At 72.1% G+C, this 57,671-nt stretch carries 42 protein-coding genes, 1 tRNA gene and 1 other RNA gene (1 of these 44 only partly in view); 12 read left to right on the top strand and 32 right to left on the bottom strand.

Going from position 1 to position 57,671, the window contains the following annotated elements; translation table 11 throughout:
* On the bottom strand, positions 1-1,480 hold the 5' portion of the coding sequence (locus tag ACFYNP_RS28795) for a DEAD/DEAH box helicase (RefSeq protein ID WP_388417018.1). The gene continues 305 nt to the left of window position 1, outside the view; only the first 1,480 of its 1,785 coding nucleotides appear in the window; its start codon is at positions 1,478-1,480; its stop codon lies off the left edge, out of view.
* A 789-nt stretch (positions 1,481-2,269) separates the two neighbouring features.
* Positions 2,270-3,706, bottom strand: a complete 1,437-nt coding sequence (locus ACFYNP_RS28790) for an MFS transporter (RefSeq protein ID WP_388789395.1) — start codon at positions 3,704-3,706, stop codon at positions 2,270-2,272.
* Between the two features lie 182 nt (positions 3,707-3,888).
* On the opposite strand from ACFYNP_RS28790, the gene ACFYNP_RS28785 reads away from it, so the two are divergent.
* Together ACFYNP_RS28785 and ACFYNP_RS28780 are read left to right on the top strand one after the other, a co-directional pair.
* Positions 3,889-3,963: transfer RNA gene (locus ACFYNP_RS28785), tRNA-Cys, on the top strand.
* Positions 3,964-4,368: 405 nt separating this feature from the next.
* Positions 4,369-5,289 carry an NAD(P)-binding domain-containing protein gene (locus ACFYNP_RS28780; protein WP_388417013.1) on the top strand — a complete coding sequence of 307 codons (921 nt, stop codon included), beginning with the start codon at positions 4,369-4,371 and terminating at the stop codon, positions 5,287-5,289.
* Positions 5,290-5,363: 74 nt separating this feature from the next.
* Here the strand turns inward: ACFYNP_RS28780 and ACFYNP_RS28775 are convergent, their stop codons facing one another.
* The 9 genes from ACFYNP_RS28775 to ACFYNP_RS28735 all read right to left on the bottom strand — a co-directional run bounded on the left by ACFYNP_RS28775 (position 5,364) and on the right by ACFYNP_RS28735 (position 17,872).
* Positions 5,364-7,682: a xanthine dehydrogenase family protein molybdopterin-binding subunit gene (locus tag ACFYNP_RS28775; protein WP_388417010.1), complete on the bottom strand. Its 2,319-nt coding sequence runs from the start codon at positions 7,680-7,682 to the stop codon at positions 5,364-5,366.
* The gene (locus tag ACFYNP_RS28770; RefSeq protein WP_388789392.1) at positions 7,679-9,793 is read right to left on the bottom strand and encodes a 2Fe-2S iron-sulfur cluster-binding protein; all 2,115 of its coding nucleotides are present in this window, start codon (positions 9,791-9,793) and stop codon (positions 7,679-7,681) included. The genes ACFYNP_RS28775 and ACFYNP_RS28770 overlap by 4 nt, the downstream gene beginning before the upstream one ends.
* Positions 9,790-10,689, bottom strand: coding sequence for an FAD binding domain-containing protein (locus tag ACFYNP_RS28765; RefSeq protein ID WP_388789390.1), 900 nt, complete (start codon positions 10,687-10,689; stop codon positions 9,790-9,792). Before ACFYNP_RS28765 ends, ACFYNP_RS28770 begins: the two co-directional genes overlap by 4 nt.
* A gap of 334 nt (positions 10,690-11,023) precedes the next feature.
* Positions 11,024-12,817 (bottom strand): beta-N-acetylhexosaminidase, encoded by a 1,794-nt coding sequence (locus tag ACFYNP_RS28760; protein WP_388789387.1) that lies wholly within the window; start codon positions 12,815-12,817, stop codon positions 11,024-11,026.
* Positions 12,818-13,527: 710 nt separating this feature from the next.
* A complete protein-coding gene (locus ACFYNP_RS28755) occupies positions 13,528-14,361 on the bottom strand; it encodes a carbohydrate ABC transporter permease (protein WP_388417315.1) in 834 nt (277 codons plus the stop codon).
* 53 nt (positions 14,362-14,414) lie between these two features.
* On the bottom strand, positions 14,415-15,368 hold the full coding sequence (locus ACFYNP_RS28750; protein WP_388416999.1) for a carbohydrate ABC transporter permease: 954 nt from the start codon (positions 15,366-15,368) through the stop codon (positions 14,415-14,417).
* 5 nt (positions 15,369-15,373) lie between these two features.
* Positions 15,374-16,672 (bottom strand): extracellular solute-binding protein, encoded by a 1,299-nt coding sequence (locus ACFYNP_RS28745; RefSeq protein ID WP_388789384.1) that lies wholly within the window; start codon positions 16,670-16,672, stop codon positions 15,374-15,376.
* A gap of 244 nt (positions 16,673-16,916) precedes the next feature.
* Positions 16,917-17,210 (bottom strand): DUF3039 domain-containing protein, encoded by a 294-nt coding sequence (locus ACFYNP_RS28740; RefSeq protein ID WP_100578609.1) that lies wholly within the window; start codon positions 17,208-17,210, stop codon positions 16,917-16,919.
* 101 nt (positions 17,211-17,311) lie between these two features.
* Positions 17,312-17,872 carry a YqgE/AlgH family protein gene (locus ACFYNP_RS28735; protein ID WP_388416994.1) on the bottom strand — a complete coding sequence of 187 codons (561 nt, stop codon included), beginning with the start codon at positions 17,870-17,872 and terminating at the stop codon, positions 17,312-17,314.
* Between the two features lie 294 nt (positions 17,873-18,166).
* Here ACFYNP_RS28735 and murA point away from each other — a divergent pair, with 294 nt between their 5' ends.
* The gene (gene murA / locus ACFYNP_RS28730; protein ID WP_362730774.1) at positions 18,167-19,507 is read left to right on the top strand and encodes a UDP-N-acetylglucosamine 1-carboxyvinyltransferase; all 1,341 of its coding nucleotides are present in this window, start codon (positions 18,167-18,169) and stop codon (positions 19,505-19,507) included.
* 199 nt (positions 19,508-19,706) lie between these two features.
* Here murA and ACFYNP_RS28725 read toward each other — a convergent pair whose 3' ends face one another.
* The 6 genes from ACFYNP_RS28725 to ACFYNP_RS28700 all read right to left on the bottom strand — a co-directional run bounded on the left by ACFYNP_RS28725 (position 19,707) and on the right by ACFYNP_RS28700 (position 26,758).
* The gene (locus tag ACFYNP_RS28725; protein ID WP_003968811.1) at positions 19,707-19,988 is read right to left on the bottom strand and encodes an HU family DNA-binding protein; all 282 of its coding nucleotides are present in this window, start codon (positions 19,986-19,988) and stop codon (positions 19,707-19,709) included.
* A gap of 346 nt (positions 19,989-20,334) precedes the next feature.
* Entirely contained in the window at positions 20,335-21,768 is a 1,434-nt protein-coding gene (locus tag ACFYNP_RS28720) for an NAD-dependent malic enzyme (protein WP_388416991.1), read from the bottom strand.
* Between the two features lie 408 nt (positions 21,769-22,176).
* Positions 22,177-24,570: a HelD family protein gene (locus tag ACFYNP_RS28715; protein ID WP_388789381.1), complete on the bottom strand. Its 2,394-nt coding sequence runs from the start codon at positions 24,568-24,570 to the stop codon at positions 22,177-22,179.
* Positions 24,571-24,687: 117 nt separating this feature from the next.
* Positions 24,688-25,449: an anti-sigma factor family protein gene (locus ACFYNP_RS28710; RefSeq protein ID WP_388416986.1), complete on the bottom strand. Its 762-nt coding sequence runs from the start codon at positions 25,447-25,449 to the stop codon at positions 24,688-24,690.
* Positions 25,446-26,033: a sigma-70 family RNA polymerase sigma factor gene (locus ACFYNP_RS28705; protein ID WP_388789378.1), complete on the bottom strand. Its 588-nt coding sequence runs from the start codon at positions 26,031-26,033 to the stop codon at positions 25,446-25,448. The genes ACFYNP_RS28710 and ACFYNP_RS28705 overlap by 4 nt, the downstream gene beginning before the upstream one ends.
* Before the next feature lie 164 nt (positions 26,034-26,197).
* Positions 26,198-26,758, bottom strand: coding sequence for a CGNR zinc finger domain-containing protein (locus tag ACFYNP_RS28700; RefSeq protein WP_388416983.1), 561 nt, complete (start codon positions 26,756-26,758; stop codon positions 26,198-26,200).
* Between the two features lie 167 nt (positions 26,759-26,925).
* Here ACFYNP_RS28700 and ACFYNP_RS28695 point away from each other — a divergent pair, with 167 nt between their 5' ends.
* Together ACFYNP_RS28695 and ACFYNP_RS28690 are read left to right on the top strand one after the other, a co-directional pair.
* Positions 26,926-27,144, top strand: coding sequence for a type II toxin-antitoxin system VapB family antitoxin (locus ACFYNP_RS28695; protein WP_388416980.1), 219 nt, complete (start codon positions 26,926-26,928; stop codon positions 27,142-27,144).
* Between the two features lie 2 nt (positions 27,145-27,146).
* On the top strand, positions 27,147-27,563 hold the full coding sequence (locus ACFYNP_RS28690) for a PIN domain-containing protein (protein ID WP_388789519.1): 417 nt from the start codon (positions 27,147-27,149) through the stop codon (positions 27,561-27,563).
* A gap of 7 nt (positions 27,564-27,570) precedes the next feature.
* Here ACFYNP_RS28690 and ACFYNP_RS28685 read toward each other — a convergent pair whose 3' ends face one another.
* From ACFYNP_RS28685 to ACFYNP_RS28660, 6 genes are all read right to left on the bottom strand, one after another.
* Complete coding sequence (locus tag ACFYNP_RS28685) at positions 27,571-28,725, bottom strand: uroporphyrinogen-III synthase (protein WP_388416977.1); 1,155 nt, start codon at positions 28,723-28,725, stop codon at positions 27,571-27,573.
* A gap of 102 nt (positions 28,726-28,827) precedes the next feature.
* Positions 28,828-30,165, bottom strand: coding sequence for a nitrate/nitrite transporter (locus ACFYNP_RS28680; RefSeq protein WP_388789376.1), 1,338 nt, complete (start codon positions 30,163-30,165; stop codon positions 28,828-28,830).
* 140 nt (positions 30,166-30,305) lie between these two features.
* Positions 30,306-31,463, bottom strand: a complete 1,158-nt coding sequence (locus ACFYNP_RS28675; protein WP_388416970.1) for an acyltransferase — start codon at positions 31,461-31,463, stop codon at positions 30,306-30,308.
* Entirely contained in the window at positions 31,460-33,562 is a 2,103-nt protein-coding gene (locus tag ACFYNP_RS28670) for a bifunctional polysaccharide deacetylase/glycosyltransferase family 2 protein (RefSeq protein WP_388789517.1), read from the bottom strand. Before ACFYNP_RS28670 ends, ACFYNP_RS28675 begins: the two co-directional genes overlap by 4 nt.
* Positions 33,563-33,778: 216 nt before the next feature.
* Entirely contained in the window at positions 33,779-34,414 is a 636-nt protein-coding gene (locus ACFYNP_RS28665) for a hypothetical protein (RefSeq protein ID WP_388789373.1), read from the bottom strand.
* Between the two features lie 152 nt (positions 34,415-34,566).
* Positions 34,567-35,577: a LysR family transcriptional regulator gene (locus tag ACFYNP_RS28660; RefSeq protein WP_388416963.1), complete on the bottom strand. Its 1,011-nt coding sequence runs from the start codon at positions 35,575-35,577 to the stop codon at positions 34,567-34,569.
* A 102-nt stretch (positions 35,578-35,679) separates the two neighbouring features.
* Between ACFYNP_RS28660 and ACFYNP_RS28655 the strand changes: the two genes are divergently transcribed.
* Positions 35,680-36,906 (top strand): MFS transporter, encoded by a 1,227-nt coding sequence (locus ACFYNP_RS28655; RefSeq protein ID WP_388789370.1) that lies wholly within the window; start codon positions 35,680-35,682, stop codon positions 36,904-36,906.
* A gap of 111 nt (positions 36,907-37,017) precedes the next feature.
* On the opposite strand, the gene ssrA is transcribed toward ACFYNP_RS28655, so the two are convergent.
* The 5 genes from ssrA to ftsE all read right to left on the bottom strand — a co-directional run bounded on the left by ssrA (position 37,018) and on the right by ftsE (position 40,996).
* Positions 37,018-37,387, bottom strand: a transfer-messenger RNA (tmRNA) gene (ssrA, locus tag ACFYNP_RS28650).
* Positions 37,388-37,493: 106 nt separating this feature from the next.
* On the bottom strand, positions 37,494-38,006 hold the full coding sequence (smpB, locus tag ACFYNP_RS28645) for an SsrA-binding protein SmpB (protein ID WP_100578625.1): 513 nt from the start codon (positions 38,004-38,006) through the stop codon (positions 37,494-37,496).
* Positions 38,007-38,040: 34 nt separating this feature from the next.
* A complete protein-coding gene (locus tag ACFYNP_RS28640; protein ID WP_388416957.1) occupies positions 38,041-39,240 on the bottom strand; it encodes a S41 family peptidase in 1,200 nt (399 codons plus the stop codon).
* A gap of 102 nt (positions 39,241-39,342) precedes the next feature.
* Positions 39,343-40,260, bottom strand: coding sequence for a permease-like cell division protein FtsX (gene ftsX / locus ACFYNP_RS28635; RefSeq protein WP_388416954.1), 918 nt, complete (start codon positions 40,258-40,260; stop codon positions 39,343-39,345).
* Positions 40,261-40,306: 46 nt separating this feature from the next.
* Entirely contained in the window at positions 40,307-40,996 is a 690-nt protein-coding gene (gene ftsE / locus ACFYNP_RS28630; protein ID WP_100578628.1) for a cell division ATP-binding protein FtsE, read from the bottom strand.
* 265 nt (positions 40,997-41,261) lie between these two features.
* On the opposite strand from ftsE, the gene ACFYNP_RS28625 reads away from it, so the two are divergent.
* The gene (locus ACFYNP_RS28625; RefSeq protein WP_388789367.1) at positions 41,262-41,453 is read left to right on the top strand and encodes a hypothetical protein; all 192 of its coding nucleotides are present in this window, start codon (positions 41,262-41,264) and stop codon (positions 41,451-41,453) included.
* Between the two features lie 83 nt (positions 41,454-41,536).
* On the opposite strand, the gene ACFYNP_RS28620 is transcribed toward ACFYNP_RS28625, so the two are convergent.
* The 4 genes from ACFYNP_RS28620 to ACFYNP_RS28605 form a co-directional block, all read right to left on the bottom strand.
* Positions 41,537-42,490 carry a hypothetical protein gene (locus ACFYNP_RS28620; protein ID WP_388789364.1) on the bottom strand — a complete coding sequence of 318 codons (954 nt, stop codon included), beginning with the start codon at positions 42,488-42,490 and terminating at the stop codon, positions 41,537-41,539.
* Between the two features lie 436 nt (positions 42,491-42,926).
* Positions 42,927-44,033 carry a peptide chain release factor 2 gene (gene prfB, locus ACFYNP_RS28615; RefSeq protein ID WP_388416947.1) on the bottom strand — a complete coding sequence of 369 codons (1,107 nt, stop codon included), beginning with the start codon at positions 44,031-44,033 and terminating at the stop codon, positions 42,927-42,929.
* 69 nt (positions 44,034-44,102) lie between these two features.
* On the bottom strand, positions 44,103-45,347 hold the full coding sequence (locus ACFYNP_RS28610) for a serine/threonine-protein kinase (RefSeq protein WP_388416944.1): 1,245 nt from the start codon (positions 45,345-45,347) through the stop codon (positions 44,103-44,105).
* A gap of 152 nt (positions 45,348-45,499) precedes the next feature.
* Entirely contained in the window at positions 45,500-47,182 is a 1,683-nt protein-coding gene (locus tag ACFYNP_RS28605) for a serine/threonine-protein kinase (RefSeq protein WP_388789361.1), read from the bottom strand.
* A 423-nt stretch (positions 47,183-47,605) separates the two neighbouring features.
* Here ACFYNP_RS28605 and ACFYNP_RS28600 point away from each other — a divergent pair, with 423 nt between their 5' ends.
* The 5 genes from ACFYNP_RS28600 to ACFYNP_RS28580 all read left to right on the top strand — a co-directional run bounded on the left by ACFYNP_RS28600 (position 47,606) and on the right by ACFYNP_RS28580 (position 57,230).
* On the top strand, positions 47,606-50,833 hold the full coding sequence (locus ACFYNP_RS28600) for an FtsK/SpoIIIE domain-containing protein (protein WP_388789358.1): 3,228 nt from the start codon (positions 47,606-47,608) through the stop codon (positions 50,831-50,833).
* A 293-nt stretch (positions 50,834-51,126) separates the two neighbouring features.
* Entirely contained in the window at positions 51,127-52,464 is a 1,338-nt protein-coding gene (locus ACFYNP_RS28595) for an ABC transporter substrate-binding protein (RefSeq protein WP_388789515.1), read from the top strand.
* Between the two features lie 7 nt (positions 52,465-52,471).
* Positions 52,472-53,824, top strand: a complete 1,353-nt coding sequence (locus ACFYNP_RS28590) for a carbohydrate ABC transporter permease (RefSeq protein ID WP_388789355.1) — start codon at positions 52,472-52,474, stop codon at positions 53,822-53,824.
* A 97-nt stretch (positions 53,825-53,921) separates the two neighbouring features.
* Complete coding sequence (locus tag ACFYNP_RS28585) at positions 53,922-54,803, top strand: carbohydrate ABC transporter permease (protein WP_388416933.1); 882 nt, start codon at positions 53,922-53,924, stop codon at positions 54,801-54,803.
* A gap of 177 nt (positions 54,804-54,980) precedes the next feature.
* Positions 54,981-57,230, top strand: a complete 2,250-nt coding sequence (locus ACFYNP_RS28580) for a CDP-glycerol glycerophosphotransferase family protein (protein ID WP_388789352.1) — start codon at positions 54,981-54,983, stop codon at positions 57,228-57,230.
* Positions 57,231-57,671: the final 441 nt, after the last annotated feature.

The following is a 57,671-nucleotide window of genomic DNA, read 5'->3' as shown; positions in this document are numbered from 1 at the left end:
TCTGCACCTGGTCGGGTTCGAGCAGCCCCGGAATGCCGAGATAGTCCTGCTCCTCCTCGCTTCCCGGGTGGGCCTGCATGCCGAATTCGGCGCCGTTGTACATGACCCGGTCGAAGACGGCGTCGGATTCGAGGGCCTCGAAGGGGAGCATGTCCTCCCCGGTGTCCTCGTCCTCCTGCTTGTTCGCCTCGTCCATTTCCTGTTCGGACTCGGCGTACGGGTCTTCTTCCTCGCCGTCCTTCTTCGGCTTGTCGAGCACGTGATCGCGCTCGACCTCCATCTCGTTGGCGAAGCCGAGGAGCATCGGAATGGTGGGCAGGAAAACGGAAGCGGTCTCGCCGCGTCGCCTGGACCGCACGAAACGGCCGACGGCCTGGGCGAAGAAGAGCGGCGTCGAAATGGTGGTCGCGTACACGCCGACGGCCAGACGCGGCACGTCGACGCCCTCCGACACCATGCGGACGGCGACCATCCACCGGTCGTCGCTCTCGGCGAACTCGTCGATCCGCTTCGACGCCCCGGTGTCGTCGGACAGGACGACGGTCGCCTTGGAGCCGGTGATCTCGCGGATCAGCTTGGCGTAGGCGCGGGCGGAGTCCTGGTCGGAGGCGATGACTAGGGCGCCGGCGTCCGGGATCGCCTTGCGGACCTCGGTCAGGCGCCGGTCGGCGGCGCGCAGCACGTTGGGCATCCAGTCGCCGCGCGGGTCCAGCGCGGTGCGCCAGGCCTGCGAGATGGCGTCCTTGGTCATGGGCTCGCCGAGCCGGGCGGCGATCTCGTCCCCGGCCTTGGTGCGCCAGCGCATGTTGCCGCTGTAGCTCATGAATATGACCGGCCGCACGACGCCGTCGGCGAGCGCGTTGCCGTAGCCGTACGTGTAGTCGGCGGAGGAGCGGCGGATGCCGTCGTTGCCCTCCTCGTACGCGACGAAGGGGATGGGGTTGGTGTCGGACCGGAAGGGGGTGCCGGTGAGCGCGAGCCGCCGGGTGGCCGGGTCGAACGCTTCGAGGCAGGCCTCACCCCAGGACTTGCTGTCCCCCGCGTGATGGATCTCGTCGAGGATCACCAGGGTCTTGCGCTGCTCGCACCGGTTGCGGTGCAGCATCGGGCGCACTCCGACACCGGCGTAGGTGACGGCGACGCCGTGGTACTCCTTGCTCAGCGGCCCGGCGCTGTAGTCCGGGTCGAGCTTGATGCCGACCCGGGCGGCGGCGTCCGACCACTGCTTCTTGAGGTGCTCGGTCGGCGCGACGACGGTGATCTGCTGCACGACGTGGTGGTGCAGCAGCCATGACGCGAGCGTCAGCGCGAAGGTCGTCTTGCCGGCGCCGGGGGTGGCGACGGCGAGGAAGTCGCGCGGCTGCTCCTGGACGTACCTCTCCAGAGCACCCTGCTGCCAGGCACGCAGCTTGTTGGCCGTGCCCCAGGGGGCGCGGCCGGGGAAGGCGGGTGAGAGGTGGTGGGAGGCGGTAGTAGTCACGGTCTCCGGTTCGGGTCTCTCGGTGTACGGGATTCTCGGGCATCCGGGCCGGGGGCCCGGCGGGGCTTACGTACGACAACCGGGCCACCTTACCGGCGCGGGGTCGGATACCCGACGGATCGCCTCCCGGCGGGGCGGCTGTGAGAGCGGGCTCACAGCCCTGTGCCTGGGGCCGGGCCCCATGCCCCCGGCCCCCTGGGGCCCGGCCCGGGGGTTTGCCCACCCGCCCGCCCGTGACCCGGGGTTGGCTGGTTCCGGCCCCCGGGGCTCCGCCCCGGACCCCAGGGGTTAGCCCACCCACCCGCCCGTGCGGCCGGGCTGAAGGGTCCGGGCCCTGGGGCTGCGCCCCAGACCCCCAGAGGGGCTGCGCCCCTCGAAACCCCCGCAGGGGGCTGCGCCCCCTGCACCCCCGGTTCGGGGCTCCGCCCCGGACCCCGTATCGCGCCTGAACGGCGCTCGTCCTCAAACGCCGGACAGGCTGAAGTGCCATATGCGGGCCCGCACCGATCAGCCGGACGGGCTGAGGTACCCGATGCCGGCCAGCACCAACGCCGCTAAGGGGCGCGGGGAACTGCGCGACCAGCCCCGCACGATCCGCACCCGAACAAGCGGGGCCCGGGGCGCAGCCCCCGGAAGCCCACCCATCCCCGTTCCGCTCACCCCCGCCCGCCGCGCCTCCCCCATTCCACCCCCGGAGGGTTGCGGGAAGGGGCGGGGAGGGGCAAAACCCCGGGGCCCGGGGCGGAGCCCCAGCGCACCCCGGCCGGGGTCGGGCGGACCCCGGCCAGCTCACGCCCCCCGAACCCGCCCCGCGACGAACGCCCCGGCCCCCGCCACCACCCCCATCGGCAGGAACACCACAGCGAACGCCCCGGGATGCGGCGCGGCCGCCGCCGACACCGCGCCCCCGCCCAGCGCCGCGAACCCCGCCCCGCCCGCCGCGAGCAGCAGCACGTTGGACAGCCCGTCCGATATCTGGAGGGCAGCCGAGTTGGCCCCCGCCTCGTGCGGGGCCGAGAGCTTCAGGAGCAGCACGCTCGTGGAGGCGATGACCATGCCCATGCCGAAGCAGCCGACGCCCCAGGCCACGCCGACCACCCACACCGGTACCGCCTCGAACAGCACGCTCGGCGCGGCCACGATCGCGAGGGCGACGAGCACCATCCCGACCACCATCAGCCGCTCCCGGTGCGCCTCCATCCGGGGCCGGGCCTGGACGTACGAGCCCAGCGCCCATGTGGCCCCGCCGACGGCCAGCGAGAGCCCGGCCATCGTGGGGCTCAGCCCCCGCTGGGTGACCAGCATCAGCGGCACGAACGACTCCGCCGCGATGAAGGATCCCGCCGCGAGCCCGCGCAGCAGCACCACGGCGGGCAGCCCGCGCGCCGCCCGCCAGGTGCCGTGCGGCAGCAGGGCCCGCCGCCCCACCACGGCCGGCCCGAGCAGGGCCGCCCCCGCCGCGAACGGCAGCAGCGACAGCCACCTCAGCTCCTGCCCCGCGTACTGCATCAGCCCCGCGCCGACCGAGATCGCGAGCGCCAGCCCGATCCGGCGCCGCTCGAACGGCGCGGGCGGGGCCGACGGATCGGCGGGCCCCGACGCCATCCGCCGCGTCGCGGGCAGCGCGAGCGCCAGCGGGAACACCACGAGCACGGGGATCCCGATGAACACCCAACGCCAGCCCAGCTGTTCGGTGACCGTCCCCGCCACCAGCGGCCCGACCACCGACGGCACCACCCACCCCGCCGCGAACGCCGCCATGATCGTCGGCTGGAGGCGCGCGGGATAGGCCCGGCCGATGACGACGTACAGCGCGACGATCACGAGCCCGCCGCCGAGCCCCTGCACGGCCCGGCCCGCGATGAACGTCCACATGTTCAGCGCGGTCCCGGACAGCAGCAGCCCCGCCGCGAACGCCGACATCCCGACGGCCAGCGCCCCGAGCGGCCCGCGCCGGTCCGCCCACTGCCCCGCGACGACCATGCCGAACAGGCTCGTCGTGAAGTACGCGGAGAAGGCGAAGGCGTACAGCGAGACCCCGTCGAGCTCGCGCGCCGCCACGGGCATCGCGGTGCCGACGGCCGTCGCCTCGAAGGCGATGAGCAGCACGACGGTGATGATCCCGAAACTCAGCGCACGATGTTCCCGCCCCAGAATCCCGCCCTCGCCGACGCCCTCCCAGGGGCGGTCGGCGAGGCGGGCATCGGACGGTTCAAGAGCGCTCATCCGCTCAGAGTAAGAGGCGTCCTACGGTCTGACCCCTGTCAAAGGACGGGACTCCGGCTACGCCGATGGTCGTAGTCCCACGAACTCCCGTGAACGCCACATGGCAGTCACATTGCAGCCCACCCGTCCCCCTTCCCCTCCCCCGGCCCACCCCCTACGTTCGTACCGACGCACCAGCACACGGCCGTGTGCCCGAGTGGTTCAGGGGCTCGCCTGCAAAGCGAGTTACGTGGGTTCGATTCCCGCCACGGCCTCCACATTCGTTATTCGTTCGCGCACTTGAGCTTCTGCTCGGCGAACTGCGCGCACTGTGCGCACTGCCTGAGCAGGCCGGTCAGGGCCTATCTGGTGCGTGGCGTCTCCGGGACCCGGTCGGTCGTGAGGTTCATCTCGACGTACTTCTGCGACGGCGGCAGCGTAGGCCCCCTCGGGAGCAAGGGCACAACAGCACGGCCCCGTGAACGCCCCCCAGCGAAGTCTGTGCCGTCGCCACCCTCCTTCAGGGGGCCGGGTCCGAGCCGAGCGACCGGCCGCGCGGATCCCGCCGGGGGTTCGGTCTCGCATGCCGACGCGCTCCCACCCTGGGCGACCACGCACTTTTTAGTGCGTACTTGATCATCCGGTGCGCCGCGACGAGCCTGATCCACATGCCTCAGACACAGATGACACAGAATGATTCCGAGACTCCGACCCTGCCCGCCGCCACCCCTCTCACCCTCCTCGGCCTCGGCGCCATGGGCACGGCCCTGGCCCGTGCCTGGATGGCCGCCGGGCATCCGCTCACCGTGTGGAACCGCAGCGCCGCCCGCGCCGCGGCGCTCGCCTCCGACGGGGCTCGTGTCGCCGAGAGTGCCGCCGCGGCGGTGGCCGCCAACTCCCTTGTCGTTGTCTGCCTGTTGGACGACGACTCGGTGGGCGAGGTGCTCGCCGAAGTCGATCTGACCGGCAAGGACGTGGTCAATCTGACCACCAGCACCCCGGCTCTGGCCCGGGCCCGCGCCGCTTGGGCACGCGAGCGCGGAGCCCGCTATCTGGACGGCGGGATCATGGCCGTACCGCCGATGATCGGCGTACCGGAAGCGGGCGGCTACGCCTTCTACAGCGGCTCCCCCGAGCTGTTCGAGGAGCACGGCGCGGCTCTGGCCGTACCGGCCGGCACCACCTATGTCGGCGAGGACGCGGGATTCGCCGCGCTGTACGACGTGGCCCTGCTCAGCGCCATGTACGGGATGTTCGCCGGGGCCGCGCACGCCTTCGCCCTGATCCGCTCGGAGGACATCGACCCCGCCACGCTGGCCCCGCTGCTCGCCGACTGGCTGGGCGCGATGGCCCCGGCGGTGCACCGGACCGCCGAGCAGCTCAACAGCGGCGACTACACGACCGGCGTCGTGTCGAACCTCGGTATGCAGGCGGGCGGGGTGCCGGCCTTCCTCGACACCGCGGAACAGCAGGGCGTCAGTCCCGAACTGATCGCCCCCTACTTCGCGTTGATGCGCCGCCGTCTCGCCGAGGGCAGCCCCGAGGAGGACCTGACCGGCGTGGTCGACCTCCTCGTGCGCCCTCGGCCGGCGGCCGCCGCCTAGGGCCTGTCCGGCGGATCCTGTCCGGCGGATCCCGTCCGGCGGATCCCGTCCGGGGCGCGCGGTCCTGGCAGGCCCTAGCCCTGCTGGACCACCGCCGCCTGCGGCCGGATGGGAAGGCGGTTGACCGGGCGGCCGGTCGCGGCGCGGACCGCGGAGGCGATCGCGGCCGGCGAGGTGACGACCGGGACCGCGCTCGCGGCCTTCGCGCCGAAGGGGGCGACCACGTCCCGCTCCTCGACCAGCTTCACGATCCGGATGTCGGGCGCGTCCAGGGACGTCGGCAGGGCGTAGCCCGTGAGGTCGGGGTGGCGGATCTGGCCGCGTACCGTCCGCAGGTTCTCGGTCAGGGCCGCGCCCACGCCCTGGGTGACCCCGGCCTCGATACGGGCCGCGAGCTGACGGGGGTTCAGGATGCGGCCGACGTCCTGGGCCACGGCGAGTTCGACGACGCGGACCGAGCCGAGTTCGATGTCGACGTCCACGACCGCCCGGATCGCACAGAACGCCAGGCCGACGAACGCGTCGCCCTGGCCCGCCTCGTCGAGCGGCTCGGTGGGGTGCGGGCGGCACTGGGCGGTGGCCCAGAGTTCCTTGCCGTCCATGGCCTCGCTGACCGTGGTCGACAGGACGCCGTCGTACGAGGTGATCTTGCCGTCGGCGATCTGGAGCAGCTCCGTGGACATGCCGAACTTGTGGGCCAGCGGCTGGAGCAGCTGGGTGCGGACCATCTTGGCCGCGCGCTCGACCGCGCCACCGGACACCCAGGTGTGGCGGCCGTGGGTGGCGGGGCCGGCGGGCGGCTGGTCGGTGTCGACGGGCGCCACGTGCACCTCGTCGATGCCCAGGGTCTCCTGGACGATCTGGCGGGCGAGGGTGGTGAAGCCCTGGCCGGTCTCGACGGCCGCGCAGATGACCGTGGCGACGCCGTCCTGGACCTTCACGGTGGCGGTGGACACCTCGTCGGCGCCCTCGGCGCCGAGCATGTGGACCATGCCGAGCGCGTAGCCCACTCCGCGCCGGACCGCGTCCGGCTCGCCCGCGCCCTCGGGGCCGCCCGGCAGCAGCCAGTCGTCCTCGGGGGCGTCCTTGGGGAGCGTGGGGAGGGGGAAGTCCCTTACGGCGCGCAGGAGTTCGGCCACCGGGGCCGGGCACGTCACCGTCTGCCCGGTGGGCAGCAGGTCGCCCGTCGCGAGCACGTTGCGCATCCGCAGTTCGGCCGGGTCGATGCCCAACTTCCCCGCCAGCTTGTCCATTTGGCCCTCGTACGCCGCGCACACCTGGAGTGCGCCCTCGCCCCGGACGTGCCCGGAGGGCGGGTTGTTGGTGCGCACCGCCCAGCCCTCCACGAAGGCGTGCGGCACGACGTACGGGCCGCAGGCGAACGCGACGGCGGCGGCCAGGGATTCGGACGACGCCTCGGCGTAGGCGCCCGCGTCCAGCAGGATCTGCGCCTCGACCTTGACCAGGCGGCCCTCCGCGTCCGCGTGGTGGCGGTAGCGCAGCAGGGTGGGGTGGCGGTGGGCGTGGCCGAGGAAGGACTCCTCGCGGGTCGCGGTCAGCTTGACCGGGCACCCGGTCCTCAACGCGAGCAGCCCCAGCGGGAGTTGGAAGCCGAGGTCCTCGCGGTCGCCGGTCGCGCCGGGTACTCCGGTGACGACGACCTTGACCCGGTCCCGCTCCAGGCCGAAGCAGGCGGCGGCCAGATCGCGGTCGCTGTGCGGGTCGGTGGAGGCGGTGTACAGCTCGACGCCGCCGTCGGGGCGCGGCACCGCGAGGCCCGCCTCGGCGCCGATCGGCGCCGGGTCCTGGCGGCCGATCCGGTACAGGCCCTCGACCACGACCTCGCCGGTCGCCTCGGGGTCGCCGTACTGGAGCGGGATGTGCCGGATCAAGTTGCCGTCGGGGTGCAGGGGTTCGGCCCCGAACGCCTTCTCCGGGTCGGTGACCGGTTCGAGCACCTCGTACTCGACGGCGATCGCCGCGGCCGCCAGGCGCGCGGTGTCGGGGTGGTCGGCGGCCACCGCGGCGATGGGCTCGCCCTGGTGGCGTACGTACTCGGACGCGAAGACCGGGCGGTCGGCGATCCGGCGGCCGAACGCGGGGTCGCCCGGCACGTCGGCGTGGGTCACCACGGCCCGTACGCCCGGCATGGCGACGGCGGCCGCGGTGTCGACGGAGACGATGCGCGCGGACGCGTGCGGGGCGCGCAGCACGGCCGCCCACAGCAGGCCCTCGGCCCACAGGTCGGCCGCATAGGGGAACGTCCCCTCGGTCTTGGCCCGCGCGTCGCCCGGCGCGAGGGACGCGCCGATCCCGTGCGCGGGCGGCTCCGGCTCCGGCCCCGCCACCGGGGTGGCGCCTTCGACCGTCGCGGTGGCTGCGTCGTTGCTCACGCCATGCCTCCGTCGTGCGTGTGCGGGGGCTTGGCACTGCCGGCCCCGGGGGGTGCCTGGTGCGGAATGCGGGCCTCGTCGGCCAGGGCCGCGCCGGCCGCCTCGCGGCCCGCGACGACGTCCTTCACGGCGTCGAGCACACCGCGGTAGCCGGAGCAGCGGCAGAGGTTGCCGCAGAGCGCCTGGCGCGTTTCGAGCTCGGTGGGTGCGTGGTTGCCTTCGAGCAGGTCGTGCACGGTCATGGCCATGCCGGGAATGCAGAAGCCGCACTGCACGGCTCCGCTCTCGGCCAGGGCCCGCTGCACGTCGGAGGGTTCGCCGTCGGTGGCGAGCCCCTCGACGGTACGGACCTCACTGCCGGCCGTGGTCGCCGCGGGAACCAGGCAGGAGGCGACGAGCCGCCCGTCCACCTGGACGTTGCACGCCCCGCACTCGCCCTGCGAGCAGCCGTCCTTGGCCCCGGCGAGTCCGAGCCGCTCACGCAGCACGTAGAGCAGCGACTCACCGACCCACGCCTCGGTGACGGGCCGGTCGGCGCCGTTCACGCGCAACACATAGGAGGCGCGGGGGTGTTCGAGGTCCGGCGCCCCGGTGAGAGCGGGTTCGGGTGCGGCACCTTCGGGCTCGGGTGCGGCACCTTCCTGGCCGGGCTCGGGCGCGGCGCCGTCCTGGCCGGGCTCGGGTGCGGCGCCGTCCTGGCCGGGCTCGGGCGCGGCGCCGTCCTGGCCGGGCTCGGGTGCGGCTGCGGCCTCGGACGCGGGTTCGTGTGCGGGCTCAACTCCCGCGGTGGGTACGGAGACTGCGGTGGGAGCGGAGACTGCGGGGACGGAGTGGAACGGCTCGGCTGCGACCTGGGGCTCGGGGCTCTCGGCAGCCTCGGGGCTCTCGGGAGTCTGGGGATTCTCGGAAGCCTCGTGGTTCTCGGGGGCCCTGTCGCCTCCATGAACCTCGTGGGCTTCATGAACCCCATGGGTCTCGTGGGCACCATGAGCCTCGTGGACCTCATGAACCTCGCGGGCTTCGTGATCGCCGTGGGTCTCGTGGTCGCCAGGGGCCTCGTGCGCCTCACGGGTTCCATGAGCCTCGGGACCCTCAGGCGCTTCGAGTCCGCCCAGGGCTGCGGGCGGAGTTCCGCCCAGGATTCCGTGAGGCTCGACCCCCGCATCGGACGCCGCGTCCGCCAGCGCCTCGGGCCCGGCATCTGCCGACGTCTGTGGGACCGCTTCGGCGAGGGGCTCGACGGTCACCGGCGCTTCCGGGGGCGGCTCCGGCGCGAACGCCGTCACAGGCGCCGTCACGGGCGCCGCCGGGGCCTCGGGAACCTCCGGCGCGGCGGGCGCCGGTGCATCCACCGGCTCCGGCGCGGGCGGCACGGGAAGCTGGTTCGCCCAGGGGGCGGGAGCGCCGCCGGGAAGGGTCGCGGGCGGGGTGGAACCCCACTGCTCGATCAGTGACGAGGTGGTGAACTCGCCCGATTCTTCCGGGAGTTCACCGTCGGCGACCGGAATCGTCCACTGTCCGGTCCCGGCAAGGGAGGGCTCGTCCGCGAAGTTCCACTGGGCCGTCGCGGACGGGTCGTGAGCGGGGTGCGTCGGGGTCGCGGGCACCGGGGTGGGCGCGGGGGGCTCCGGCCACACCACGGTCTGCGCGCCGGGCGCGGGCTCGCCTTCGGACCCGCCGGGCGTGCCCTGGCCGGTCAGCTCGGCCGGGACGCGCCAGACGCCGGTGGCCCCGGGGTCCGTCGCGGCGGCCGGGGTGAGCGGCACGATCATCGGCGGTACGTAGCCGTGGCCGGGTGCCGCGAGAGGGGCGCCCATCAGGTCCATGTCCGGGGGCAGCTGGACGAACGCGGTCGCGTCCGGCTCGTACTCGCCACCGTGCGGAACCGGCTCCCAGCCGCCGTGCCGGGGCACCTGCCCGTAACCGTGCTCGCTCTCGTGCGCGCGCCCGGGCTCGTACGGGCCTCTCCAGTCGTCGTGCGGGGCGTCGTTCCAGTCGTCGTGCGGGGCGTTGTTCCGACCGTCGTTGCGACCGTTGCCCCGGTCGTCGTTCCGGTCGTCGTTCCTGTCGTCGTTCCGGTCGTTGTTCCGGTCGTTGTGCTGGCTGGTCACGACAGCGCCCTCCCCAGTGCTCGTCGGGCCAACGCGGCGACGGTACGCCGCAGATGCAGTACGGCGGGCGAGAGGGGTGGAGGCGGTGAGCCGTCCGCGGGTGGCTCCGGATCGGGGATGCAGGCGGCGGCCACGTACTCACCGAACGCGCCCAGCGCCTCCGGGGCCAGTGCCGCGCGCTCGCCGTCCCAGTCGATGAGCGAGGCGATCCAGCGCTCGGCCTCCAGGGGGCGCAGCGGCATCGGCGCGATGGCGCCGACCGCGCAGCGCACCCCGCGCCGGGCCGGGTCGAGCACGACGGCGACCGAGGCGGTGGCCCGGCCGGGGCCGGTGCGGCCGGTGGCCTTGAGGAAAACTTGGGGCGCGTGCAGCAACGGCACCCGGACATATCCGATCAACTCGGCCGGGGCCAGCATGTCCCGCCCGGCCAGCAGATGCGACACGGGAATTTCACGTCGGGCGCCGTCCGGACCCGCGATGACGAGGGTGGCTTCGAGCGCGGCGAGCACCGGCAGCGCGTCACCGGTCGGGGCGGCGGAGGCGATGTTGCCGCCGAGGGTGCCCGCATTGCGGATCTGCGGCGGGCCGGCGGCGCGCGCGGCCGCCGCGAGCGCCGGGATGAGCGCCGCGAAGTCCGGGCGCCCCATCCGGGCGTGCGTGAGACCGGCGCCGAGCAGGGCGTGGCCGTCCTGGTACTGCCAGCCGCGGATCTCGTTGATCCGGCCGAGTCCGACGAGCCCGGCGGGGCGCAACAGGCCCCGGTTGACGGCCGCCATCAGATCGGTGCCGCCCGCGACGGGCACGGCGGCAGGCATGGCCGCGAGCGCCGCCACGGCCTCGTCCAGTGAGGCAGGCAGCGTCACGGACTGCGCCGCCTGCGGTGCGTGCGTGGTCAACCCAGCTGCCCCTTCCCGGTGTCCCGGCCGTACGACTGTGCCGTCTGTGGCCACCTGCTGATGGCCGTACCGTACGTGCTCACAGCCCGGACGTGGCAACTCTGGCACATCTTCCGGACCGGCCGACGGCAGGGTCCTTGAAGCGCGCTTCCGTCCCCGACCTGGGGAATGTTCCGGTTTCGCGGGCGTTGTACGACTTATGCGGTACGCCTCGTTCCGCACGCCGGGTGTTCGTCACAACGGTCTTCCTAGCAGCCGGTCGCGGCCGGGCGGCCGTGACCCGGGCCCACGCTCCCAGGCACACGGCCGCCGGGCACCGCCCTTGGCGCCGGGCTCACCTGTTTGGGGGCGCCCCCTCGATCGGGCGTCCGACCACTCCCGGACGCTGCTGCCACGGCAACGGCCCGGCGGGCGGGCGGTAGTCGACGCCGAGCGCGTCAAGCCGCTTGTAGTGCGCGGCCATTCGCCGCTCGAAGTCGGCGAAGTCACGCTCCGCCGGGGCGGGCAGCTCGCTCCAGGCGACCTCGGCGAAGGCGGCGAGCCGGGGGAACACCTGGTAGTCGACGCGGGACTGGTTCTCCATCACCTCGGTCCACGCGTTGGCCTGGGTGCCCAGCACGTGCGCGGCGGCCTCGGGACCGAGCTGCGGCGGAACGGGCTCGAACCGGTAGACGTCCTCCAGGGTGCGGACGAATCCGATGGGCACGGGCTCGTCCGCCCCGCCGGCCTGCCGGTGGTCGAGATACACGTACTGCTCCGGGCACATCACGACATCGTGCCCGGCCTCGGCGGCGGCGATCCCGGCGCCGTAGCCGCGCCAGGACGAGACGGCGGCACCGGGGGCGAGGCCGCCCTCCAGGATCTCGTCCCAGCCGATGAGGCGGCGCCCGCGGGCGCTCAGCCAGGTGTCGAAGTGCCGGATGATCCACGACTGGAGCTCGTTCTCGCCGGCGAGCCCGAGTTCGCGGATGCGGTCCTGGGCGACGTCCGACTTCTGCCACTGCTCCTTGGGGCACTCGTCGCCGCCGATGTGGATGAACGGCGAGACCTCCTCGGGGAAGAGGTCGAGCACCTCCTCCAACACCCCTTCGTAGAAGCGGAGGGTGTTGTCAGTGGGGGCGAGTACGTTCGGATTGACGCCCCAGGTGTCCCAGACGGAGAGGGAGGCGGTGTCGATGACGTCGGTGTTGCCGAGTTCGGGGTACGCGGCGATGGCGGCCTGCGAGTGGCCCGGCAGGTCGATCTCGGGGACGACGCGGATATGCCGCTCGGCGGCGTACGCGACGATCTCGCGGATGTCGTCCTGGGTGTAGTAACCCCCGTGCGGCTTCTCGTCCCACAGGGGCGAGGCCCGATGCCCCCACTTGGTGCGGCTGCGCCATGCGCCGACCTCGGTGAGGCGGGGGTAGCGCTTGATCTCGATCCGCCAGCCCTGGTCGTCGGTGAGGTGGAAGTGGAAGACGTTGAGCTTGTGGGCGGCGATGAGGTCGAGGTAGCGCAGTACGCCGTCCTTCGGCATGAAGTGCCGTGCCACGTCGAGCATGAGCCCGCGCCAGCCGAAGCGGGGGCTGTCCTCGATGGTGACGCCGGGCAGCGTCCAGTCCTGCCCGGCCGCGACCGGGGCCCGCCGGAAGGCCTCCGGCCCCAGCAGTTGACGGAGCGTCTGCATCCCGCGGAACACGCCGGCGGGGGTGGCGCCCTCGATGAGGGCGGCGGCGTTGTGGAGGGTGCGGTCGGTGGAGAGCCGGTACGCCTCCGGGCCGCCGGGGAGGTCGGGAGCGAGCCGCAGCACGACGCGGTCCGCGTCGCCGCCGCCCTGGTCGCCTTCCCCATCCCCGCCCTCGGCCAGGGCGAGCCCGGTCGCGGCGCCGATCGTTCCCCGGAGGAGGGGGGCGAGGGCTTCGGTGCCGGGGGCGGTGTGGAGGGTGGTGCGGGGGGTCAGGCGGGCGGGGGCGGTGCCTTGGCGGGTGGTGCGGGGGGCTGGGATGAGGTGGCTGTGCCTGTTCACTTCCGCGGGTGTGGGTGTGGGTGTGGGTGTGGGTACGGGTGCGGATGTGGGCGTTTGGGTGGGGGTGGGTGTGCGGGTGGCCGTGTCTGTGTGCGTGGCCGTGTCTGTGTGCGTGTCCATGTCCATGGGGGTGGTGATGTTCCTTTCGTGCGGGTGTCTGGGGAGTGTCCGGGTCTGTTTTCGCCCCGCCCCGCCCCTCCCCTAAACCCTCCGGGGGAGAATGCGTCGGGTGCGGACCGTGGGAGCTGGTCGCGCAGTTCCCCGCGCCCCTACGTGCCCTCGGTGTTCACCTGGCCGGGGCAGCTGGGCTCGGGTCGACTGCGGATCGTGATTGGTTCGGCTGTCCGGGGCGTCTCGGCTCGGCTCGGCTGCGGACCGTGCGTGGCTTGTCGCGCAGTTCCCCGCGCCCCCAAAGCGCCGGGTCCGGGCGTACCCAGCCCGTCATGGGGGTCCCCCTGGCCCTTAAGGCCTTGGGGGAGATTGAGGACGAGCGCCCTTAAGGCGCGATACGGGGTCCGGGGCGCAGCTCCGGACGGGGGTACAGGGGGCGGAGCCCCCGCAGGGGGTCTGGGGCGCAGCCCCAGGGGCCCGCACCCTTCAACCCGGCCGCACGGGCGGGAGGGTGGGCAAACCCCCCGGGGTCCGGGGCGGAGCCCCGAACCGGGGTGCAGGGGGCGGAGCCCCCGCAGGGGGTCTGGGGCGCAGCCCCAGGAGCTCGCACCCTTCAACCCGGCCGCACGGGCGGGAGGGTGGGCAAACCCCCCGGGGTCCGGGGCGGAGCCCCAGCGGGGTCCGGGGGCAGGGCCCCCGGAGGGTTCGGCCGGGCCGGGTCACTTGACCGCACCCCCCACCCCCGAAACCAACCTCCGCTGCACCAGCACGAAGAACACCAGGACCGGCACGGTCATGACCGTCGACGCCGCCATGATCCCGCCCCAGTCGTTCTCGTCCGGCTTGAAGAAGACGAGCAACGCCATCGGCAACGTGGACTGCGACGTGTCGCTGATGATGAAGGACTTCGCGAACAGGAAGTCGTTCCACGCGGAGATGAAGGAGAAGACGCTCGTCGCCACCAGCCCCGGAAAGACCAGCGGGAACAGGATCTGCCAGAGGAACCGCGTACGGCTCGCCCCGTCCAGCGCCGCCGCCTCCTCAAGCGCGACCGGCACCCCCCGCACGAACCCCCGCAGCATCCAGATCGCGAACGGCAGCGAGAACGCGAGGTGCGGCAGGATCAGTGAGCCCAGCGTGTTGAGCTGGCCCAGATCACGCATCAGGAAGAACAGCGGGATCGTCAGCGCCTCGACCGGCACCATCTGCGCCACCAGGAACATGATCAGCAGCGTGGTGCGGAACTTGAACCGGAACCGTGTCACCGCCGTCGCCGCGAGGAAGGCGATCAGCGCCGAGAGCAGCACCACCGACCCCGCCACGACCAGGCTGTTGAGGAAGTACCGCCCGAAGTCCTGCTGGGTGAAGACGCGTCGGAAGGAGTCGAGGGAGGGGGAGAGCGTCCACGGCCGGGGATGGCTGGACTGCACCTCCCCCGCCGGCTTGAACGCCGAGAGCACCATCCAGTACAGCGGGAAGGCCACCACGACGGCCACCAGCAGCGCGACCCCCTCGGCGATCAGCCGCCCGGGTCGACGCGCCCGTAGCCGCATCCTGGACTTCACGGGCCGCACGGGCCTCCCCGACCTCACGGACGCCACCGCCATCACAGCTCCTCCCCCTGCCTCCGCAGCAGCCGCAGATACACCAGCGTCGCCGTCAGCAGGATCAGCAGCATCACCACGCCGATCGCCGAGCCGAGGCTGTACTGCGACGAGGCGAACGCCTTCTGGTACGCGTACACATTGAGGACCAGGTTCTGGCCCGCGATGCCCCCGCCGTTCGTCATGACGTAGATCTGTGTGAACACCTTGAAGTCCCAGATGACCGACTGGATCGTGACGACCGTCAGGATCGGGCGCAGCATCGGCACCATGACGGAGCGCCAGATCCGCCACTGCGAGGCCCCGTCGAGCGCGGCCGCCTCCAGGACCTCGCCCGGGATCGCCCGGATTCCGGCGTACACCGTGACCATCACGAACGGGAAGGAGCACCACACCACTTCGAGCAGGACGAGCAGGAACGCGCTGTAGCGCCCGTACGTCCAGGAGTGGTCGCCGAGCCCCAACACCCGGTTGACCGGGCCGAAGTCGGGGTCGAAGAGGAACATCCACACGGTCGAGCCGGTGATCGCGGGCGTCGCCCACGCGCCGAGTGCGGCCAGCATGAGGGCGAGCCGGGGCAGCGCCCGTACGCGCGTCAGGAGCACGGCGAGCGAGCAGCCGACCGCGAGGGTGCTCACGACGCAGGCCGCCGCGAAGACGACAGTGGCGAGCAGGACCGACCAGAACTGGCTGTCCGAGAACAGTGTGGTGTAGTTCCCGAGCCCCTGGAAGCTGGTCGGCTCGCCGCCGCTGACCTGGGCCTGGGTGTACTCCAGGAAGGAGATCAGGCCGAGTTGGTAGATCGGGTAGACGAGCAGCGCACCGAGCACGGCGAGTGCGGGGGCCAGATAGAGCCAGGGCGTCCAGCCGGCCCGCCGGGGTGAGTGGGGGCGCGCGCGGCGGGCCGGGCCCGGCGCCGCCACGGGCGCCGGGGCCGTCTCGGGTTCGGCGGTCACGGGGCTCAACCCGCTGCCCCGAACGCGTCGTTCATCTTCTTCGCCGCGTCCGCCGACGCCTTCGCGACGTCCTTCTTGCCGCTGACGATCTCCTGGAACATCGTGGGCAGCACGAGCGAGGAGTCGATCTGACCCCAACCCGGCGACGCGGGAACGAACTTGGCGCCGGCGGCGAGGGTGCTCACGAACGGCTCGACGAACGGCTGCTTCTTGGCGACCTCGGCGCGTACGTCGGTGTACGTCGGCAGGAAGCCCATCGCGTCGAACAGCTCGCGCTGGGTGGCCTTGCCGGCGAGCTGTTCCATGAGGGCGACGGCGAGCGTTCGGTGCGAACTGCTCTTCAGGACACCGATGTTGTTGCCGCCCGCGAAGGCCGGGGCTACCGAGCCGGGTGTCGGACCGGGCAGCGGCACGACGGCGTACTTGCCCTTGACGGTGCCGGCCTCGACGGCGGCATGGTTGAAGTCGCCGCCGATCGCCATGGCGGCCTTGCCGTTCGCGAAGGCGGTGACCGTCGCGTTGCCGCCCATCTGCGCGCACTTGGCGGCGGGGCAGTTGTCGTCGCCGAAGAGCGAGGTGTAGGCCGTGATGCCCTTGCGCGCCGCCGGGCTGTCGAGCGCCGAGGTGTACTTTCCGCCGTTCTCGGTGGCCAGTTCTCCCCCGTTGGCCCACAGGAACGGCAGCGCGCCGTAGGTGTAGGCGCCGCCCACCGCCAGCCCGTACAGGTCGGGCTTGGCCTGGTGGATCTTCTTGGCGGTCGCGATCAGCTCGTCCTGGGTCTTGGGCACGGCGACGCCGAGGTCCTTGAGGACGTCCGTGCGGTAGTACAGCGCCCGTACGCCCACGAACAGCGGGGCGCCGTACACCTTCCCGCCGACCGTGACGGACTGCTTCGCGGTCGGGTCGGTGTCCTTCGCCTCGTTCCAGGCGGCGAACTCGGCGCTGATGTCCGCGAGTCCGCCGTCCTTGACGTATCCGGCCGTGTCGGTGTTGCCGTACTCGATGAGGTCGGGCGCGGAGCCGGGATCGTTGAAGGCGGCCTTGATCTTCTGGGCGCGGGTCTCGACCGGGATGTACTCGACCTGCACATCGGCGCCGTCGTGGGCCTGTTTGAAGGCGGCCACGGCCTTGTCGACGACCTGCTGCTTGGGCCCGTTGCTCACCTCCTGGAAGAGCCAGACCCTCAGGGTGCCGCTCCTGGCGTCGCTCTTCGCGCTGTTGTCGGACGTCTGAGGGGCGCAGGCGGAAAGACCGGCTAGGGCAAGTGCCGCCAGCGGCAAGGCGGTTCGGGCAGAGAGCTTCACTGCGGAGATCCTCCCCATGGCCGTTGCAACATACGCAACGAGCGTTTCGCATACTGCAGAACAGGGAGGAGGTTATGGCGGAGGCAAAGGCCCGGCAAGAGGTCTGGACAACCCGGCCGACCAGATCCGGACAGCCGGTCCACACAAAACGGCCCCCGGGGTGTGCGTGACGCACACCCCGGGGGCCGTTGAACGAAGGCGGACCCGCCGCCGTCCGAGCCCGCCGAACGGGCCCGGTTCCCGCCTACTTCTTGTCCTTGCCGCCCTTGTCCTTGTCCTTGTCGCCACCGGCGCCCATGGACTCGTAGATCTCCTTGCACATCGGGCAGACCGGGTACTTCTTCGGGTCGCGGCCCGGCACCCAGACCTTGCCGCAGAGCGCGACGACGGGGGTGCCGTCGAGCGCGCTCGCCATGATCTTGTCCTTCTGGACGTAGTGGGCGAAGCGCTCGTGGTCGCCGTCGCCGTTCGACACCTGGGGTGTCGGCTCTACGAGGGTCCCCGTACCTGCCCCGCGCTCGGGCTCAAGAGTGCTCATAACCACCAAGGGTACTGAAGGCAACCGGATGGGGTGGAGGGGCGTCACCACCGGCTTCCCACGGCGTTCCCCGTGCCGCCCCCGGCCCCCTGCGGGACAGGTCAATTGAGCGAGGGGTCGTCCGGATACGTGGCCACCATCGCGAGCTCGCCGCGCTGGCGGCGCAGCACCGCGCGCCACAGGCTCCCCGGCTGCGGGGACGAGACGTCACCCGGCTCCGACTCGACCACGTACCAGGCGCCGTCGGTCAGCTCGTCCTCCAGCTGGCCCGGGCCCCACCCCGCGTACCCCGCGAAGATCCGCAGTGAGCCGAGGGCGGCCGCGAGCAGTTCGGGGGGCGCCTCCAGGTCGACCAGGCCGATCGCCCCGTACACCCGGCGCCAGCCCAGCGGCCCTTCGTCGCCGGGGATGACGGCCACGCCGAGCGCCGAGTCGAGCGAGACGGGACCGCCCTGGAAGATCACCCCGGGCTCCCCCGCGAGGCCCGCCCAGGACTCCAGGATGTCGCCGACGCCGACCGGCGTGGGACGGTTCAGGACCACGCCGAGCGTGCCCTCCTCGTCGTGGTCGAGGAGCAGCACCACCGCCCGGTCGAAGTTCGGATCCACGAGCGCGGGGGTGGCGACGAGCAGTCGCCCGGTGAGCGAGGACACCTCGGTCATGCGGACATGATCCCGCACATCCGGGGGAACCGAGAGGGAATGCGCCGCGCGAAGCGCGTCAATGAGGGGTAGCGGCCGGGAGACGGGTGGGCGCACAGCGGCAACAGGACACGGTTCGCCGTGCGCCCCCGGAGGTGATCCGGGGCACGTGACACTGTGCAGGCCTTCCTGCGCGGAGCGTGCTGTAGCGAATTCATTACGTTCGTGAACCCTCCTCGGCCTTATGGGGCAGGGGTGAAAGCCCCTTACCCTTTATCCCTGCCCCTTGCCCGACCACTCCGGAACGCGAGATTCATGACCGGCACAGACGATGTACTGCTTGTCCACGGCGGAACCCCGCTTGAGGGCGAGATCCGCGTCCGCGGCGCGAAGAACCTCGTGCCGAAGGCGATGGTCGCCGCCCTCCTCGGCAGCGGCCCGAGCAGACTGCGCAATGTGCCCGACATTCGCGACGTACGCGTCGTACGGGGCCTGCTACAGCTGCACGGCGTCACCGTCCGCCCCGGCGACGAGCCGGGCGAGCTGATCCTCGACCCCTCCCACGTCGAGTCCGCGAACGTCGCCGACATCGACGCGCACGCGGGTTCCTCACGGATTCCGATCCTGCTCTGCGGCCCGCTGCTGCACCGCCTGGGCCACGCCTTCATCCCGGGCCTCGGCGGCTGCGACATCGGCGGCCGGCCCATCGACTTCCACTTCGAGGTGCTCCGCCAGTTCGGCGCGACCATCGAGAAGCGCGCGGACGGCCAGTACCTGGAGGCCCCGCAGCGGCTTCGCGGCTGCAAGATCACGCTGCCGTACCCGTCGGTCGGCGCGACCGAGCAGGTGCTGCTCACCGCGGTGCTCGCGGAGGGGGTGACCGAGCTCTCCAACGCCGCGGTGGAGCCGGAGATCGAGGACCTCATCTGCGTCCTGCAGAAGATGGGCGCGATCATCGCCATGGACACCGACCGGACCATCCGGGTCACCGGTGTCGACGTCCTCGGCGGTTACACCCACCGGGCCCTCTCGGACCGCCTGGAGGCCGCCTCGTGGGCGTCCGCCGCGCTGGCGACCGAGGGCAACATCTACGTCCGCGGCGCCCAGCAGCGCTCGATGATGACGTTCCTGAACACCTACCGGAAGGTGGGTGGCGCCTTCGAGATCGACGACGAGGGCATCCGCTTCTGGCACCCGGGGGGCTCGCTCAAGTCCATCGCGCTCGAAACCGACGTGCACCCGGGCTTCCAGACGGACTGGCAGCAGCCGCTGGTCGTCGCCCTCACCCAGGCCACCGGCCTGTCCATCGTCCACGAGACGGTGTACGAGTCGCGGCTGGGGTTCACCTCGGCGCTCAACCAGATGGGCGCGCACATCCAGCTGTACCGCGAGTGCCTCGGTGGCTCGGACTGCCGCTTCGGGCAGCGCAACTTCCTGCACTCCGCGGTCGTGAGCGGCCCCACGAAGCTCCAGGGCGCCGATCTGGTGATCCCGGACCTCCGGGGCGGCTTCTCGTACCTCATCGCCGCGCTGGCGGCCCAGGGCACGTCCCGGGTCCACGGCATCGACCTGATCAACCGGGGTTACGAGAACTTCATGGAGAAGCTCGAAAGCCTCGGCGCGAAGGTCGAGCTCCCCAACGGTTCGCTGGTCTGACCCCCCTGGGGGCTCCGCCCCCAGGCCCCCCGCCGGGGCTCCGCACCGGTACTGCTGAGGGGCGCGGGGACCTGCGCGAACGGTTTTCGCAGCCCCCGGCACCCCCAGGCCCGCGCAGCGCGAAAAGGGCGGCCACCCCGGAAACCCGGGGTGGCCGCCCTTCGCGTTGCTGCTAAGCGCCTTGCAAAGCCAAGAGCGCTTACTTGCCCTTGGCGGCTTCCTTGAGCTTCGAGCCCGCGGAGACCTTCACGCTGTAGCCGGCCGGGATGTTGATCGGGTCGCCGGTCTGCGGGTTACGAGCGGTACGAGCGGCACGGTGGGTGCGCTCGAAGGTCAGGAAGCCGGGGATGGTGACCTTCTCGTCGCCCTTGGCGACGATCTCGCCGACGGTCTCGGCGAGAGCGGCCAGCACGGCGTCGGCGTCCTTGCGGGTCACCTCGGCGCGGTCGGCCAGCGCGGCCACCAGCTCACTGCGGTTCATGTTCTTACTCCCGTGTTCTTCTTGCCTGTGAGGCGTGCCACGCGGCGGAAGCCGCATGTTGGATACAGCGAAGCCGATGCTGCCAGGGCTCTCGGACAGTCCCCGGACCCGGGTCTGTGTCAGACCCTCGCGCCCGGTTAAGCATCCTGCCCCCACCTATGGCGGGAAAGCCAATCCGGCACCCTCCCGAGTCACCCTGAGTCACACGAAAAGCGCCACTGCCTCATCAAGGTGACGCTCCGTCGACAGGGTGAGAACTCCCGGGACGTAGCCGGTGCGGATGCGGGTCATGGTCCGCCACCCTAAGGGGGCGTTACTGGGCCCGCATCCCGCGACGCGCCGTAGCTCAGACCGACGTGGGACCCGTCACAGCGGCTCCGGCGGCCTTGGCGGCGTTGCGGACGGCTCCCGCGACGGCTCCGGCGACCTTGTCGTTGAAGACCGAGGGAATGATGTAGTTGGCGTTCAGCTCGTCCTCGGCGACGACGTCCGCGAGCGCGCCGGCCGCGGCCAGCATCATGTCCGTGTTGACGGTGCGGGACTGCGCGTCGAGCAGGCCGCGGAAGACACCCGGGAAGACCAGCACGTTGTTGATCTGGTTCGGGAAGTCCGAGCGGCCGGTGGCCACGACCGCCGCCGTCTGGCGGGCGATCGCCGGGTCCACCTCGGGGTCCGGGTTCGCGAGCGCGAACACGATCGCGCCCTCGGCCATCGCGGCCACGTCGTCGCCGTTCAGGACGTTGGGGGCGGAGACGCCGATGAAGACGTCGGCGCCGACCACGGCCTCCTTGAGGGTGCCGGTGAGGCCCTCGGGGTTGGTGTTGTCGGCGATCCAGCGCAGCGCGGACTCGGGGCTCGCGTCGACCAGGTCCTCGCGGCCCGCGTGCACCACGCCGTGGATGTCGGCGACGACGGCGTTCTTGACGCCGGCCGCGATCAGCAGCTTCAGAATGGCCGTACCGGCCGCGCCCGCACCGGACATGACGACGCGTACGTCACCGATGTTCTTGTTCACCACGCGCAGCGCGTTGGTCAGCGAGGCGAGCACCACGATGGCCGTGCCGTGCTGGTCGTCGTGGAAGACGGGGATGTCGAGGGCCTCGCGCAGCCGGGCCTCGATCTCGAAGCAGCGCGGCGCGGAGATGTCCTCCAGGTTGATGCCCGCGAAGCCGGGGGCGATCGCCTTGACGATCTCGACGATGGCGTCGGTGTCCTGGGTGTCCAGGCAGATCGGCCAGGCGTCGATGTCGGCGAAGCGCTTGAAGAGCGCCGCCTTGCCCTCCATGACCGGCATGGCGGCCATCGGGCCGATGTTGCCGAGGCCGAGCACCGCGGAGCCGTCCGTCACGACCGCCACGGTGTTGCGCTTGATGGTCAGGCGCCGGGCGTCCTCGGGGTTCTCGGCGATCGCCATGCACACCCGGGCCACACCCGGGGTGTAGATCATCGAGAGGTCGTCACGGTTGCGGATGGGGTGCTTCGACTGCATCTCGATCTTGCCGCCGAGGTGCATCAGGAAGGTACGGTCGGAGACCTTGCCGAGGGTGACGCCCTCGATGCCGCGCAGCTGCTCGACGATCTCGTCGGCGTGCGAGGTGGAGGTGGCCGCGATGGTGACGTCGATGCGCAGCTTCTCGTGGCCGGAGGCGGTCACGTCGAGGCCGGTCACCGATCCGCCGGAGGACTCCACGGCCGTGGTGAGCTGAGAGACCGCCGTGCCGCTGGCGGGCACCTCAAGGCGGACCGTCATCGAGTACGAGACGCTGGGCGCCGTTGCCATGACCGTGTTCCTCTGCTTTCCCTAGCTTCGTTGCTAGCACCGCCCCGGCTGTGGCGCGGCGGTGCCATCCGATGGTCGCACCTACTGGCTGGTAGCCGATAATGGGCAACACTTTTCGGAAAGTTGTTTCCACCATACGAGAAAGTGGTGGTCCGGCGGAAGACCCTTCGGGCACCCGGCGGCCGACGGGCCGGACCGCGCGCACCAACGACAACAGGCCCACGCCATCCGAAGATGACGTGGGCCTGTCGCTCACGTTAAGACACCGACCCGCCATGCTCGCCTCGCGGCAAGTGGTCGCTCTGAGCGACTAAGGTTGGGCCCGGGGGCTTGGATCGAGCCGGTGTCACAACCAGGCTAACAAACCACTCCGCCAAGTGATCCCCGCATCGCGAGTTGACTCCGGAATTAATCGCGGAGCAGATCCGGCACCCCGTTCGCGTCGGGCTCGTCCCGGTCCCCCGAGACGACCGTGAGCTGCTGCGTCGCCCGGGTCAACGCCACGTAGAGCACCCGCAGTCCGGCCGGGGACTCGTCCGCGATCTCGGCCGGCGACACGACCACCGTGGCGTCGTACTCCAGGCCCTTGGCCTCCAGACTGCCGAGCGCCACCACCCGGTCACCCAGCCCCGCCAGCCAGCGCGCCGCCTGGTCGCGGCGCCGCATCGCGACGACCACGCCGACCGTGCCGTCCACCTGGTCGAGCAGCCGGGCCGCCTCCTCGCGCACCGCACGGGCGAGGTCGCCGCCGCGCACCACGGCGAACCGCGGCTGGACGCCCGTGGAGCGCACGGCGGCCGGCGACTTCATGCCGGGCATCGCCAACGCCAGTACGCGGGCGGCCAGTTCGGCGATCTCGGCGGGGTTGCGGTAGTTCACGGTCAGTTCGAAGCGGCGGCGCGGACGGCTGCCGAGCGCCTCGTCGCGGGCCTCGCCCGCCTCGTCCGGATCCGACCAGGACGACTGCGCGGGGTCGCCCACCACCGTCCAAGTGGCGGTGCGCCCGCGCCGGCCGACCATCCGCCACTGCATGGGCGTGAGGTCCTGCGCCTCGTCGACGATGACGTGCGCGTACTCGGTGCGCTCCTGGGCGAGCCGTTCGGCGCGCTCGCGCTGGGTCTCCTCGCGGTGCGGCATCAGCTCCTCAAGGCCGGTCAGCGCGTCCATCGGGTCGTACTCGCGCTTCTTCTTCGGCCGGGCCGGGGCGCCGAGCAGCGTCTCCAACTCGTCGAGCAGGGCGACGTCGTGGACCGAGAAGGCGCCGTCGGCGGCGCGCGCCAGCGAGCGCGCCAGGCGTCGCACCTCGCCCTGGTTGAGGACGCGGCGGGCCCAGCGCCCCAGTCTCTTCTCGTCGGCCATCGCGGCCAGCACCCCGCGCGGGGTCAGCTCCGGCCACCACGCGTCGAGGAAGGCGATGAAGGCGTCCTCGGAGGCGATGTCGTCGTCGAAGGAGGACCGCAGTTCGGCCGCGAGCTCCGGGTCGGTGTGCCGGCCCGAGGCGCCCGACTTCGCCCACAGCGCGTCCAGGAGCAGCCTGCGGGCGCGCGGGCGCAGCAGGTTGACGGGCGCGGTGCCGCCGAGCACGGTCTGGCGGATGCGGCGCAGCTCCTCGCCCTCCAGCTCGACGCGCGCGCCGAAGGCCACCACGCGCAGCCGCTGGCCGGGGTGCGGGGCGGGCGCCTGCCCGCCGAGGGCGAGCTGTTCGCCGCCGCGCCGCCTGGACCGCCTCGGCTGCTCCCCCGGGCCCTCCAGGGCGCCCCTGGCGGCCCTGCGCAGCACGTGGAGCATGCGGGACGAGCCCTTGATGCGGGCGACCGCCGGGTCGTCGTACTCGGTGGCCTCCGCGCCGTCCACGAGGTTGCCCACCGCGCGGATCGCGACCTGGCCCTCCTCGCCGAGCGAGGGCAGCACGCCCTCGGTGTACGCGACGAGCAGCGGGGTCGGCGAGACGATCAGGATGCCGCCGGAGTAGCGGCGCCGGTCCTGGTAGAGCAGGTAGGCCGCGCGGTGCAGCGCGACGGCGGTCTTGCCGGTCCCCGGGCCGCCCTCGACGTACGTCACGGAGGCGGCGGGCGCCCGGATCACCAGGTCCTGCTCGGCCTGGATGGAGGCGACGATGTCCCGCATGGTGTGGCTGCGGGCCTGCCCCAGCGCGGCCATCAGGGCGCCGTCGCCGATGACGGGCAGCTCGGCGCCGTCCAGGGTCGCCTTCAGCTCCGGGCGCATCAGGTCGTCCTCGACACCGAGCACCTTGCGGCCCTTGGAGCGGATGACCCGACGGCGTACGACCCGGCCCGGGTCGACCGGCGTCGAGCGGTAGAACGGGGCCGCGGCCGGCGCCCGCCAGTCGATGACCAGCGGCGAGTAGTCGGCGTCCAGGACGCCGATCCGGCCGATGTGCAGGGTCTCGGCGATGTCGGCCGTGCCGTCGGGACGCACGGCGTCCTCCGCCGGGTCCACCGAGGTGTACGCGCCGTCCGGGCCCTTCTTGCCGTCCTTTCCGAGCAGCAGGTCGATCCGGCCGAAGAGGAAGTCCTCGAACTCGTTGTTGAGCCGGTTGAGATGGACCCCCGCCCGGAAGACCTGGGCGTCGCGTTCGGCGAGGGCGCCGGGCGTGCCGACCTGACCCCGCTTGGCGGCGTCGTTCATCAGGAACTCCGCCTCGTGGATCTTCTCCTCCAGGCGGCGGTACACCTGGTCGAGATGTACCTGTTCCCCAGCGATCTCGCGTTCCCGGACCGAATCCACAGCGGATTCGGCGGTACCGGAAGCGGTATCGACAGCGGCATCCTGCGCGGCCACCGAGGCCCCCTTCTGACGTGCATTGGGCAGCCGTCAACCGTACGCGAAGGGGGACCCGATGTCAGGCCACAATGTGGTGCCGAACCGCATGTCGGGACGCCTGTCCCGCCCCGCGGCTCACGCGGGGACGTCCACGAGCGCCTTCCCGTCGGAGGTACGGACCTCGAAGTGGTCGATCCGGTCGCGGGCCATGGCGGTGCCGCCGTGCACGTACAGCGGGTATTTCGCCGTCTCGTGCGGGCTGTCCTTGATCCCGTAGCCCCAGTTCGGCACCGCCCAGGACGTGACGGTCTCCTGGTCGCCGTTCTTGCCCACCGCGATCAGGCTGCACTTCAGCGGGCCCTTGACGTTCTTCAGTTCCAGGACCGCATGGGTACCCCAGGCCTTGGCCTCGGTGCCGACGGTCGCGGTGACCCGGGTCGTGGGATCGGTCGCGGAGACCTTCTGGCTCATGTGGTTGAAGAAGGCGTCCTCGGCCGGGCTGGTCGGGTGCGCCTCGGCGCTCTGGTGGGTGCCGGTGGCCGAGGAGGTCGCCACCACCGCGACCGCCGGACCGCCGACGATCAGCGCGGCCGCGGCCGCCACCAGGTACGTGGTGCGCCGCCGGCGTTTGGCGCGCTGGGCGGCGACCTCGTTGATCAGGGCCGTGGACAGGTCGGGCGGGGCGGGCCGCATCGGCTGGGCGGCGGGGCCCGGGAACTCCCTGAGGGCGGCCAGCATCGGCTCCATGCCGGCCAGCGCGTCGAGTTCGGCGCCGCACGCCGGGCAGCCCGCGAGGTGCGCCTCGAAGGCGGAGGCCTCGGCGTCGTCGAGGATGCCCAGCGCGTACGCGCCGACAGCCTCGTGCGGCGAGCCTTCCGCGTGGTCCCCGGTCGTCATGTCGTCACCCCCCGTTCCTCCAGTGCGAGTTTCATGGAGCGCAGGGCGTAGAACACCCGGGACCGCACGGTCCCGCTGGGCACGCCGAGCACCTGGGCCGCCTCGTTGACGGTACGTCCCTTGAAGTACGTCTCGACGAGTGCCTCCCGGTGCGCCGGGGTCAGGTCGTCGAGTGCGTCGGAGAGGGTCATCAGCCACAGCGCCTTGTCGATCGCGTCCTCCGCGGGCATGACCTCCAGCGGCGACGGATCGACCTCCTGCGGCCGGGCCTGCCGGCTGCGGTGGCCGTCGATGACGATGCGGCGCGCGACCGTCACCAGCCAGGGGCGGACCGAACCGGTGGCCCGATTGAGCTGACCGGCGTTCTTCCAGGCACGGATGAGCGTCTCCTGCACGACGTCCTCGGCCCGCTGGCGGTCGCCGGCCACGAGGCGCATCACGTACCCGAGCAGCGGCCCCGCGTGTTCGCGGTACAGCGCCCGCATCAGCTCCTCGTCGGGCACAGAGCGGTGCTTGGCCCCTCGCGGACGGTCGTCGGCCACGGCGGCATCCTTGCGCAACCGGCACCTCCAGGTCGAGACCATCCCGGTACGCGGCCGCGCGCCGGTTCACCCCTCCATACGGGCGGTTGTCGGGAACCATTCAAAGGCGTGCCGGATTTCTCAACGAACTTTCTTTATCGCCGGCCGCCTCGCGAGGATCTCTCCCCACCGGCCGCTTCTCGACGCCCGCTTCCCGACGCCCGCTTTCAGAGTGCGGCGACGCGGCGCCGGTGCCGGGCCACCCGTTCGCGGTTGCCGCACACCTCGCTGGAGCACCAACGGCGGCGCCGGCCGCGGGAGGTGTCGAGGTAGAGCAGCCGGCAGTTGTCGCCCTCGCACCGGCGGATGCGGGCCCTGGCCTCGGGGTCGGTGAGCAGGTCGACGGCGTCCCGGGCGACGGCGGCGAGCAGCGCGCCGCACTCGGGCGCCCGGCTCAGCGTGCGGACGAGCCCGCCGTCCGCGCCCCGGACCGCTCGGACGCCGGGGGGCGGGGCGGCGGCGAGCACGTTGAGCCGGTCGAGGGCGGCCTGGGCGTCGCTCACGGGGATGCCCAGCTCGGCATCGACCAACTGGCTTATACAGCACCGCAGTTCGAGAAACCGGGCGGGCCAGTCGGCGTCGAGACCGGCCAGCGGGGTGCCGCTCGGGACGAGTCCGGCGTCGAGCAGCCAGCGCCCCAACTCTGCCGTGCCACGCAGCTGTTCGCTCTCCCGCGCTCCGGTCGCCACCAGATCCAGACAGATCCGCCCGGAGTCGAACCGCACCATGCGCCTGTCACCGCCTAGGGGGGTTACCGGTGAGTGCCTCCCCCCAGAGTGCCCGCCCGGGGCCGCCCCCGGAAGACCTCCTACCGCCCGGGCACTCCCCTGGGCGGGCCCAGGTCTTTGTATGGAACATGGGCTACCCTTGTATGAAGCCAACATCAGGAGGTCGCATGTCCGCCACGCAGATCGACATCGACGACGAGGCGCTCGCCGAGGCCATGCGACTGTCCGGCGCCCGCACCAAGAAGGAGACGGTCAACCTCGCCCTGCGCGAGTACAGCGAGCGACGGCGCCGCACCGAGGCCCGCCTCACGTACTTCCAGGCAGCGCAGGGCTGGGACGAAGAGAGCTTCTGGCGACTGCACGCCCAGGAGAAGGGCGCCTCTTGAGCATGCTGCGCTACCTGATCCACTCGACCGCCGCCTGGCGGCTCCTGCGCAGTCCCGCGCTCAGCGAGGCGTGGGGGCACGAGACCGACGAGGGGAGCATCGGGTCGTGCCACCCACAGCGCACCGAGTTCCGCCGATCGGCACGCAACCTGGACGAGTACGACGCGATGACCGGAATGTTCGGCGACCTGTATCCGGACGCGCCCGTGCCCAAGACCGCCTGGTCGTGGATCGAGACCGCGCAATACCGGCTCGCCGCGCGCGGTCGGCACCAGAGCCTCTCCGTCGTGGACTGGCTGCTGTGCGCGACAGCGGCCCACCACGGTCTCGTGGTCCTGCACGACGACAAGGACTTCGCCGCCGCGGCCGACCTGCTCCCCGACGTCAGGGAGCACAACGTCAACCACACACCCCGCTGACCCGCCCTCACCCCTCCCCGTACTTCGCGTCCGCCGCCGGGTCCAGGGCGAGGCGGTAGCCGCGTTTGACCACGGTCTGGATGACGCGCGGGGCGCCGACTGCCGTGCGCAGGCGGGCCATTGCCGTCTCCACCGCGTGTTCGTCGGCGCCGGAACCGGGCAGCGCGCGGAGCAGTTCGGCGCGGGGCACCACCCAGCCGGGCCGGCGGGCGAGGGTGCGCAGGAGGGCCATGCCGGCGGGTGGGACGGCCCTCAGCTCGCCGTCCACCACGACCGCCTGGCCGCGGATCTCGAAGCGGTGGCCCGACAGCGGCAACACCCTGGCCCGGGTGGGCAGTTCGGCGCACAGGAGCTGGACGAGCGGGCCCAGGCGGAAGCGCTCGGGGGCGTGGGTCGGCACGCCGCGGGCCTGGAGCGGCAGCGCGGTGACCGGGCCGACGCAGGCCACCAGGACCTCGTCGTGCAGCGCGGCCGCCAGTTCGGCGAGCATGCCGCGTTCCTCGGCCCGCTTCAGGAAAGAGGCGGCCGCGGGGGCGCTGGTGAAGGTGAGGGCGTCCAGGCCGCGTGTGACCGCGGCGTCCAGGAGCCGGTCGAGCGGCGCCGGGTCGCGCGGCGGCAGCCAGCGGTAGACCGGCACCCCGACGACCTCGGCACCGGCCGCGCGCAGCGCCTCCACGAAGCCGGGCAGGGGTTCTCCGTGCAGCTGGATCGCGATGCGCCGGCCCGCCACGCCTTCGGCGAGCAGCCGGTCGAGGACCTCGGCCATCGACTCGGACGACGGCGACCAGCGCTCGGTGAGCCCGGCGGCCCGTACCGCACCCTTGACCTTGGGTCCCCGCGCGAGGAGTTCGGCGCCGGCCAGGGTCTTGAGGAGGGCGTCCCCCACCCCCCAGCCGTCGGCGGCCTCGACCCAGCCGCGGAACCCGATGGCGGTGGTGGCCACCACCGTGTCGGGCGCCTCGGCGATCAACTCCTTTGTCGCGGCGAGCAGTTCGCGGTCGTCGGCGAGCGGCACGATCCGCAGCGCGGGCGCGTGCAGCACGGCGGCCCCCCGCCGGACGAGCAGGGTCGCGAGCTCGTCGGCCCGGCGGGCGGCGGTGACCCCGACGGTGAAACCGGCGAGCGGCCCGTGCGGTGCGGCCACTTCTGCTTCTGCGGACATGACTCTCCCGGTGGTGCGGTGGCGTCCGAGACTGCCAAGGGGGCGTGACGCCCGGGGTTCACCCCGATTTCCCGGGTGTTACGTCACCCGGCGCGGCCGGGATCACACCTCGCCGTAGGCGGGCGCGGGCGCGGCGGACGCGGGCGTGGCGGCGGGTTCACGGATGTATACCGCCCAGGTCACCGTGGAGCACACCGCGTAGCAGACGAGGAAGGCGGCGAAGGCGGCGGTGCCGGTGCCCGAGGTCTGGAAGGACTGGCGGAAGGCGAGGTTGATGGCGAGCCCGCCGAGCCCGCCGACCGCCCCGACGATCCCCATCGCCGCCCCCGAGAGCCGCCGCCCGTGGGCCGCCGCCTCCTCCCCCGCGAGGCCCCGCGCGAGGGCCTTGGCCTGGAAGATGGCCGGGATCATCCGGTACGTGGACCCGTTGCCGAGCCCGCTGAGCACGAACAGCGCGATGAAACCGGTGAGGAAGACGGGCAGCGACCTCTGTACGGAGGCGTACAGGACGACCCCGGCGGCGGCGGCCATCGCGGCGAAGTTCCCCAGCGTGATGCGGGCGCCGCCCCAGCGGTCGGCGAGGCGGCCGCCGACGGGCCGGATCAGGGAGCCCAGCAGCGGCCCGATGAAGGTGAGCGAGGCGGCCTGCAAGGGGGTCCGGCCGAACTGGGTCTGGAGCACCAGGCCGAAGGCGAAGCCGTAGCCGATGAAGGAGCCGAACGTGCCGACGTAGAGGAACGCCATGATCCAGGTGTGCCCGTCGCGCAGCGCCTCCCCGGCCGCGCCCTTGTCGTCGCGTACGGGCGCGAGGTTGTCCATGCCGAGCGCGGCCCCGAGCCCGGCGAGGGCGATCAGGGGCAGGTAGACGGCGAGCACGATGCGCGGGTGCGTGGCACCGGCGGTCGCGATGACGAGCAGCCCGACGAGCTGCACCACGGGGACGCCGATGTTGCCGCCGCCCGCGTTCAGGCCGAGCGCCCAGCCCTTCTCGCGGAGCGGGAAGAAGGCGTTGATGTTGGTCATCGAGGAGGCGAAGTTGCCACCGCCCACCCCGGCGAGCGCGGACACCAGCAGGAACGTGGTGTACGAGGTGCCGGGCTCCATCGCGAACCACGCGGCGCCCGCCGGGAGCAGGAGCAGCAGCGAGCTGAAGACGCTCCAGTTGCGGCCGCCGAAGCGGGCGACGGCGAAGGTGTAGGGGATGCGGACGAGGGCGCCGACGAGGGTCGACACCGAGATGAGGAAGAACTTGCCCGCGGGGTCGACTCCGTAGGCGGGGCCCATGAAGAGGACCATCACCGACCACAGCGTCCAGATGGAGAACCCGACGTGTTCGCAGAACACGGACAGGAAGAGGTTGCGCCGGGCGACGCGCCTGCCCGTCGTGCGCCAGAAGGTGTCGTCCTCCGGTTCCCACCGCTCGATCCAACGGCCGGCCATCGTGCCTCCACGGTCGTAGCGCTTGTCGTGACAGCGACCTTACGGACGGCGGGTTTCGGCCGGGTGCCCGCGGGTGACCGGGGTGCGACCTTGTCTTCACGCGGGGCGGGCGGCGGCGGTGAGACCGCCGCCCGGTGGCGTCAGGCGGGCCAGAGCCGTGGGCGGCGTCTGGCGGCCACGTCCTCGACCCAGCCGAAGCACAGGACGCACAGGCCGATGAGGATCCAGGTCACCAGGAGCACCGGCCACGAGCTGTCGAGGAACCGGCCCGCGCCGGCCAGCGCGTCGATGCTCCACAGGTCGTCCCAGACCGTGGCGGCGACCAGGATGCACAGGTTGTGCCACAGGTAGATCGTCACCGCCCGCGAGTTGAGCAGGGTGATCAGACGGTCCCAGCGGCGCAGCGGGGCGGGCCAGGTCGCCCAGGACGGGCTGATGTGCAGCAGCAGGAAGACCGCGCCGAGCGACCACAGGGTCTGCGCGAGCGGGATCGAGTCGAGTTCGGTGTCGCCGAAGAGGGAGTACCCGCCGTGCACCGCCCACCAGAAGCCGACGGCCATCACGATCGGCGCGAGCGAGGGCACCAGATAGTTCGGCACCTTCCGCAGTACGCCCGCCTGGTGGGCCATGCCGAGGATCCAGCAGGCGCCGAAGGTGGCGAAGTCGGTGAGCGCGGAGTCGATCCGCTCGGGCAGCCCGAGGTCCACGAACTCCAGGAGCGCCGACAGGGCGACCGGCGCGAAGACCGTCGGCCACGGGAGGCGCCGGAGCATGGTCCTGAAGAGCGGGGAGAGCAGCACGAACCACAGGTAGGCGCGCAGGTACCAGAGCGGTTCGGCGAGGTTGGCACCCCAGTTGTCGCCGAGCACGTGGTGGATGCCGGGCAGGCCGGCCGCGTACGGCGGGTCGCTGAGCGGGACCACCCAGAACAGCAGGTGCCCCCACCACCAGGCGGGGTGCCCGTCGGAGTCGGGGCCCCAGCCCTGGGCGAGCATGCCGGTGATGCCGACCGCGCCGAGCAGCCACATGGGCGGCAGGAGCCGGCGCAGCCGGCCGCGGACGACCTGGACGGCGGGCCGCTTCAGGGAGCGGGCCATCAGGTTTCCGGCGAGCGCGAACATCACGCCCATGGAGGGGAAGGCGATCGGCAGCCAGGCCCAGCCCATCAGGTGGTAGAGCACCACCCGGAACAGGGCGAGGGCGCGCAGGAAGTCGAAGTAGCGGTCGCGGGCGGGCGGCCGGGGCGCCGGGGCGGGCGGTGTGGCCGCCGCCTCCGGCACCTCCACGTACGCGGTCATGCGACGGCCTTCCGCTCGGCCGGGTTGCCCGGGGCCTCGACGGCGCCGGTGCGGCGCAGCTTCTGCCAGCGGAGCCGGCCGCCGGTGACCGCGGTGATCCAGGACTGGAGCAGCACGACGTACATCAACTGCCGGTACAGGACCTGCTGGAGCGGCAGGGACAGCAGATGGGTGAGCCGTTCCTTGTCGAGCCGGAACGCGTAGGCCGCGCACACCCCTTGGATCGCGAGCACGACGAGCCAGGCCACGATGGTCTGCTCGGTCTTGCCGAAGACGATCCCGTACAGCAGGAAGATGTCGATGAGCGGGGCGAGCAGCGGGGCCACCACCATGAACAGGGCGACGAGGGGCAGTCCCACGCGGCCGAAGCGACCGGAGGCGCCGCGGTCCTTGACGGCGCCGCGGTGCTTCCAGATCGCCTGCATGGTGCCGTACGACCAGCGGTAGCGCTGCGACCAGAGCTGCTGCACCGACTCGGGGGCCTCGGTCCAGGCCCGGGCGTTCTCGGCGTAGACCACGCGCCAGCCGTCGCGGTGGATGGCCATGGTGATGTCGGTGTCCTCGGCGAGGGTGTCCTCGCTCATGCCGCCGACCCGTTCCAGGGCCTGGCGGCGGAACGCGCCGACCGCGCCGGGGATGGTGGGCATGATGCCCATCAGGTCGTACATCCGGCGGTCGAGGTTGAAGCCCATCACGTACTCGATGTGCTGCCAGGCGCCGATGAGCGAATCCCGGTTGCCGACCTTGGCGTTGCCCGCGACCGCGCCGACGCGCGAGCTGCCGAAGGGCTGGACCAGTTCGCGGACGGTGCCGGGCTCGAAGACGGTGTCGCCGTCCATCATCACGACGATTTCGTAACGGGCGTGCGCGATCCCGTTGTTGAGGGCGGCGGGCTTGCCCGCGTTCTCCTGGCGCACCACGCGGACGTTGGGGTGGCCGAGCGCCTCGACGATGTCGGCGGTGCCGTCGCTCGAACCGTCGTCGATGACGATCACTTCGATCGGATGGTCGCTCGCCATGAGCGAACGAACGGTGTTGGCGATGCATTCGCGCTCGTTGTACGCGGGCACGAGCACCGAGACCGGTTCGGTGACCGGCGGCCCCCACGCGAAGTCCTTGCGGCGCACCTTGCGGGCGTGCACGAAGGAGAGCACCAGCATCAGGCCGAAGCGGGTGAAGACGAGCACCCCGATGACGGCGAGGCCCACGACCAGGAAGTCGGTGGTGTGCTCGGCGACCTGGACGGCTCCGACGAACGCCTCGCCCTTCCACAGGTCCATGCCGCTGACCGGGGTCAGCGCGCTGGGCGCACCGAGGGCGGTGGTGAGGTTGACGAAGGTGTAGCCCGACTCCTGCATGTCGGGCAGGAACTTGTCGAGCGCGGCCACGGTCTGCGAGCGGTCGCCGCCGAAGTCGTGCATCAGGACGATGGCGCCCTTGTCGTCCTCCGGGGTGGCGTTGTGGATGATCTTCTTGACGCCGGGCCGCTGCCAGTCCTCGCTGTCCGTGGAGTCGAGCGCCACGACATAGCCCTTGCTGCCGACGTACTGGACGACCGGCCAGGTGTCGTTGTCCATGGCGTCGGCGAACGAGGAGTACGGCGGCCGGAACAGCGAGCTGTGCACGCCCGCGGCGCCCGCGAGCGCCAGCTGGTTCTCGGAGAGCTCCCGGTCGATCCGCGACTTCGACTGGTAGGACAGATCGGGGTGGTTGAAGGTGTGCAGACCCACCTCGTGGCCCTCGGCGACCATGCGCTTGACGAGGTCGGGATAGCGCGAGGCGTTCGTTCCGGTGACGAAGAAGACGGCGTGCGCGTGATACTTCTTCAGCTCGTCGAGGACCTTCGGCGTCCAGGTGGGGTCCGGGCCGTCGTCGAAGGTGATGACGATCTTGTGGTCCGGTATCTGGAGGCTGACCGGCTTGCCGGGGGTGCGCGCGTCGATGACCGGACCGCCGTCGATGATCTTCTCGGGCACCTTGTCGGTGGGCGCGGGGTCGCGGACGCGGTGGTCCGCGGAGATCTCGCTGTGCACATAGCCGCGCAGCATCAGCATCGCGACGAGCGCGACGAGCAGGAGCAGCGGCAGCAGATAGCGCATGGGCAGCCGCTTGCGCCGCGACGGCCGCGGCTTGGCCTGGGTGGTTCTCATGGCAGGTGTCGTTACGCCTTCGGGGCGGTACGCCGGGGTGGCCGTACGGGGTTGGTGCTCAGGGTGCTCGGGGCCGCCGTCCGGACCGCTGCGGGCGGGCCGGCGGACGGAGTACTTGGGGCCGCTCGCTCCCGGGCCGACGCGGGCGGGCCGGGACAGCGGGGCTCAGGCGCCGGTCTTGCCGGCGGTGGGGGTGATCGCGCCGTTGGCGACGGGCTTGTGCGAGGCGCCGGGGTGCGGGGAGGCCTTGGTGCCCGCCGGGCTGTGCCCGGTGACGGGGGCGACGCCGTGCCCGGCCTTGGCGGGCTTGGACGCCTTGGCCAGGGGGGCCTTGGACACGCTGTGCGTGGGGGCCACGGCCTGCTTCGGGGAGGCCTTCGGCTGCGGGACCTGCGAGGCGGCCGCCCGGGGCGGCGCCGTGACGGCGTCGGCCTTGCCGCCGTCGGGAAGGGTCAGGCCGGGGGCCTGGGAGTTGCCGCCGAGCAGCGAGCCGACGAGGGCCACGGCGAAGCCGGTGGCGGCGAGCCCGCAGAGCCAGCCCAGCCCGCGCAGCTTCTTGCCGCGCCGCCCGCTGGCGTCGACGAACACGGGCCGGTCGTGGCCCTGCTGGGCGGGGATGCCCGGCAGCGGGTTGAAGATCGGGATCTCCACGGTCGCGGACCGCTCGACCGCCTCCTGCTTCTTGATCAACTCCGGTGCGAAGACGCCGAGTTGCATCGTCGCGTCGGGCGAGGGCCGACGGTCCCCCGGCCGGCCGGAACGGGGCTGTCCGCCCGGCCCGTTGGTTATCCGACTGTCCATGTTCGTACGCACTCCCTGAATGTGTTTCGCGGGTTGCGCGCACGACTCCCGGGCGCCACATCCGGAACGAGGAGACCCCACTCGTTCCGCGCGCCCCCATATCCCGCCGCACCCGGGCGATGAATGTAGCGCACGAGCCTGTGGACATGTGTTCACGTATCGAGTGATGTTCGCCTTGGTCCGTCCACTTGCGGGGCATCGGCCACCATCAGGGACATGTCGGGCGCCGGGAGCCAGCTCCCGCGGGGCCTTTCCAGCCATCCGTGTGCCGCCGCCCGTTCGCGCGCGACCTCGCGCAGGACACGCACGCCGGGATGCGCGAGCCCCCTGCGCCACACCAGGGAGACCGGCGCCAGTGGTACGGGCCCGGTCAGCGGGCGCACCACCATGCCGGGCACGTCCATGAACTCGGTGCTGGCCAGCACCGACCAGCCCTGCTTGCGCACCACCCGGACGAACTCCTCCTCGCCCGCGATCTCCGGAAAGGGCGCGGCCGCCCGGATGCCGCGCCCGGCGAAGAGCCGCTCGGCCAGATCGGTCCACTCGACGGTGGCCGGATTGCCCGCCGCCGTGTAGAGCGTCTCGCCGGCCAGTGCGGCCAGCGGCACCTCGGCCAGGCCCGCGAGCCGGTGACCCGCGTCGAGCAGCACCGCCATCCGCTCGTAGCGCACCGGCTGGTGGCCGAGCCCCGCGAGGACCGCGGGGTCGAGCCCGGCCACCCGGCCGAAGGAGACGTCGAGACGCCCGGCGAGGATCTCGGCGGCGGCCCCGCTGAGCCCGCTGATGAACCGGGCCACGAACTCGACGCCGGGCGCCCGCTCCCGGGCCCCGGCGAGGACCCGCGCGCCGGTGCCGACGGGCGCCGAGATGTCGACGAGCAACGGCCGCTCGGCGCCCCGGTCCACCCACGCGGCGCGCAGCTCGTCGTGCGCGGCGAGCACTCTGCGGGCATGGGGCAGCAGCCGCGTTCCGTCGGCGGTGAGCGCCACGGCCCGGGTGGTCCGCACGAAGAGCTCGGTGCCCAACTCCCGCTCCAGGCGCCGGATGTCACGGCTCAGCGCCTGCTGGGCGACGAAGAGCCGGGCGGCCGCGCGGGTAAAGTGCAGGTCCTCGGCGACAGCGGCGAAGGAGCGCAGCAGGCGCGGGTCGATGTCGTGGGGCACACCCGGCAGTCAACAGCAGCACCGCCACCCACAACAAGAGCGGGTGAATGGGCGCTGATCAGGTGTTGGACCCCCGCACCCGGCCCCCGAAAGGATCGGGGCATGCCGCAGACGACCCCGCTCACCCGCCGCCGGAACGCGTACATACGCCTGTTCCGCGCCCCCGGCGCCCTCGCCTTCACCCTGGGCAATCTCGTCGCCCGGCTGCCCATGGGCATGTTCGGCGTCAGCGCCGTCTTCATGATCGCGGGCTCCCGTGGTTCCTACGCCCTCGCGGGAGCGGTCACCGCCACCGGGCTCGCCGCGACCGCGCTGGCCGCACCCTGGACGGCCCGGCTGGTCGACCGCTACGGCCAGGCCCGAATCGCCGTGCCGGCGGCGGCAGTTGCCGCCTTCGGCTCGCTCGCGCTGCTCCTGTGCGTACGCTTCGACGCCCCCGACTGGACCCTGTTCGCCGCCTACGCCGCGACCGCCACCACCCCCAACACCGGCGGCATGTCCCGGGCCCGCTGGGCCCATCTGTACCGGGACGACCCGGCCGCCCTGCACACCGCCAACTCCTTCGAGCAGGCCGTCGACGAGCTCTGCTTCATGCTCGGCCCGGTCATCGCGGCGGCCCTCTGCTCGGCCCTGTTCCCGGAGGCGGGCACGCTGGTCGGCGCGGTCCTGCTGCTGACGGGCATCCTGCTGTTCGCCGGCCGGCGCACGACCGAGCCGCCGGTCACGCCCCGCACGGAAGGCGCCAAGTCCCCTGTGCGGACAACGGGGTTCGCCCCGCTGCTCGCCGTCTTCCTCGCCACCGGCGCGGTCTTCGGCTCCCTTGAGGTGGTGACCATCGCGTACGCCGACGGACTCGGCCACCGTTCGGCGGCCGGCGCGGTGCTCGCGCTCCAGGCCGCCGGATCCTGCGCCGCCGGGCTCCTGTACGGGTCGGCGCGGCCGGCCCCCGACGCGTCCCGGCGGCTGGTGTGCTGTGTCGCGGCGATGGCCGCGCTGATGTGCCTGCCGCTGCTCGCGGCACGCGCCACCGGCTCCCTCGTGGCACTCGCGGCGACGCTGCTCTGCGCGGGCGCCGCGACCGCGCCGACCATGGTCACCGGCATGACGCTGGTCCAGCGGCGCACCCCCGAGGGCCGGCTGAACGAGGGCATGACGCTCGCGGTCACCGCGATCCTCGGTGGCATCGCGGCAGGCTCGGCCGTCGGCGGGCAGGTCGTCGAGCGGGCGGGCGCGGGGACGGGCTACTGGGTCCCGGTCTGCGCCGCGGCCCTCGCCCTGCTGGTGAGCGCCGCCGGACACCGGCGGTACGCCGTGCCGCCCGGCCGATAGGCGGGGCGGCTGGGAGACGGGTCCCGGACACGACAGAGGCCCGGCCGCTCGAAAGCGACCGGGCCTCTGCCTACATGGGGCGAGGAGATCCGGAAATCCGGCGCTCCTCGATCGTGGAGATGGCGGGAATCGAACCCGCGTCCAACGGTGCAAAAACAGGGCTTCTCCGTGTGCAGTTCGCTGCGATTTTCTCGGCCCCGGCAATCACGCGAACAAGTCGCCGACGGGCCCAGCCACTGTTTGATTTCCTTCTAGACCCCGTGACCGGGTCTAGAAGTTTAGTTCCCTAGCTGATGCCAGGATCCGGGTCGGGAACAGCCCCGGGCTGACACTTCGCAAGTCGCTACTTAGGCAGCGAGGGCGAAGGAATCGCGCTTGGTGTTGGCGATTATTGTTTGCGACATATGGTTTACGAGATCATTGCCGCTTCCTCGACACGCTTCCCCTGCTTCGACATCCGCTGTCGAAACCGATCATCCCCATGTTGTTTTATCAAGGTGGTGCCACACCTTCGCTGAGGTGCAGTGCCATCGTACGTGACCAACGCCCGACGGTGCCAGCCTATTCCACCCGGCCCGGCCGGAGGCCTACCGCAGGCTGGCCCGCTCCTTGCGCTTGACGGCGGAGATGGCACGGTCCGTCTCGCGGCGGTCCTGCTTCTCGCGCAGCGTCTGACGCTTGTCGTACTCCTTCTTGCCCTTGGCGAGCGCGATCTCGATCTTCGCCCGGCCGTCCTTGAAGTACAGCGCGAGGGGCACGATCGTGTGACCCGACTCCCCGGACTTCGCCTCCAGCTTGTCGATCTCGACCCGGTGCAGCAGCAGCTTCCGCTTGCGCCGCGCACTGTGGTTGGTCCAGGTGCCCTGCGCGTACTCCGGCACGTGCACGTTGTGCAGCCAGGCCTCGCCGCCGTCGATCTGCACGAAGCCGTCCACCAGCGAGGCACGGCCCTGGCGCAGCGACTTCACCTCGGTACCGGTGAGCACGAGACCGCACTCGTAGGTGTCGATGATGAGGTAGTCGTGCCGTGCCTTCTTGTTCTGCGCGACCAGCTTGCGCTTGCTGTCCTTCTCTTTGTCCTTGCCCGTGTTCTTAGCCATAGTGCGGCCATTTTCGCACCCCGGCGCAACAGGTTTAGGACGTGCCGCCCAGACCGCTCAGAACCGTCTCGGCGTGTTCGAGGGGATGGTCGGTGACGGGCAGGTCGGGCGTGATGCCCTTGCCGTCGAGCCCGTGGCCCGACGGCGTGCGGTAGTGGCCCACGGTCAGCTCCGCGACCGAGCCGCCCGCGAGGCCGGTGGGCATCTGGACCGAGCCTTTGCCGAAGGTGCGCGAGCCGACGGTGACCGCGCGGCCGCGGTCCTGGAGCGCGCCGGTGAGGAGTTCGGCCGCGCTCATCGTGCCGCCGTCGATCACCACGACCAGGGGCCGCGCGGCATCCCCGCCACCGCTCGCGTACAGCGCCCGCTGGGCGCCGTGCACGTCGTACGTGGCGACCAGGCCGCCGGGCAGGAACGCGGAGGCGGCGGTGACGGCCTCGCCGACCAGGCCGCCGCTGTTGCCCCGCAGGTCGAGCACGATCCCGGCGCCCTTCGGGGCGCGGCGCACCGCGGCGCGCACCTGCTCGCCGGTTCCCTTGGTGAAGGCGGTCACCCTGATCATCACGACTTGGGCGGAGAGGTTCCGTACGGAGACGTCCTCGGTGTCGAGGACCGCCCGGTCCACGGTCCGCGTCCAGGTGCGCGAGCCCCGGCCCAGGCCGAGGACCACCCGGCTCCCGGCCGCGTCACCGCGCAGCCGGGCGACCACGTCGGTGACGGGCTGCCCGTCCGCGGACCAGCCGTCGATGCTGCGCAGATGGTCACCGGGCTCGATGCCGGCCCGGGCGGCGGGGCCGCCGGCCTGGACCCGGGTCACCTGGGTGCGGCCGTCGGCGGCGCGGGCGACCCACAGGCCGACGCCGGTGTAGCGGCCGTCGAGGGCGTCCGCGTACTGCTCGTACTCCGCCTTGTCGTACACCGCTCCCCAGCGGTCCCCGCTGCGGCCCACGGCCTCCTCGGCGGCCCGGCTCGCGGACTTCCCGTCGGCCTCGGCGTCGGCGGCCGCGCGCCGCACGTCCTCCGCGGTGCGGTCGCCGCCGCGGGTGGTGTGCCCCTCGCGCGGATCGAGGGCGGCGGCCGCGGCGGGACCGGCCGCGAGCGGGACGGGGTGCTGCTCGGTGCGCGGCAGGCAGTTGGTGGCGGCCGCGGTCAACAGGACGCTCGCGAACACCAATGTCAGAGCCGCCCCGCGGCGCACCCCGCGGGGCCTGGGACAGAGGTCCGGACCCGACATGGCGCCGAGTCTAGGACAGACTCCGGGCGCCGTAGGGGGTGTTGCTCCTACGGCGCCCGGGGCGTATGTCACACGCGGGGTACGGACCTCGGGGTGCCCGGGTCAGACCTTGAGGTACTTGCGCAGCGCGAAGAAGGCGGCGAGCGCGGGCATCAGGACGCTGGCCGCGAGCACCAGCGGGAGCTTGGCGAGCACCGCGTCCCAGCCGATGAAGTTGATCAGGTTGAGCTTGTGCGCCAGGTCGAGCCCGTGGTCGATCATGAAGTAGCGGCCGACGACCAGGAAGCCCGCGGCGGCCACGCCGCCCAGCAGACCGGCGAAGGCGGCCTCCATGATGAACGGCGCCTGGATGTAGAAGCTCGACGCACCGACCAGGCGCATGATCCCCGTCTCACGCCGTCGGCTGAAGGCCGAGACGCGCACGGTGTTGACGATCAGCATCAGCGCGACGACCAGCATCACGAGCATGACCAGGATGGCCGCCATGTTCATGCCGTTCAGCAGCCCGAAGAGGTTCTCCAGGATGCCCTTCTGGTCCTGCACGGACTGGACGCCGTCACGGCCCGCGAAGGCGGTGGCGACCACGGAGAACTTCTCCGGGTCCTTGAGCTTGACCCGGAACGACTCCTGCATCTGGTCCGGCGTGATCGAGCCGGCCATCGGGGAGCTGCCGAACTGCTCCTTGTAGTGCTTGAACGCCTCGTCGGCCGACTCGTACGACACCGTCTGGACGACGTCCAGCTTCTTGAGGTCGCCCTCGATGTCCTTCTTCTGCTGGGCCGTCACCGCGCCCTTGGAGCACTTGGCGACGCTCTCCGCGTCCGCCTTGTTGCAGAGGAAGATCGAGACGTTGACCTTGTCGTACCAGTAGCCCTTCATGTTGTTGACCTGGTCCCGCATCAGCAGCGAACCGCCGAACAGGGCGAGGGAGAGGGCTACGGATACGACCACGGCGATCGTCATGGTCAGATTGCGACGGAGACCGACCCCGATCTCCGAGAGAACGAACTGGGCGCGCATGGCGACTATTTCAGCCTTTCAGTGCTCGACGAGTGCTCTGCGGCGCTCAGTGCTGGTAGCCGTAGACGCCGCGCGCCTGGTCTCGTACGAGGCGGCCGGACTCCAGCTCGATGACGCGCTTGCGCATCTGGTCGACGATGTTCTGGTCGTGGGTCGCCATGATTACGGTGGTGCCGGTCCGGTTGATCCGGTCGAGCAGCTTCATGATGCCGACGGAGGTCTGGGGGTCGAGGTTGCCGGTCGGCTCGTCCGCGATGAGCAGCATGGGCCGGTTGACGAAGGCACGGGCGATGGCCACGCGCTGCTGCTCACCACCGGAGAGCTCACCGGGCCTGCGGTCCTCCTTGCCGCCGAGCCCGACGAGGTCGAGCACCTGCGGCACCGCCTTGCGGATCTCGCCGGGCGGCTTCCCGATGACCTCCTGGGCGAACGCCACGTTCTCCGCAACGGTCTTGTTGGGGAGCAGCCTGAAGTCCTGGAAGACCGTGCCCAGTTGGCGCCGCATGTGCGGCACCTTCCAGTTGGAGAGCCGGGCGAGGTCCTTGCCGAGCACGTGCACCTGCCCATGGCTGGCGCGCTCTTCACGCAGGACGAGCCTCAGAAAGGTCGACTTCCCGGAACCGGACGAGCCGACGAGGAAGACGAACTCACCCTTCTCGATTTCGAGGGAGACTTCCCGCAGGGCTGGTCGGTTCTGCTTGGGATAGGTCTTGGAGACATTGTCGAATCGGATCACGGGTGCACCACGGGTCGGCCGGGAGTATAGGTGTGCGTGACCTTACGCGAACGGGACGAGCCCGCGCAGGCCGCGTCCGGGGATGCCCCTTATGTCCCTTGGGTCGTGCGGGCGGGATGCGGATGAATCAGGCGGGGCGCGCCGAAACGCGCGCGAGCTGGCACAGTGGTAGGGGGAACGGTCGCGTTTCCCTGAGCGTTGAGCGGAGAGAAAGCGCGTTGACAGTTGTATGCGCCGGCTCCGCCGCGCGGGAGGAGGAGAGCGCATGACCTATGACCGATTGGTGTGCGCCAACTGCGCGGCGCCCGTGAGCGAGGGCCGCTGCCGTGTCTGCCGGGCCAACCGGGAGCGCTTGCAGCAGGAGAACCAGTGGGGGCCCCTGAGCCCCGCGGCCCTGGTCACGCTGCTGATCGTGCTGGTGGGAGCCCTGGCCCTGCTGGCCCACCAGACCGTCTGAGAAACGGTCCCTACGCCCTGTGCGAGAGGGCCCCGGGTGCGTGATCGCACCCGGGGCCCTCTCACGTGTCCGCAGGTCGCTGCTTACGCGACGTTACGGCCGCTGTTGACCAGACGCGGCATGAAGCGGAAGCCGATGCCACCCGCGATCATGGTGGCGGCGCCGATGATCAGGAAGGTGGTCCCGCCCGCACCGGTGGCGGCCAGCTCGTCCTTCTGCTGACCCTGCTCGACCGGCTGCGACCCGACGGTGTCGGGGTTGGTGCCGGTGTTGCCCGTGGTGCCCGTGGTGCCCGTGGTGCCCGTGGAACCGGTGGTCCCGGTCGAGCCAGTGGTGCCGGTGGTCCCGGTGCTGCCGGTGGAACCGGTCGAGCCCGTGGACCCGGTGCTGCCGGTCGAACCGGTCGAGCCCGTGGAGCCGGTGCTGCCGGTGCTGCCGGTGCTGCCGGTCGAACCAGTGCTGCCCGTGGAGCCCGTCGAACCGGTGGAGCCGGTCGAACCGGTGCTGCCCGTCGAGCCCGTCGAGCCGGTGCTGCCCGTCGAACCGGTGTCGCCCGTGGAGCCGGTCGAACCAGTGGATCCGGTCGAGCCCGTGCTGCCGGTGTCACCCGTGGTGCCGGTGGAACCGGTCGAGCCCGTGGAGCCGGTGTCGCCCGTGGTGCCGGTCGAACCGGTCGAGCCGGTGTCGCCCGTCGTACCGGTCGAGCCCGTGGACCCGGTGTCACCCGTGGTGCCGGTCGAACCGGTCGAACCGGTGTCGCCCGTCGTACCGGTCGAGCCGGTGTCACCCGTCGTACCGGTGCTACCCGTCGTGCCGGTCGAACCGTCCGTGGTCGAACCCGTCGACTGGCCACCCGTGGTCGGGAGGCAGAGCGGGTTGGTCGGGCTGCACGGCTCGTCGAGGACGCTCGCCGTCTTGCTCTCGTTGGAGTCGGCACCGACGGCCTGGGCCGCCCCCGCGGCGGTCAGGGACGCGCCGGCGGCAATCACCGCACCGGCTGCTATCCGCGCGAAACGGACCCGAGTGTTCTTGGTCATCTGCCTGCTACCCCCAGTAGCTCATGAGTCGTGGAGCAGCGCCCGGGGCGGCAACGCGGGAGGTCGATCAGGGCCCCTCCCCGTCACACGCGCCCCAGAATTACGCATGCCGCGCGTTAGCTTTGCCAGTTTTAAAGGTGGCGTCAAGGTCGTTGCGTACGCAATGCCCGATTTCAGGTCACTTGCCGGGCGTACGGGAATACGACTGTGACAGAAGACCTAACTGGCGCTCCGCGGAGGGGAGTTCTGATGTCGACAAAGCTCCGAGTCGCTCAATTTCCGCTTGCGTCGGCGAATTCGGCCGTGCGGCGGTCGGCAGGGGCGCCCACGCCGCCGCATCACCGCCGCACGCGCACCCGGCCCACACAAACGAACGACGCCGGCGCCCGGAAAGGGGGCCGACGTCGTCGGATGTTCAAGTCGCCCTCGGCGGGCGTTACTTCTCCTGCTGCTTGCGCCAGCGGATGCCGGCTTCGAGGAAGCCGTCGATCTCGCCGTCCAGGACGGCCTGCGGGTTGCCGACCTCGAACTCGGTGCGCAGGTCCTTCACCATCTGGTACGGGTGCAGGACGTAGGAACGCATCTGGTTGCCCCAGGAGTTGCCGCCGTCGCCCTTGAGGGAGTCCATCAGCGCCTGCTCCTCCTGGCGGCGGCGCTCAAGGAGCTTGGCCTGGAGGACGTTCATGGCGCTCGCCTTGTTCTGGATCTGCGAGCGCTCGTTCTGGCAGGACACCACGATGCCGGTCGGAATGTGCGTGATGCGGACCGCGGAGTCCGTGGTGTTGACGCCCTGGCCGCCGGGGCCCGACGCGCGGTACACGTCGATGCGCAGCTCGGACTCGTCGATCTCGACGTGGTCGGACTGCTCGACGACCGGCAGCACCTCGACGCCCGCGAAGGACGTCTGGCGGCGGCCCTGGTTGTCGAAGGGCGAGATGCGGACCAGGCGGTGCGTGCCCTGCTCCACGGAGAGCGTGCCGTAGGCGTAGGGGGCGCTGACCACGAAGGTGGTCGACTTGATGCCGGCCTCTTCCGCGTACGAGGTCTCGTACACCTCGGTCTTGTAGCCGTGCCGCTCGGCCCAGCGCAGGTACATGCGCTGGAGGCGCTCGGCGAAGTCGGAGGCGTCGACGCCGCCGGCCTCGGCGCGGATGTTGACCAGCGCCTCACGGGCGTCGTACTCGCCGGACAGGAGGGTACGTACCTCCATCTCGTCCAGCGCCTTGCGGACGGACTCCAGCTCGGCCTCGGCCTCGGTGCGGGTGTCCGGGTCGTCCATCTCCTCGGCGAGCTCGAAGAGCACCGCGAGGTCGTCGATCCGGCCGCGCAGGGCCTCGGTCTTGCGCAGCTCCGCCTGGAGGTGCGAAAGCTTGCTGGTGATCTTCTGCGCCGCCTCCGGGTCGTCCCACAGGGACGGGGCGGCCGCCTGCTCCTCCAGCACGGCGATGTCCGCCCGCATCTTGTCGAGGTCCAGGACGGCCTCGATCGACCCCATGGTCGAGGAGAGGGACTTCAGCTCTTCGGATACATCGACGACTGCCACGGGTCCAGCGTAACGGCTGCGCGCTCCGGCATTCCCCGGGCCGCCCGATCACGGGCCTCCCGGGGCGGCCTACGGGACGACGGGCGCCGAGTTCTTGGTGTCCTGCGGCGGCGACTGCTTGCCCGAGTCGTCGCTCAGGGCCAGCCAGCCGCCGACACCGACGGCCGCCGCCAGCGCGACGGCCGAGGCCGTCAGGACCAGGCGGCGCTTGCGGACCTGGTCGGCCCGGTGGCGGGCGGAGCCCGGCCGGGGCGCCCCCGCCGGGCGCGGCGCGCGGGCGGTGCCCAGCGGTCCGCCAGCCAGCTCGTCGGGGCCGGGCACCCGCATGCTGGTGTGGGTGTCCCGGTTCGCGGAGTCGTGTCCGGCCCCGGGCACCAGCGGGACCGCGCCGCGGCGGGGGGTGGTGGGAGCGGTCGGGTACGGGTCCTCGTACGCCTCCTCGTCCCCGGTGCCCTCGGCGTCCGGCTCGTCCACGTCGAGCGGGGGCATGCCGGCCACCAGCGGGAGCAGTTCCCGCAGCCGGACGGAGAGCTCGGAGGCGCGCAGGCGCGAGGCCGGGGCCTTGGCCAGGCACTGGACGATCAGCTGCCACAGCTCGTCGGGGATGCCGGGCAGCGGCACCACGGTCTCGGTCACATGGCGGCGCAGGACGGCGCCGGGGTGGCCGCCGCCGAACGGGGTGAAGCCCGCGAGCAGCTCGTACAGGACGGTGGCGAGCGCGTAGATGTCGACGGCCGCGCGCGGCGGGAGGCCCTCGACGATCTCGGGGGCCAGGTAGTCCGGGGTGCCGATGATCCGGGTCGCCTTGGTGCGGCGCGGGGTGTCGATGAGCTTGGCGACGCCGAAGTCGGTGAGCAGCGCGGGGTGGGCGCCGCCGGGGCCGAGCGGGCCCTGCATGTCCAGCAGGATGTTCTCGGGCTTGACGTCCCGGTGCACCACGCCGGCCGCGTGGGCCGCCGCGAGTCCGTCGGCGACGTCGGCCGCGATGGCCACGGCCGCCTCGGGGGCGAGCCGGCGCTCGCGGTCCAGGCGGGTGCGGACGTCGGTGCCCCGGATCAGGTCCATGACGAGGGCGAGGTCGTTGCCGTCGACGACGAGATCGCGCACGCCGACCACGTTGGGGTGGTCGAGGCCCAGCAGGGCGGTGCGCTCCTGGACGAAGCGGCCGACCAGCTCCTGATCGGCGGCCAGGTCTTCGCGCAGCAGCTTGATGGCGACGGGGCCCTCGGGCCCTTCGCCGAGCCACACCGTGCCGGCGCTGCCGCGGCCCAGGATCTGGTGGGCGGTGTACCGGCTGCCGATATTCCGTGCCAAGACTGCTCCCTCAGCGGCTGGCTGTGCACGCTGAGGCTACGCGGCCGGGACGCCAACCTTCACTTCCGGCGCCGAAATCACCCTCTGGAAGTCGACAAATCCATGAAGTCGTGTCCCGGACCGCCGGGCCGGGGCCCTTTGCCTGCGGCCTTTTACTGCTTCGTGGAGTTCCCGATGCTCTTTATCCAGCCGGATACCGTCGAAATCCCGTCACCGATCGCCTGCCAGTAGCCCTTGCCCTGGGCGACCCAGTCCTGGAGCGGCGTCAGCTCCCAGATCAGCCAACCGGCCACGAAGAGCAGCACGACCGTGAACAGACAGCCCTTCAGACAGCCGAGACCCGGGATCCGCATCCGGTTCGGGCTGCGCCTGCGCGGCTCGCGGGGCTCCCGCGGCTCACGCGCGGGTGCCTGCGGCTGCTGCGGCGGCGCGTACTGCTGGCGCTGCGGCGCGTACTGCTGTGGTTGTTGCTGCTGGTACGGCTGCTGCGGCTGTGGGGCGTACGGCTGGTGCTGGGGCGGACGCTGCTGCTGCCCCTGCGGCGGGCGCTGCCGGCCATGGCCCTGCGGCGGCTGCTGGCCCTGCTGGCCGTAGCTCTGCTGGCCGTAACCCTGCTGGGGCTGCTGGCGGTGCGGGCGGCGGCGCAGCGGGTCCTGCTCGGGCGGCAGATAGCCGACCTGGGTCTGCTCGTTGCGGTCGCGCGCCGCCCGGAGCTGGGACTGCCAGGGGTGCGGCTCCTGCGGCTGCGGCGGGCCCTGCGGGACGGGCGGCAGGACGGCCGTCGGGTCGGCGTTCGGGGCCTGGCCGGTCTGCCCCGTCTGCGGCAGCACCGAGGTGCGCGCGGCCGGGTCGTACGAGCCCGCGTTGCTCGGCAGCACCTGGGTCGGGTCGGCCGCGCCCGGCGCGTCCGGGACCGGGGCGGGCGCCGGGTCGGGCGCGAGCAGCGCGCCCACCCCGTCCGCCGCCTCGACCTGGGCCGGGGTGGAGTGCACCCCGATGCCGGAGGCGACGACCCGCAGCCCGCGTGCCAGGTTCTCGGCGCTGGGGCGGCGCTCGGGGTCCTTGCTGAGACAGCGCTCGATGACCGTCCACAGCGGGGCCGGGACGGTGGTGGGCCGGCGCGGCTCCTCGCTGAGGTGGCGGTGGAGCACTTCGAGCGCGGTGCCGCCGGCGAACGGCGGGCGCCCCGTGACCAGCTCGTACAGCAGGATTCCGGCGCCGTAGATGTCGACCGCGGAGGTCTGCGGGCGGCCCTCGGCGGACTCCGGCGCGACATAGGCGGGCGTGCCCACGAACTCGTGCGTGCGGGTCAGGCCCGGGGAGTCGGCGAGGCGCGCGATGCCGAAGTCGGTCAGCATCGGGTGCATCGCGCCGTCGCGCTCGTCCAGGAGGACGTTGGCGGGCTTCAGGTCGCGGTGCACCACGCCGTCGGCGTGGCTGGCGGCGAGGGCGTCCGCGATCTGCGCGGTCAGCAGGGACGCGGCGACCGGGGTGAGCGGGCCGTTCTCGCGCAGGTAGCGGTGCAGGTCCGGGCCGTCGACCAGGTCCATGACCAGGGCGAGCAGATCGCCCTCGACGACCAGGTCGCGGGTGCGCACGATGTTGTCGTGGCGCAGCCGCAGGAGCACGGAGCGTTCGCGCAGGAAGCGCATCACCACGTCCGCGTCGTTGGCGAGCTCCTCCTTGAGGACCTTGATCGCCACGGTCTCGCCCGGCTGGCCCGCTACGGATGCCTCGGAGCCGGCGGTCTCTCTCTGGCGGGCTCGCCAGACGGTGCCCGTGGCGCCGCGTCCGAGCGGCTCCTCAAGCAGGTACTTGCTGCCTACCGGCCGCACGTCATGCGCTCCCTGCTGCTCGCGTCCATTGCTCTGTGGGTTTCCGGCCCAGCTGTGTGGGTTTCCGGCCCACTCTAGTGCCGCTGCCGACACCGCCGACGGGTCGTGGCGTCGGCGCCACCAGGTTGTTCACCGTCTTCTCATCGTCCTCGGAAAGACGCGGTCTTCGCACGGAAGGTTGCCGAACGGTCGTACCCCGCCTCCCCGCGAAATGCCCCACTCGGTCGCAACCAGCCACTTTTCCGTCCACTTTTGCGCGCCGAGCCGACCAATCAAGATCAATTCGAGGTGGGTGACGGGCGTGTTGTCAGTGGCAGGTGCGAGGATGCCCTCAGCACGAATTGTGTGCCGGGTGGGGGGAATCACAGGGCTGGTCCGGTCCCCCTTCTTCGGCACCCCCGCGCAGAAGGGACCGCCGAGGCGATGCAGATCCGGCTGACCGTCCTCGCGCCGCGCAGCGGCCATGCTGTGGCGCGCGCCTGCGACGTGCTCGTGACCGCCCCGGCGGGTACGGCACTCGCGGCCGTCGCCTCCGGCCTCGCGTCGGCCGCCTCCGGCGCGGAGGTCTCGGGCGCCTCCGTGGTGCTGTACGCGGGCCGCGAGCGGCTCGACGCCCAGCGCCGCATCCTCGGCGAGCCCCCGTTGGTGGACGGAGCGGTGCTCTCCCTCGGCTCCCCCGCCGAGGACGAGCCGGCCCACGACGGCCCGGCCCCGGCCCGGCTGCACGTGGTGGCGGGGCCGGACGCGGGCGGCGTCCACCTGCTGCACGGCGGCCGCATCGGCATCGGCCGCTCCGTCGAGTCCGACGTCCCGTTGGACGACCCCGATGTCTCGCGCCAGCACTGCGAGGTGACGGTCGAGGCCGACGGCCGGGTCGCCGTGGGCGATCTGAACTCGACGAACGGCACCCGGCTCGACGGCCGCGAGATCGGCGCCAAGCCGGTCCGCTTCGCCCCCGGCGCGCTGCTCAGGATCGGCGAGTCCACCCTGCGCCTGGCCACCGGCGGCACCGCGACGGAGCCCCGCCTCTCCACGGTGCCCGACGGCGAGGGCCATCTCCGGGTCACCCCGCCCGGCGCGCCCGCGTCCACGCCGGGCGCCCAACAGGCTTCTCCCGCAGGGCAGTTGGACGCCCCGCCCGCCGATCCGGCGTACGCCTTCGGCGCCACCCGGCCCCCGCTCACCCCCTCTCCCCCTGCCTCCGGCTCACCGGCTACGGGCACGCCATCCTTCCGAACGCCCGGTACCCCCGGAACACCCGGGACGCCCGGGACATCCGGGACATCCACCCCTCCTTTCGGTACGTCCACGGCGCCGGGCGCACACCAGGAGCAGCCGCACGGCGCTTTCGACGCCCTCGGAGCACCGGCCGGGTACGGCCACGACGACCCGGACGGCCGGCGCGAGTCGGCCCCGCCGAGCCGACGGCAGGGCACCCCGACCCGCGGCACCCGGCTGCCCGAGGACCTGGCGGGTCCCGACGAGGTGCAGCACAGCCGGGCCGATCAGGCCGACGGCGGCCGTCGGCGCGGCGGGATAGGCGCGTGGGCGAGGCGCCTGGCCGGCGGGCGTGGTGAGGCGGAGCCCGAGCAGCCGCCCGCCGAGCCGCGGCGGCTCCCGGCCGAGCCCGCCCCCGAGAGCTGGCCGGATCCGGCCGCGCTCCTGCTGACCGCGCTCGGCCCGGGCCCCCGCCTGTGGGAGCGCCGGCCGGGCCACCCGGAGGCGCTCGCGGTCCGGGTCGGCACCGCGGACCGGGGCGATCTCGCGGCCGTGCCGGTCACGGTGGGGCTGCGCGAGGTGGGCTCGCTCGGCCTCGCGGGCCCCCGCGAGCGGCTCTCCGGCCTCGCCCGCTCGGCGATCGCCCAGCTCGCGGCACTGCACGCGCCGACCACCCTGGAGATCGTCCTCATCAGCACGGACCGCTCGCGCGGCCTCCAGACACGCACCGCCGAGTGGGACTGGCTGGGCTGGCTCCCCCAGGTCCGCCCGGCCCACGGGCAGGACTGCCGGCTGCTCCTCGCCTACGACCGCGACCAGGCGACGGCCCGCACGGCCGAGCTCACCCGGCGGCTCGACGCGGGCCCGCTCGGCCCGGGCTGGGCCTCGGCGGACCGGGCCGCGGTGGCCGAGGCCGCCGCCCGCTACGAGGGCCCGTTCACGGTGGTCGTCGTGGACGGCGACCCGGGTTCGGCGCCGCTGCGCGAGACCACCGCCCGCCTCGCGGCGGCGGGCGCGGCGGCCGGCATCCATCTGCTCTGCCTCGCCGAGACCCCGGCCGCATCGGCCTCGTCCCCGGTCGCCGCGACGTACGAGACGGCCTGCGCGGCCTCGCTGGCGTTCCGCGAGTGCGGGGCGGTCGCGCTGCTCAGCGGCGATGTGGCCACCGCGCTGCGGCTCCTGCGCATCGCGGGCGGCCGGCCCGCCGGGCACGGCACGGTGGCCGCGGTCGACGGGGTGTCGCGCCCGTGGGCCGAGCGGTTCGCCCGCGCGCTCGCCCCCCTGCGCACCGCGGACGGCACCTCCGCCACGTCCGGGCGGCTCGCTTCCTCACTGCCCCGCTCCTCGCGCCTCCTGGACGAGCTGGGCCTGGCACGGGCCACCCCCGCCTCCCTGATGGCCCGTTGGGAGTCGGCCCCCGACGGCGCGGTGGTGCTCGGCACCGGGCCGCACGGCCCGGTCGGCGTAGACCTCGTCTCCGACGGCCCCCATCTCATCGTCGAGGGCCCGCCCGGCAGCGGCCGTACCGAGCTGCTGCGGGCCGCCGCCGCCTCCCTCGCCGCGGGCGCGCGGCCCGACCGGCTCGGCCTGATCCTGGTCGACGGCGCGGGCGGCGAGCGCGGCGAGGGCCTGCGGCCCTGCACCGAACTCCCGCACGTCTCCACGCACTTGATCGCCTCCGACCCGGTCCGGATGCGCGAGTTCGCGCAGGCGCTCGGGGCCGAGCTCAAGCGCCGGGCCGAGCTGCTCGGCGGCCTCGGCTTCACCGAGTGGCAGGACCGGCGCGAGGTCGCGGGCCGGCTCGTCGGGCAGCGCCAGGCGCCCGCCGCCGAGAGCCGGGACGATCTGGACCCGCCGGGCAGCAGCACCCTGCGGCTGCGCCCGGTCGCGCGCAGCCGTAGCGACGAGGGGCCCTCGCTGCCCCGACTGGTCGTCCTCGTCGACGACTTGGACGCCCTGGTCGCCCCCGCCCTCGGCAGTCCGGGCAGGCCCGCCGCGGGTTCCGTCGTGCGGGCCCTCGAAGCGGTGGCCCGCGACGGCGAGCGGCTCGGGGTGCATCTGGTGGCGGCCTCGGCCCGGCCGGAGCGCACGGCCGACACCGAGCTCGCGCGCGGCGCCCGCCACCGGGTCGTGCTCGACCCGCCGCCCGCCGCGCCCGCGCCGGACGAGCCCGCGCCGGGCCGGGGCCGGCTGCACCAGGCGGACGGGGCGTCGGTGCCGTTCCAGGGCGGCCGGGTCACCGGGCGCATACCCCGGACGGCGACGCAACGGCCCACCGTGGTGGTCCTGGAGTGGGAGCGGATGGGCGACCCGCCGGCCCGCCGCCCCGTCCGCGAGCTCGGCAACGGGCCCACCGACCTGGCCCTGCTCGCCAGCGCCCTGGACCGTGCGGCGTCCTTGGTCAACGCGCCTTCGGTGCCGCCGCTGTCATGAGGCCGGGCGGCGGCTCCGTCAGGCGATGGTGATCAACTCATCCTCAATGGGCGGCAGTTGGGACATCCCGCGGGATCCAACGTCACAAGCCCATCACGATCAACTGGTTGACGGCGAAGACGGTATTGCGGCACCCCCGCACCGGGCGTAGGACTGTCGCACGGGACGAGAGCTGCGGCGCCTGCGTCACCGGGCGCGGCGGTTCGTACGCGCACGGGAGAGACGGGGCACGCATGCGCAGCACTCGTACAGGCCGCACCACCATCGCCACGAGCACGACGGGTCGCACCCTCATGTCCGCGCTGGCCATCGGGACGCTCACGCTCGGCGCGTCCGCGTGCGGTGGCAGCGACGGCGGAAAGAGCACACCGTCGACCGGCGCCTCCACCTCGGCGCAGTCGGGCAGCGGGGTCCAACTCCCGCAGCTGAACGGGGAGAAGATCGAGGTCGCCGCCGTGTGGACGGGGGCCGAGCAGGCGAACTTCGTGAAGGTGCTCAAGGAGTTCGAGTCGCGGACCGGGGCCACCGTCACCTTCGTGCCCGCCCAGGACCCGATCGTCAACTTCCTCGGCACCAAGATCGCCGGTGGCAGCCCGCCCGATGTGGCGATGCTCCCCCAGGTCGGCGCGATCCAGCAGGCCGTGGCGAAGAAGTGGGCCAAGCCCGCGGGACCCGAGGCCAAGGCGCAGCTCGCCGCGAACTATTCCAAGGTGTGGCAGGACCTGGGCGCGGTCGGCGGCACGCAGTACGGGGTGTACTTCAAGGCCGCCAACAAGTCCCTGGTCTGGTACAACACCAAGGTCTTCCAGAACGCCGGCGTCACGCCGCCCACGACCTGGAAGAACTTCCTGAGCACCGCCGACACCATCTCCGCCTCCGGAGTGACCCCGGTGTCCGTCGGCGGGGCGGACGGCTGGACGCTCACGGACTGGTTCGAGAACGTCTATCTCTCCCAGGCCGGACCCGAGAAGTACGACCAGTTGGCCAAGCACGCGATCAAGTGGACCGACCCGTCCGTCAAGGACGCGCTCACCACGCTCGCCCAGCTCTTCGGCAAGCCGAACCTGATCGCGGGCGGCACCAACGGGGCGCTCCAGACCGAGTTCCCCGCCTCGGTGACGCAGACCTTCACCGGCGGTGACCAGCCCAAGGCGGGCATGGTCTTCGAGGGGGACTTCGCGGCGGTCAACATCGCGGAGACCTCCGCCAAGGTCGGCACGGACGCCAAGGCGTTCCCCTTCCCCGCGGTCGGCGACAAGGCCCCGGTGGTCACGGGCGGCGACGCGGCGGTGGCACTGAAGGACACCAAGGGCGCCCAGGCGCTGCTGACCTGGCTGGCCTCCACCGACGCCGCGAAGATCGCGGCCTCGTCGGGCGGCTTCATCTCGCCGAACAAGGCGCTCGACGCCGCCGCGTACCCCAACGACGTGCAGCGTGACATCGCCAAGGCACTGATCGCGGCCGGCGACAACGTCCGCTTCGACATGTCGGACCAGGCCCCGCAGTCCTTCGGCGGCACCCCGGGCAAGGGCGAGTGGAAGGACCTCCAGGACTTCCTCAAGAACCCGTCCGACATCGCGGGCACCCAGTCCAAGCTGGAGGCCGACGCGGCCGCGGCGTTCAAGAACTGATCCGGCGATGACGACCGCCACGGCGGGAGGCGCCCCGCCTCCCGCCGCCCCGCCCGCGTCCAGGCCCGCCAAGAGCGTCACCGGTACCCGCAAGTGGATCGCGGCCGCGTTCCTGCTGCCCGCGCTCGTCCTGCTCGGTGCGCTCGTCGTCTATCCGATCGGCTTCTCGATCTACCGGTCGTTCTTCGACCAGTCCGGTCATTCGTTCGCCGGGATCGACAACTACAAGACGCTGTTCACGGATCACACCATCCGGACCGCGGTGAAGAACAACGCGATCTGGGTGGTGTGCGCCCCCACGGTCGCCACCGTCCTCGGCCTGATCTTCGCCGTGCTGACCGAACGGGTGCGCTGGGGAACGGCGTTCAAGCTCATCGTGTTCATGCCGATGGCGATCTCCATGCTCGCCGCGGGCATCATCTTCCGGCTGGTGTACGAGCAGGACCCGGCGCGCGGGGTCGCCAACGCGGTGGTGGTCGGCGTGCACGACACGTTCACCACGTCGGCCGGCTACCCCAAGGCCCATCCGCTGCCGGCCGCGCCCCTCAAGGACGCGGGCGGCGGGGCGTTCATCACCCGGACCGCGGTGCACGCGGGGCAGCCCGCGCTGCTCCCCCTGGTCGGTGTGGCCGCCGGCACGATGCCGGCCTCGGCCGGGACCGCGAAGGCCGCCCCGGGCGAGCCGGGCAAGGTCACCGGCACGGTCTGGCTCGACTTCACCAAGGGCGGCGGCGGGCGGCCGAACGTCATCGACGCCAGGGAACTCGGCCTCAAGGGCATCAAGGTCGAGGCGGTGAAGGACGGCAGGACCGTCGCCTCCACGACCGCGGCGGCCGACGGCACGTTCACCCTGCCGGCCGCCGCCGACGGGGCCCAACTCCGGCTCCCCGAAAGCAACTTCCACCAGCCGTACAACGGCATCGAATGGCTCGGCCCGACCCTCGTCACCCCGGCGATCATCGGCTCGTACATCTGGATGTGGGCGGGCTTCGCGATGGTGCTCATCGCGGCGGGCCTCGCCGGGCTGCCCCGCGAACTGCTGGAAGCGGCGCGGGTGGACGGGGCCAACGAGTGGCAGGTCTTCCGCCGGGTGACCGTCCCCCTGCTCGCGCCGGTCCTCGCGGTGGTCCTGGTCACGCTGATGATCAACGTCCTGAAGATCTTCGACCTGGTCTTCATCATCGCGCCCGGCTCCAGCCAGGCCGACGCGAACGTCCTGGCCCTCCAGCTGTACCGCTCCTCCTTCGGCACCGAGGCGGACCTGGGCATCGGCAGCGCGATCGCGGTCCTGCTGCTCCTGCTGGTGATCCCGGTGATGCTCTTCAACATCCGCCGCATGCGACGGGAGGGCCGCCGATGACGCCCCGGCGCACGGTGACCGCCCCCGCCCGGGGGCCCGGGGGCCGGCCCCCGGGGCAGCACACCACCATCCGCCGCATGCGCAGGGAGGCCGGGCGATGACCGTTGTCGAGGGGATCGTCAAGGCCCGGCAGTCACTGCCCGCGCGCATCGCCTCGCGCACGGGGGGTGGTGTACTGCGCGTGTTCCTCGTCCTGGTGGGCCTGTTCTGGCTGATGCCGACCGTCGGGCTGCTGCTCTCCTCGCTGCGCGGCCCCTCCGACATCGCCTCCACCGGCTGGTGGAAGACGTTCACCGACCCGTCCCAGCTCACCTTCCACAACTACGCGAGCCTGCTCGACAACAGCACGATCACCAACTCACTGCTCTCCACGGTCGCGATCACCGTCCCGGCCACGATCCTGGTCGTCGTCATCGGCTCACTGGCCGGCTATGCCTTCGCCTGGATGGAATTCCCGGGCCGCGACTGGTGGTTCATGGTCGTGGTGAGCCTGCTGGTCGTCCCCGTGCAGGTCGCCCTCGTGCCGGTCGCCAAGCTCTTCGGGCAGCTCGGGATCTTCGAGACCACGATCGGCGTGATCATCTTCCACGTCGCCTTCGGCCTCCCGTTCGCGATCTTCCTGCTGCGCAACTTCTTCGCCGAGATCCCCAGGGAACTCCTGGAGGCGGCCCGGCTCGACGGGGCGGGCGAGATCCGGCTCTTCACCAAGGTCGTGATGCCGCTCGGCGGCCCCGCGATCGCCTCGCTCGGCATCTTCCAGTTCCTGTGGGTCTGGAACGACATGCTGGTCGCCCTGATCTTCGCCGACTCCAAGCACCCGCCGATCACGGTGGCCTTGCAGCAGCAGGTCCGCCAGTTCGGCAACAACATCGACGTCCTGGCCCCGGGCGCCTTCGTCTCGATGGTCATCCCGCTCGCCGTGTTCTTCGCCTTCCAGCGACAGTTCGTATCGGGGGTGATGGCCGGCGCGGTGAAGTAAGCATCCGCACAACGGACTTGGGCACCCGATCGAACGATCGGGCCCACGCGGCACATGACGCCACGTCAAGGGCATGATCACGGCACTACGCCGGACGGCACCGATGCCGTAACCCGATCACTCTCGCGGACGTTCACGGGCCATCCGCCCGTGCCCTCTCACGCCCCAGGACGTCCGTTGCCCCGATTCAGCGTCATCGTGCCCGCGTACAAGCTCCAGGCCCGTCTTCACGCTTGTCTTGAATCGGTACTGCGTCAGACGTACGAAATCGACGAGAGCCCGGCGTTCGATCTGGAAGTGATCGCGGTCGACGCCGGCTCGCCCGACTCCTGCGGCGAGATCATCGACGAGTTCGCCGCCCGCGATCCCCGGGTCACCGCCGTGCACCTGCCCGCGGACCCGGCCGACCCCGGCCAGGGACCGGGCCCCGCCCGCAACGCCGGGCTCGCCCGCGCCACCGGCGACTACGTACTGTTCCTCGACGGCGACGACACCCTGGCGCCGCGCGCCCTGCGCGACATCGCGGACCGGCTCAAGGCCTCCGGCGAGCCCGATGTGCTGGTCTTCGGCCATGCCCGCACCCACTGGTCGGGCGTCACCGAACACCCTCCGGTGCCGCCACAGCTCACCGAGTCCGGTCCCGCGTCCTTCCAACTGGCCGAGCGTCCAGCCCTGTTGAGGCATCCCGCCCCCTCCTGGAACAAGGCGTACCGGCGGGAGTTCCTCGAACGCGAGGGGCTCGCCTTCCCGCCCGGCCGGCACACCGACACCTTCTGGTCGTACGCGACCCTGCTCACGGCGGCCTCGCTCAGCACCCTGGAGCGGGTCTGCGTGCACCACCGCGAACGGCGCGGGCCGGCCGTCGCGCGCGGCCGGTACTTCGATCTCTTCCCGCAGTACGACCGTGTCTTCGACTTCCTCGACTCCCGCCCCGCACTGGGCAGTTGGCGCCCGGTCGTGGCCCGCCGGATGGCCGACCACCTGGCGGCCGTCTCGGCCACCGTCCTGACCGCCCCGGGCCTGTCCGCGCGCACCCGCGCCGCGTTCTTCCGACTGGCCCGCGCCCACTACGGCCGCCATCGCGTGCCGGGTGCGGCCGGGCTGCGCCATGTCGGGGTCCGCTTCGGCACGTACCGCACGTACCGCACGCTGCGGGGGATCCGCGCGCTGCGCGCCCGCGGCCGGGCGTTCTCGTCGGCCCTGGCCCGACCGGCCCGGACGGCCGCGCTGCGCCTGCACTACCGGATCCAGCGATGCCTGCCCCTGCGCGAGGACCTGGCGGTGTTCAGCGCGTACGGGCACCGCGGCTACGCGTGCAGCCCGGCCGCGATCGAGGCGAAGGTCCGCGAACTCGTGCCGGGCATGCGCACCGCCTGGGTCACCACGCCCGAGTACGACCCGACCGTGCCCGCGCCCACGCGCCGGCTGCGCCCCGGCGGCTTCGCGTACTTCTCGGCGCTGGCCCGCGCCAAGTACCTGGTGAACAACGTGGAGTTCGACCACCGCCTGGTCAAGCGTCCCGGCCAGATCCTCCTCCAGACCCATCACGGCACGCCGCTCAAGACGGTGGGACTGGACCTGATGGACCGTCCGGCGGCCTCGCGCGGCACCGACTTCGCGCGTCTCCTCGCGGACGCCGACAAGTGGGACTTCGCCCTGTCCGCCAACCGGCACGCCACGCTCACCGGCGAGCGCGCCTTCCCGGCCACGTACACCACGCTCGAATACGGCAGCCCGCGCAACGACGTGCTGCTCCGTGCCACCACCGTCGACGCGGCCCGGCTGCGGGACCGACTCGGCGTTCCGGGCCGCTCGACCGTCGTCCTGTACGCGCCGACGTACCGCGACTACAGCCGGGGCCGGCACCTTCCGCTCGACCTGGAGCGGCTCGGCCGCGCGCTCGGCCCGGAGTTCTTCCTGCTGACCCGCGCGCACCACGCCTACGGGGCGCCTCTGAGCCGGGCTCCGCTGCCCCGCGTCCTGGACGTCACCGGGCACCCGTCGATCGAGGAACTGCTGGTGGCCGCCGACGCGTTGGTGACGGACTACTCGTCCCTGATGTTCGACTACGCCAACCTCGACCGGCCCATCGTGATCCTGGACGACGACCGCGAGGCGTACGAGGCGGTGCGGGGCACCTACTTCGATCTGCGCGGGGGGCCGCCGGGTGCGGTCGCCCGTACCGAGGACGAGCTGATCGACATCTTCACCACCGGCCATTGGCGCGGCTCCCGCTCGGCCCAGCTGCGTGCCGCGTTCCGCACCCGCTTCTGCCCGTACGACGACGGCCACGCGGCCGAGCGGGTGGTCCGCCGCGTCTTCCTGAGCGACACGGGGCTGCCCGCGGCCGGCCCCGCCCTGCCCGAACAGCGCGCGCGGGGTGCGGAGTTCGCCCCCGCCACGACGGACGCCCTGGCGGGCGGCTGATCGCAGCGCCGAGCCTTGTCGTCAGGGTGCGGCCCGTGGCAGCCGATCCCGTAGTTCCCCGCGCCCCTGACTACCCTGCCGGCTTCGCAAGGCGCGCGAGGAGATGCGCAAGCTCAGGACGCGGGCGCAGGTCATGTGCGGGGACGCTTCCGCGTGTTGTTGGTCGAGTGCGGGCCGCCGCAGACCGATCGCGCAGTTCCCCGTGCCCCTGGGGAGGTTGCGCCACAGCAGCGCCGATGGAGCCGCCAGGCTCCCGCAGGGGCGCGGGGAACTGCGCGAACGACCCCGGACGACCCGCACCCGAACAACAACCCACCTAAGGGGCGCGGGGAACGGCGCGAACAGCCCCGGACGACCCGCACCCGAACAACAACCCACCTAAGGGGCGCGGGGAACGGCGCGAACAGCCCCGGACGACCCGCACCCGAACAACAACCCACC

Origin of the sequence: Streptomyces sp. NPDC006691 (genome assembly GCF_042869955.1) — a bacterium.
Taxonomy (GTDB): Bacteria; Actinomycetota; Actinomycetes; order Streptomycetales; family Streptomycetaceae; genus Streptomyces.
This window is presented reverse-complemented; position numbering and strand designations above follow the sequence as displayed.

Coding starts and splice junctions, on each gene's coding strand:
- ACFYNP_RS28780 (WP_388417013.1), top strand. CDS start 4,369: ATGACACAGAATGATTCCGAGACTCCGACCCTGCCCGCCGCCACCCCT.
- ACFYNP_RS28585 (WP_388416933.1), top strand. CDS start 53,922: ATGACCGTTGTCGAGGGGATCGTCAAGGCCCGGCAGTCACTGCCCGCG.
- ACFYNP_RS28725 (WP_003968811.1), bottom strand. CDS start 19,988: ATGAACCGCAGTGAGCTGGTGGCCGCGCTGGCCGACCGCGCCGAGGTG.
- ACFYNP_RS28640 (WP_388416957.1), bottom strand. CDS start 39,240: ATGTCGGGTCCGGACCTCTGTCCCAGGCCCCGCGGGGTGCGCCGCGGG.
- ACFYNP_RS28685 (WP_388416977.1), bottom strand. CDS start 28,725: ATGTCCGCAGAAGCAGAAGTGGCCGCACCGCACGGGCCGCTCGCCGGT.
- ACFYNP_RS28670 (WP_388789517.1), bottom strand. CDS start 33,562: ATGCGCTATCTGCTGCCGCTGCTCCTGCTCGTCGCGCTCGTCGCGATG.
- ACFYNP_RS28705 (WP_388789378.1), bottom strand. CDS start 26,033: ATGGTCTCGACCTGGAGGTGCCGGTTGCGCAAGGATGCCGCCGTGGCC.
- smpB (WP_100578625.1), bottom strand. CDS start 38,006: ATGGCTAAGAACACGGGCAAGGACAAAGAGAAGGACAGCAAGCGCAAG.
- ACFYNP_RS28665 (WP_388789373.1), bottom strand. CDS start 34,414: ATGGACAGTCGGATAACCAACGGGCCGGGCGGACAGCCCCGTTCCGGC.
- ACFYNP_RS28690 (WP_388789519.1), top strand. CDS start 27,147: ATGCTGCGCTACCTGATCCACTCGACCGCCGCCTGGCGGCTCCTGCGC.
- ACFYNP_RS28740 (WP_100578609.1), bottom strand. CDS start 17,210: ATGAGCACTCTTGAGCCCGAGCGCGGGGCAGGTACGGGGACCCTCGTA.
- ACFYNP_RS28720 (WP_388416991.1), bottom strand. CDS start 21,768: ATGGCAACGGCGCCCAGCGTCTCGTACTCGATGACGGTCCGCCTTGAG.
- ACFYNP_RS28700 (WP_388416983.1), bottom strand. CDS start 26,758: ATGGTGCGGTTCGACTCCGGGCGGATCTGTCTGGATCTGGTGGCGACC.
- ftsX (WP_388416954.1), bottom strand. CDS start 40,260: ATGCGCGCCCAGTTCGTTCTCTCGGAGATCGGGGTCGGTCTCCGTCGC.
- ACFYNP_RS28760 (WP_388789387.1), bottom strand. CDS start 12,817: ATGGACACGCACACAGACACGGCCACGCACACAGACACGGCCACCCGC.
- ACFYNP_RS28655 (WP_388789370.1), top strand. CDS start 35,680: ATGCCGCAGACGACCCCGCTCACCCGCCGCCGGAACGCGTACATACGC.
- ACFYNP_RS28600 (WP_388789358.1), top strand. CDS start 47,606: ATGCAGATCCGGCTGACCGTCCTCGCGCCGCGCAGCGGCCATGCTGTG.
- ACFYNP_RS28620 (WP_388789364.1), bottom strand. CDS start 42,490: ATGACCAAGAACACTCGGGTCCGTTTCGCGCGGATAGCAGCCGGTGCG.
- ACFYNP_RS28675 (WP_388416970.1), bottom strand. CDS start 31,463: ATGACCGCGTACGTGGAGGTGCCGGAGGCGGCGGCCACACCGCCCGCC.
- ACFYNP_RS28710 (WP_388416986.1), bottom strand. CDS start 25,449: ATGACGACCGGGGACCACGCGGAAGGCTCGCCGCACGAGGCTGTCGGC.
- murA (WP_362730774.1), top strand. CDS start 18,167: ATGACCGGCACAGACGATGTACTGCTTGTCCACGGCGGAACCCCGCTT.
- ACFYNP_RS28735 (WP_388416994.1), bottom strand. CDS start 17,872: ATGACCGAGGTGTCCTCGCTCACCGGGCGACTGCTCGTCGCCACCCCC.
- ACFYNP_RS28680 (WP_388789376.1), bottom strand. CDS start 30,165: ATGGCCGGCCGTTGGATCGAGCGGTGGGAACCGGAGGACGACACCTTC.
- ACFYNP_RS28590 (WP_388789355.1), top strand. CDS start 52,472: ATGACGACCGCCACGGCGGGAGGCGCCCCGCCTCCCGCCGCCCCGCCC.
- ACFYNP_RS28625 (WP_388789367.1), top strand. CDS start 41,262: ATGACCTATGACCGATTGGTGTGCGCCAACTGCGCGGCGCCCGTGAGC.
- ACFYNP_RS28755 (WP_388417315.1), bottom strand. CDS start 14,361: ATGCGGCTACGGGCGCGTCGACCCGGGCGGCTGATCGCCGAGGGGGTC.
- ACFYNP_RS28695 (WP_388416980.1), top strand. CDS start 26,926: ATGTCCGCCACGCAGATCGACATCGACGACGAGGCGCTCGCCGAGGCC.
- ACFYNP_RS28595 (WP_388789515.1), top strand. CDS start 51,127: ATGTCCGCGCTGGCCATCGGGACGCTCACGCTCGGCGCGTCCGCGTGC.
- ACFYNP_RS28790 (WP_388789395.1), bottom strand. CDS start 3,706: ATGAGCGCTCTTGAACCGTCCGATGCCCGCCTCGCCGACCGCCCCTGG.